55 protein-coding genes (1 of these 55 cut by a window edge) are annotated in these 57,145 nt (G+C 64.6%); 23 read left to right on the forward strand and 32 right to left on the reverse strand.

Annotated elements, in window-relative coordinates:
* A protein-coding gene (locus VHK65_10375) for a PfkB family carbohydrate kinase (GenBank protein HVS06553.1) crosses the window boundary here: on the forward strand, positions 1–592 show its 3' portion. It extends 341 nt beyond the left edge of the window; 592 of the gene's 933 nt are visible here — the last part of the coding sequence; its start codon lies beyond the left edge, outside the window; it ends in the stop codon at positions 590–592.
* The gene (locus tag VHK65_10380; protein ID HVS06554.1) at positions 565–1,170 is read left to right on the forward strand and encodes a macro domain-containing protein; all 606 of its coding nucleotides are present in this window, start codon (positions 565–567) and stop codon (positions 1,168–1,170) included. Before VHK65_10375 ends, VHK65_10380 begins: the two co-directional genes overlap by 28 nt.
* On the opposite strand, the gene VHK65_10385 is transcribed toward VHK65_10380, so the two are convergent.
* The 4 genes from VHK65_10385 to VHK65_10400 are packed head-to-tail and all read right to left on the reverse strand — an operon-like array spanning position 1,108 to position 5,844.
* Entirely contained in the window at positions 1,108–2,415 is a 1,308-nt protein-coding gene (locus VHK65_10385; GenBank protein HVS06555.1) for an Nramp family divalent metal transporter, read from the reverse strand. The genes VHK65_10380 and VHK65_10385 overlap by 63 nt on opposite strands.
* Before the next feature lie 7 nt (positions 2,416–2,422).
* Positions 2,423–3,676: a CBS domain-containing protein gene (locus tag VHK65_10390; protein ID HVS06556.1), complete on the reverse strand. Its 1,254-nt coding sequence runs from the start codon at positions 3,674–3,676 to the stop codon at positions 2,423–2,425.
* Between the two features lie 3 nt (positions 3,677–3,679).
* Positions 3,680–4,927: a beta-ketoacyl-ACP synthase II gene (gene fabF, locus VHK65_10395; protein HVS06557.1), complete on the reverse strand. Its 1,248-nt coding sequence runs from the start codon at positions 4,925–4,927 to the stop codon at positions 3,680–3,682.
* Entirely contained in the window at positions 4,921–5,844 is a 924-nt protein-coding gene (locus tag VHK65_10400) for a 3-oxoacyl-[acyl-carrier-protein] synthase III C-terminal domain-containing protein (protein HVS06558.1), read from the reverse strand. Before VHK65_10400 ends, fabF (VHK65_10395) begins: the two co-directional genes overlap by 7 nt.
* A gap of 210 nt (positions 5,845–6,054) precedes the next feature.
* Between VHK65_10400 and acpP the strand changes: the two genes are divergently transcribed.
* The 4 genes from acpP to VHK65_10420 all read left to right on the forward strand — a co-directional run bounded on the left by acpP (position 6,055) and on the right by VHK65_10420 (position 8,780).
* On the forward strand, positions 6,055–6,300 hold the full coding sequence (gene acpP, locus VHK65_10405) for an acyl carrier protein (GenBank protein ID HVS06559.1): 246 nt from the start codon (positions 6,055–6,057) through the stop codon (positions 6,298–6,300).
* Between the two features lie 41 nt (positions 6,301–6,341).
* Positions 6,342–7,286, forward strand: a complete 945-nt coding sequence (gene fabD, locus VHK65_10410; protein ID HVS06560.1) for an ACP S-malonyltransferase — start codon at positions 6,342–6,344, stop codon at positions 7,284–7,286.
* Positions 7,277–8,518 carry a beta-ketoacyl-ACP synthase II gene (gene fabF / locus VHK65_10415; protein HVS06561.1) on the forward strand — a complete coding sequence of 414 codons (1,242 nt, stop codon included), beginning with the start codon at positions 7,277–7,279 and terminating at the stop codon, positions 8,516–8,518. The genes fabD and fabF (VHK65_10415) overlap by 10 nt, the downstream gene beginning before the upstream one ends.
* Before the next feature lie 115 nt (positions 8,519–8,633).
* Complete coding sequence (locus VHK65_10420; GenBank protein ID HVS06562.1) at positions 8,634–8,780, forward strand: DUF5679 domain-containing protein; 147 nt, start codon at positions 8,634–8,636, stop codon at positions 8,778–8,780.
* Between the two features lie 50 nt (positions 8,781–8,830).
* Here VHK65_10420 and VHK65_10425 read toward each other — a convergent pair whose 3' ends face one another.
* From VHK65_10425 to VHK65_10460, 8 genes are all read right to left on the reverse strand, one after another.
* Positions 8,831–9,259, reverse strand: a complete 429-nt coding sequence (locus VHK65_10425; GenBank protein ID HVS06563.1) for a TrkA family potassium uptake protein — start codon at positions 9,257–9,259, stop codon at positions 8,831–8,833.
* A gap of 7 nt (positions 9,260–9,266) precedes the next feature.
* Positions 9,267–9,665, reverse strand: a complete 399-nt coding sequence (locus VHK65_10430; protein HVS06564.1) for a TrkA family potassium uptake protein — start codon at positions 9,663–9,665, stop codon at positions 9,267–9,269.
* A gap of 22 nt (positions 9,666–9,687) precedes the next feature.
* On the reverse strand, positions 9,688–10,398 hold the full coding sequence (locus tag VHK65_10435) for a metallophosphoesterase family protein (protein ID HVS06565.1): 711 nt from the start codon (positions 10,396–10,398) through the stop codon (positions 9,688–9,690).
* Positions 10,399–10,410: 12 nt separating this feature from the next.
* Complete coding sequence (locus tag VHK65_10440; GenBank protein HVS06566.1) at positions 10,411–11,469, reverse strand: AI-2E family transporter; 1,059 nt, start codon at positions 11,467–11,469, stop codon at positions 10,411–10,413.
* A 66-nt stretch (positions 11,470–11,535) separates the two neighbouring features.
* On the reverse strand, positions 11,536–12,123 hold the full coding sequence (locus tag VHK65_10445) for a DUF5317 family protein (GenBank protein ID HVS06567.1): 588 nt from the start codon (positions 12,121–12,123) through the stop codon (positions 11,536–11,538).
* Between the two features lie 3 nt (positions 12,124–12,126).
* Entirely contained in the window at positions 12,127–14,463 is a 2,337-nt protein-coding gene (locus VHK65_10450) for an MFS transporter (GenBank protein ID HVS06568.1), read from the reverse strand.
* Between the two features lie 519 nt (positions 14,464–14,982).
* Positions 14,983–15,627 (reverse strand): response regulator transcription factor, encoded by a 645-nt coding sequence (locus VHK65_10455; GenBank protein HVS06569.1) that lies wholly within the window; start codon positions 15,625–15,627, stop codon positions 14,983–14,985.
* Entirely contained in the window at positions 15,624–17,333 is a 1,710-nt protein-coding gene (locus tag VHK65_10460; GenBank protein ID HVS06570.1) for a GAF domain-containing sensor histidine kinase, read from the reverse strand. Before VHK65_10460 ends, VHK65_10455 begins: the two co-directional genes overlap by 4 nt.
* Positions 17,334–17,496: 163 nt before the next feature.
* On the opposite strand from VHK65_10460, the gene VHK65_10465 reads away from it, so the two are divergent.
* Positions 17,497–18,990, forward strand: coding sequence for a diguanylate cyclase (locus VHK65_10465; GenBank protein HVS06571.1), 1,494 nt, complete (start codon positions 17,497–17,499; stop codon positions 18,988–18,990).
* Position 18,991: 1 nt separating this feature from the next.
* On the opposite strand, the gene VHK65_10470 is transcribed toward VHK65_10465, so the two are convergent.
* From VHK65_10470 to VHK65_10515, 10 genes are all read right to left on the reverse strand, one after another.
* On the reverse strand, positions 18,992–19,267 hold the full coding sequence (locus VHK65_10470; GenBank protein ID HVS06572.1) for a hypothetical protein: 276 nt from the start codon (positions 19,265–19,267) through the stop codon (positions 18,992–18,994).
* Between the two features lie 41 nt (positions 19,268–19,308).
* Positions 19,309–21,732 carry a DNA gyrase subunit A gene (gene gyrA / locus VHK65_10475; GenBank protein ID HVS06573.1) on the reverse strand — a complete coding sequence of 808 codons (2,424 nt, stop codon included), beginning with the start codon at positions 21,730–21,732 and terminating at the stop codon, positions 19,309–19,311.
* A gap of 55 nt (positions 21,733–21,787) precedes the next feature.
* Complete coding sequence (fabF, locus tag VHK65_10480; GenBank protein HVS06574.1) at positions 21,788–23,077, reverse strand: beta-ketoacyl-ACP synthase II; 1,290 nt, start codon at positions 23,075–23,077, stop codon at positions 21,788–21,790.
* A 4-nt stretch (positions 23,078–23,081) separates the two neighbouring features.
* On the reverse strand, positions 23,082–24,119 hold the full coding sequence (plsX, locus tag VHK65_10485; protein HVS06575.1) for a phosphate acyltransferase PlsX: 1,038 nt from the start codon (positions 24,117–24,119) through the stop codon (positions 23,082–23,084).
* 23 nt (positions 24,120–24,142) lie between these two features.
* Complete coding sequence (gyrB, locus tag VHK65_10490; GenBank protein HVS06576.1) at positions 24,143–26,056, reverse strand: DNA topoisomerase (ATP-hydrolyzing) subunit B; 1,914 nt, start codon at positions 26,054–26,056, stop codon at positions 24,143–24,145.
* Between the two features lie 113 nt (positions 26,057–26,169).
* Positions 26,170–27,645: an aminomethyl-transferring glycine dehydrogenase subunit GcvPB gene (gcvPB, locus tag VHK65_10495; protein HVS06577.1), complete on the reverse strand. Its 1,476-nt coding sequence runs from the start codon at positions 27,643–27,645 to the stop codon at positions 26,170–26,172.
* The gene (gene gcvPA / locus VHK65_10500; GenBank protein HVS06578.1) at positions 27,642–28,973 is read right to left on the reverse strand and encodes an aminomethyl-transferring glycine dehydrogenase subunit GcvPA; all 1,332 of its coding nucleotides are present in this window, start codon (positions 28,971–28,973) and stop codon (positions 27,642–27,644) included. Before gcvPA ends, gcvPB begins: the two co-directional genes overlap by 4 nt.
* Positions 28,973–29,356, reverse strand: a complete 384-nt coding sequence (gene gcvH, locus VHK65_10505; GenBank protein ID HVS06579.1) for a glycine cleavage system protein GcvH — start codon at positions 29,354–29,356, stop codon at positions 28,973–28,975. The genes gcvPA and gcvH overlap by 1 nt, the downstream gene beginning before the upstream one ends.
* Positions 29,357–29,372: 16 nt before the next feature.
* The gene (gene gcvT, locus VHK65_10510; GenBank protein HVS06580.1) at positions 29,373–30,485 is read right to left on the reverse strand and encodes a glycine cleavage system aminomethyltransferase GcvT; all 1,113 of its coding nucleotides are present in this window, start codon (positions 30,483–30,485) and stop codon (positions 29,373–29,375) included.
* A 9-nt stretch (positions 30,486–30,494) separates the two neighbouring features.
* Positions 30,495–31,094 (reverse strand): sigma-70 domain-containing protein, encoded by a 600-nt coding sequence (locus tag VHK65_10515; GenBank protein ID HVS06581.1) that lies wholly within the window; start codon positions 31,092–31,094, stop codon positions 30,495–30,497.
* A gap of 50 nt (positions 31,095–31,144) precedes the next feature.
* Between VHK65_10515 and VHK65_10520 the strand changes: the two genes are divergently transcribed.
* The 5 genes from VHK65_10520 to VHK65_10540 all read left to right on the forward strand — a co-directional run bounded on the left by VHK65_10520 (position 31,145) and on the right by VHK65_10540 (position 36,106).
* Positions 31,145–32,536 carry a nodulation protein NfeD gene (locus VHK65_10520; GenBank protein ID HVS06582.1) on the forward strand — a complete coding sequence of 464 codons (1,392 nt, stop codon included), beginning with the start codon at positions 31,145–31,147 and terminating at the stop codon, positions 32,534–32,536.
* A gap of 58 nt (positions 32,537–32,594) precedes the next feature.
* The gene (locus tag VHK65_10525) at positions 32,595–33,392 is read left to right on the forward strand and encodes a slipin family protein (GenBank protein HVS06583.1); all 798 of its coding nucleotides are present in this window, start codon (positions 32,595–32,597) and stop codon (positions 33,390–33,392) included.
* A gap of 62 nt (positions 33,393–33,454) precedes the next feature.
* Positions 33,455–34,375: a type II CAAX endopeptidase family protein gene (locus tag VHK65_10530; GenBank protein ID HVS06584.1), complete on the forward strand. Its 921-nt coding sequence runs from the start codon at positions 33,455–33,457 to the stop codon at positions 34,373–34,375.
* Between the two features lie 91 nt (positions 34,376–34,466).
* Entirely contained in the window at positions 34,467–35,225 is a 759-nt protein-coding gene (locus VHK65_10535; protein HVS06585.1) for an AAA family ATPase, read from the forward strand.
* Entirely contained in the window at positions 35,222–36,106 is an 885-nt protein-coding gene (locus VHK65_10540) for a ParB/RepB/Spo0J family partition protein (protein ID HVS06586.1), read from the forward strand. Before VHK65_10535 ends, VHK65_10540 begins: the two co-directional genes overlap by 4 nt.
* 18 nt (positions 36,107–36,124) lie before the next feature.
* Here VHK65_10540 and ndk read toward each other — a convergent pair whose 3' ends face one another.
* From ndk to VHK65_10555, 3 genes are all read right to left on the reverse strand, one after another.
* Positions 36,125–36,574 (reverse strand): nucleoside-diphosphate kinase, encoded by a 450-nt coding sequence (gene ndk, locus VHK65_10545; GenBank protein ID HVS06587.1) that lies wholly within the window; start codon positions 36,572–36,574, stop codon positions 36,125–36,127.
* Positions 36,575–36,577: 3 nt separating this feature from the next.
* Positions 36,578–37,177 (reverse strand): signal peptidase I, encoded by a 600-nt coding sequence (lepB, locus tag VHK65_10550; protein HVS06588.1) that lies wholly within the window; start codon positions 37,175–37,177, stop codon positions 36,578–36,580.
* A 65-nt stretch (positions 37,178–37,242) separates the two neighbouring features.
* Positions 37,243–38,523 carry a pitrilysin family protein gene (locus VHK65_10555; GenBank protein HVS06589.1) on the reverse strand — a complete coding sequence of 427 codons (1,281 nt, stop codon included), beginning with the start codon at positions 38,521–38,523 and terminating at the stop codon, positions 37,243–37,245.
* 96 nt (positions 38,524–38,619) lie between these two features.
* Between VHK65_10555 and VHK65_10560 the strand changes: the two genes are divergently transcribed.
* Entirely contained in the window at positions 38,620–38,919 is a 300-nt protein-coding gene (locus VHK65_10560; GenBank protein ID HVS06590.1) for a hypothetical protein, read from the forward strand.
* On the opposite strand, the gene jag is transcribed toward VHK65_10560, so the two are convergent.
* From jag to rpmH, 5 genes are read right to left on the reverse strand one after another with little or no spacing between them, the layout of a single operon-like run.
* Positions 38,883–39,668, reverse strand: a complete 786-nt coding sequence (gene jag, locus VHK65_10565) for an RNA-binding cell elongation regulator Jag/EloR (GenBank protein HVS06591.1) — start codon at positions 39,666–39,668, stop codon at positions 38,883–38,885. The genes VHK65_10560 and jag overlap by 37 nt on opposite strands.
* A complete protein-coding gene (yidC, locus tag VHK65_10570; protein ID HVS06592.1) occupies positions 39,665–40,495 on the reverse strand; it encodes a membrane protein insertase YidC in 831 nt (276 codons plus the stop codon). The genes jag and yidC overlap by 4 nt, the downstream gene beginning before the upstream one ends.
* Entirely contained in the window at positions 40,492–40,707 is a 216-nt protein-coding gene (yidD, locus tag VHK65_10575; protein ID HVS06593.1) for a membrane protein insertion efficiency factor YidD, read from the reverse strand. Before yidD ends, yidC begins: the two co-directional genes overlap by 4 nt.
* A complete protein-coding gene (gene rnpA / locus VHK65_10580; GenBank protein HVS06594.1) occupies positions 40,704–41,036 on the reverse strand; it encodes a ribonuclease P protein component in 333 nt (110 codons plus the stop codon). The genes yidD and rnpA overlap by 4 nt, the downstream gene beginning before the upstream one ends.
* 15 nt (positions 41,037–41,051) lie before the next feature.
* Positions 41,052–41,207: a 50S ribosomal protein L34 gene (gene rpmH / locus VHK65_10585; GenBank protein ID HVS06595.1), complete on the reverse strand. Its 156-nt coding sequence runs from the start codon at positions 41,205–41,207 to the stop codon at positions 41,052–41,054.
* Positions 41,208–41,533: 326 nt separating this feature from the next.
* Here rpmH and dnaA point away from each other — a divergent pair, with 326 nt between their 5' ends.
* The 7 genes from dnaA to VHK65_10620 all read left to right on the forward strand — a co-directional run bounded on the left by dnaA (position 41,534) and on the right by VHK65_10620 (position 50,487).
* On the forward strand, positions 41,534–42,889 hold the full coding sequence (gene dnaA, locus VHK65_10590; GenBank protein ID HVS06596.1) for a chromosomal replication initiator protein DnaA: 1,356 nt from the start codon (positions 41,534–41,536) through the stop codon (positions 42,887–42,889).
* A 213-nt stretch (positions 42,890–43,102) separates the two neighbouring features.
* Positions 43,103–44,218: a DNA polymerase III subunit beta gene (gene dnaN, locus VHK65_10595; protein ID HVS06597.1), complete on the forward strand. Its 1,116-nt coding sequence runs from the start codon at positions 43,103–43,105 to the stop codon at positions 44,216–44,218.
* 16 nt (positions 44,219–44,234) lie between these two features.
* Complete coding sequence (gene recF, locus VHK65_10600) at positions 44,235–45,365, forward strand: DNA replication/repair protein RecF (protein ID HVS06598.1); 1,131 nt, start codon at positions 44,235–44,237, stop codon at positions 45,363–45,365.
* On the forward strand, positions 45,358–45,642 hold the full coding sequence (locus VHK65_10605) for a DUF721 domain-containing protein (protein ID HVS06599.1): 285 nt from the start codon (positions 45,358–45,360) through the stop codon (positions 45,640–45,642). The genes recF and VHK65_10605 overlap by 8 nt, the downstream gene beginning before the upstream one ends.
* Positions 45,639–48,434 (forward strand): UvrD-helicase domain-containing protein, encoded by a 2,796-nt coding sequence (locus VHK65_10610; protein HVS06600.1) that lies wholly within the window; start codon positions 45,639–45,641, stop codon positions 48,432–48,434. The genes VHK65_10605 and VHK65_10610 overlap by 4 nt, the downstream gene beginning before the upstream one ends.
* A 78-nt stretch (positions 48,435–48,512) precedes the next feature.
* Entirely contained in the window at positions 48,513–49,349 is an 837-nt protein-coding gene (locus VHK65_10615; protein ID HVS06601.1) for a hypothetical protein, read from the forward strand.
* Positions 49,350–49,368: 19 nt separating this feature from the next.
* Positions 49,369–50,487 carry a hypothetical protein gene (locus VHK65_10620; GenBank protein ID HVS06602.1) on the forward strand — a complete coding sequence of 373 codons (1,119 nt, stop codon included), beginning with the start codon at positions 49,369–49,371 and terminating at the stop codon, positions 50,485–50,487.
* Between the two features lie 2 nt (positions 50,488–50,489).
* On the opposite strand, the gene VHK65_10625 is transcribed toward VHK65_10620, so the two are convergent.
* The gene (locus VHK65_10625) at positions 50,490–51,611 is read right to left on the reverse strand and encodes a glycosyltransferase (GenBank protein ID HVS06603.1); all 1,122 of its coding nucleotides are present in this window, start codon (positions 51,609–51,611) and stop codon (positions 50,490–50,492) included.
* 18 nt (positions 51,612–51,629) lie between these two features.
* Positions 51,630–52,634: an NAD-binding protein gene (locus VHK65_10630; protein HVS06604.1), complete on the reverse strand. Its 1,005-nt coding sequence runs from the start codon at positions 52,632–52,634 to the stop codon at positions 51,630–51,632.
* A gap of 165 nt (positions 52,635–52,799) precedes the next feature.
* Here VHK65_10630 and VHK65_10635 point away from each other — a divergent pair, with 165 nt between their 5' ends.
* The 3 genes from VHK65_10635 (at position 52,800) to VHK65_10645 (ending at position 57,008) form a co-directional block, all read left to right on the forward strand.
* Positions 52,800–54,068, forward strand: a complete 1,269-nt coding sequence (locus VHK65_10635; GenBank protein ID HVS06605.1) for a glycosyltransferase — start codon at positions 52,800–52,802, stop codon at positions 54,066–54,068.
* Positions 54,069–54,160: 92 nt separating this feature from the next.
* Positions 54,161–54,784 (forward strand): TetR/AcrR family transcriptional regulator, encoded by a 624-nt coding sequence (locus VHK65_10640; protein HVS06606.1) that lies wholly within the window; start codon positions 54,161–54,163, stop codon positions 54,782–54,784.
* A 1-nt stretch (position 54,785) separates the two neighbouring features.
* Positions 54,786–57,008, forward strand: a complete 2,223-nt coding sequence (locus tag VHK65_10645) for an MMPL family transporter (GenBank protein HVS06607.1) — start codon at positions 54,786–54,788, stop codon at positions 57,006–57,008.
* Positions 57,009–57,145 lie beyond the last annotated feature (137 nt).

Consider the following 57,145-nt stretch of genomic DNA (forward strand, 5'->3'; position numbering starts at 1 on the left):
CCTCAGCGCCGACCAGCGCAAGGCCAAGATCGTTTTCCTCGGCAGCATGGAGCCGCGTCATCAGATGCGGGTCCTCGAACAGCTCGACGACCCGTGGCTCGTCGCGGGCGACACGATGAAGCTCTACATTCGCGAGCAGCCGGATGCCCTCGAACCGGTTCTCCAGCGGCTCGACTACATGTTCCTCAACGCCTCGGAGGCGATGGCGCTGGCGAAGGTCGAAACCATCGAGGAGGCGTCAGAGCAGCTGCGCCGTCGCTTCACGTTGCGCGGGCTCGTCATCAAGGAGGGGCCGAAAGGCGCCACCCTCTACCGTCACGGTGAGGACATTCACCTTCCCGCCCTACCCGTCGATCCGCCCATTGACCCGACCGGCGCGGGCGACGCAGTGGCCGCCGGGTTCCTCGGATGCCTCGCCGAACAGCAGGTGGAGACCGACGACTCGGTGCGCCTGGCACTCGGGTACGCCATGGTGATGGCGTCCTTCACCATCCAGCATTTCAGCGTGCGCGGCTTGCAGCCCATTACGCGCGAGGACGTCGAGGCGCGGATGGCATCGATGGCGTGGCTCCCGTCGATATCCAGGGGATGAGCTGGCAGGCTGGGAGCCTGACGGTCGAGGTCCTGCAGGGCGACCTGACGCAACAGGATGTCGACGCCATCGTCAATGCGGCCAACAACGACCTGGAGCTTGGTGCCGGCGTTGCCGGGGCCATCGCCCGTGCCGGTGGTCCGACGATTCAGGCTGAGTGCCGGGCGATCGGCCGCATCGCGGTCGGCGATGCCGCCATCACCGGCGGGGGGACGTTGACGGCGCGCTATGTCATCCATGCGACAAGCATGCGCCTGGGCGGTCGGACCAACGCCGAGAGTTTGCGCGGCTCGACACGGCGCAGCCTCGAGATCGCCAAGGCGAACGAACTGCGGTCGGTCGCGTTTCCTGCCGTCGGCACCGGGGTCGCCCACTTCCCGATGAACGAGTGCGCCCGGATCATGCTGGAAGAGGTGGTGGCGCACGGCAGGAATCCGACCAGCATCCGCGAGGTTCGCTTTGTCCTCTTCGGCGCGGAGGCGGAGGCCGCGTTCCGCAACGAGGCGCGCCGCCAGCTAGTGGCCGCTGAACAGTCCGGGGAAGAAGATCGAGGCAAGGAACGCCAGCGTCACGAATGACAGAAAGACGAAGACGATCCCACTGAAGACGTTGAAGAGTGCCGTATTCGCGTAGCGTCCCATGACGCGCTTGTCGTTCGCCAGCAACATCAGGATCGGTAAGAGCAACGGCAGCATCAGACCGTTGACGATGTTCGGAAGGTTCGTGATCAGTGCGAGGGGAGCGCCCGGGAACATCGCGATCGCGGCCCCCAACACGATCATCGTGGTGTAGATCGTCAAGAAAGCGGGGGCCTCTCTGAATGACTTGTCGATGCCGCGCTCCCAGCCAAACGCCTCCGTGATGGCGTACGTGGTCGAGAGGGGAAGCACGGACGCCGCCATCAGCGAGGCGTTGAGCAGCCCGATTGCGAAGAGTTGCTCCGCGTACTGGCCGGCCAGTGGCTTGAGGGCCAGGGCGATCTTGGCGAAGGCTGAAGGGTCCGCCGGGTCGACGGGCACGTGGTGGACAAAAACCGTGGCACCCGTCGCCACGATGATGAAGAAGGCCACCACATTCAGCGCGAGAATCCCGGTGTATGTATCGATGCGTTCGAATCGCAGTTGGCTCGGATGGAGACCCTTATCGGCCACATTCGACTGCTGAAAGAAGGCCATCCAGGGCGTGATCGTCGTGCCGACGATCGTGATGAAGATCAAGAGGTAGGACGCCGTGAAGTGAAACGTCGGCACGACGGTGTGGTGGATCACTTCATTCCATTTCGGATGAGCCAGGATGGCCGAGACGATGTATGAGACGAATACGAGGCTGAGAATCAGCAACAGTCGTTCGACCACACGAAACGAGCCGCGTAGGACGAGGAACCAGACGAACACCGCGGCCAGCGGGATCGCGATGTAGCGGGCGAAGTCACCGAAGAGGAGTTGCGAGGCGCCGGCGATGCCGGCGAACTCGGCCACGGTCGTCGCGGCGTTGGCGATGAAGAGCAGCAGCATGACCCAGACCGTCGGCGCCACCCCGAACCGTTCGCGAATCATGTCGGAGAGTCCCTTGCCGGTGACCGTTCCCATCCGAGCGACCATTTCCTGGATGGCGACGAGGCAAAACGCGGTGACGATCAGCAGCCATAACAGGTCATAGCCAAACTGCGACCCAGCGAGCGCGTATCCCGTGACTCCTGTGGCGTCGTTGTCGACCGTACCGGTGATAATTCCCGGCCCCGCCACCGAGAGCAGCATGAGGAGCCGAACCCGCCGGCTCCGGAGTGCTCCGAGCGACCGCTGCAGCGCCTTCGGCTGCGCCACCGTCTTCTTAGAAGATCCGTCGGCGGCGTCCGCCGGCCCGCGCCGGCATGACCCGCTCCATGACGTCATCGACCGTCACGATGCCGTGGATTCGGTTGTGCTCGTCGACCACCGGCACGGCCAGGAGGTTGTACTTCGAGGTCACCTCGGCGACCTCGCGCGGCCCGGCGTCGAGCCGGACGGAAATCACGTTCTTGATCATGAAGTCGCGGATCTTGGTCTCGGGCTTGGCCACGATCAGGTCGCGCAGGGACAGGACGCCCAGCAGATGCTCCTCCTCGTCGATGACGTAGACGTAATAGACGCTCTCGGCATCCGGCTCGAGCTCGCGCAGGCGTTCGATCGCCTCAGCGGCGGTCAGGGTATGCAGCACGGCGACGTACTCGGTGGTCATCAGGCCACCGGCCGTGTCCTCGCGATAGGCGAGCAGCTCCTCGACGTCGCCCGCCTCGTCTTCCTCCATTTTCTGCAGCAGCTGTTGAGCCCGCTCGCGCGGCATATCGGCCAACAAGTCCGCAACCTCGTCGGGGGCCATCGCTTCCAGGATGTCCGACGCGCGCTCGACGTCAAGACGTTCCAGGATGGAGGCCTGCATCTGCGGCTCGTCGATCTCCTCCAGGGTATCGGCGGCCTTCTCATCGTCGAGGGCGGCGAAGACCGCATTGCGATCGTCTGGGCTGAGCTCGTTGACGATATCCGCGATGTCGGCCGGGTGCAGCTTGGCGAGCTTGGTGTGGGCGATCCGAAGCTTGACCGAGCTAATGTCGGTCTTCACCGGGTCGACCGCCTCCCAGGAGATCAGCTTTTGTGGCCAATCCAGGCCGAGGGCGGCGGTAATCCGGCGCCCCAGCCCCTCGAGCCCGACGCGCCGCGCCAGCCCCCGGCTGCCGATATCGACACCGATCACGAGCATCGACCCTTCCACCTGGGACAGCTGCAGGTCATTCACCCGCACCACCCGGCGGCCGTCCATGTCGACGATCTGTTTGTCCAGAATCTGCCGCGCAAGCCACAGCTCGGTATCGGCGCGGCTGTGCGGCTGTAAGCTGGCGGCATCGACTTTCAGGCTGAGCTCTTTGTTGTCCCAGCTGCGAACCACCGACCAGTCGACGGAGCGCACCTTTCGGCTGTTCTTCAGGATGACCCCGGTGACCTTGGGAAAGGGCTCGGTCATCACCACAACGAGGTCTCGAACTCGCCCGACGCGATGCTGTCGAACGTCGACAACCTCAGCGTTGAGGAAGTCGCTGAGGAAGATCAAACGCTAGCCTCGGAATTGCTTGAAGAGCAAGGACGCGTTGTGGCCGCCGAAGCCAAAGGAGTTCGACAGCGCCAGTTTGATGTCGAGCTCGCGCGCGCCCTCTGGGATGTAGTCGAGGTCACATTGCGGGTCCGGATGCTCGAGGTTGATGGTGGGCGGCGCCACGCCTTCCTCGACGGCCTTCACGGAAATCACCGCTTCGACCGAGCCGGCGGCGCCGAGCAGATGTCCCAGCATCGATTTGGTCGAGCTGATCGGGATTCGGTACGCGGCGTCGCCAAAAATATCTTTGAATGCGAGCGTTTCCGCAACGTCGCCCAGTTGGGTCGCTGTCCCATGGGCGTTGATGTAGCTCACGTCTTCCGGCGCGACCCGCGCTTTGGCCAGGGTGCGCTTCATCGCCTGGGCTGCGCCGGCGCCAACTGGATCGGGCGCCGTGATGTGGCCGGCGTCCGCGGTCGCGCCGTAGCCAACGATCTCGGCGATGATCGGCGCACCGCGTTTCCGCGCTGACTCGAGCTCCTCGAGGATCAAGATCCCGGCTCCTTCCCCCATCACGAAGCCGTCGCGCTCCAGGTCGAACGGGCGGCTCGCCCTGGTGGCTTCGATGTCGCGCGTCGATACGGCACGCGAGGCGCAGAACGCGGCCAGCGCCAGCGGCGTGACGCACGCCTCACTACCGCCCGCGATCATGGCCATGGCGTCGCCCCGACGGATCGTTTCGAAGGCCTCGCCAATGGCGTGCGCACCGGAACTGCAAGCAGAAACCGTGCAGAAGTTCGGGCCGCGGGCACCCGTGGCGATTGAGATCTGGCCGGCGCCCATGTCCGCGATCATCATCGGCACGGTGAAGGGACTGATGCGAGACGGTCCACGTTCCTTGAGGATGGTGTGCGCCTCCTCGATCATCTCCAGGCCGCCGATCGCGCTCCCCACGATGACACCGACCCGGTCTCGGTTCGCCTCGGTGACCTGGAGCCCTGAGCCTTCGAGCGCTTCGCGGGTGGCGACCATGGCGAACTGGACGAATCGCGACATCCGGCGCGCCTCCTTCCGGTCGAGGCGAGCCTCAGGCTTGAAATCCACTACCTCACTCGCCACCTTGCTCGGCATAGCCGATGGATCGAAGGTCTGCACGCGGCGCACGCCCGATCGGCCAGCCTTGACGGCCTCCCAGGTCTCACGCGTGGTGTGACCAAGCGAGGTGATGGCGCCGGTGCCGGTGACCACGACTCGCGTACCATTTACCATTCGGCGATCCCTCCACCACCCCAGCGAAGACAGGCGGCCGCCCAGGTCGGGCCACTGCCACAGGCGAGCAGGAGCGCCGTCATGCCGTTTTGCAGCTCGCCCGCGTGGACCGCGTCGTGCAGCGCGGTCAACGGTGCGGCTGCCCGCAACGATCCATAGCGCACTGGGTCGAGCAGGATGCGGCTCGATGAGACCCCGGCTTGCTTACTCCAGGCCTGCATGATGTCTGGCGCCGACTGCTCGCCGATCACCAGGTCGATCTCCGACATGGCTAGGTTCGCCTTCTGCAGGCATTCGGCCGCCGCCTCGGTAAGCCCACGCAGCAGCGTGCGATCGTGGGCGTCGCCATTCACGTCGCTCCGTGCTGCACCACCTGCCATCGTGGACAGGACCCCGCCGTCGTCGCCCGCCTGAGTGAGCACCACGGCCGCCGCCACGCGGGTATGAACTCTCCCGCCCTGTCCGGGCAGGTCGACCAGTTGGTTATCCGACTCGGCCCCGATCAGCAAGACGCCCCGCGCGCCGGCGGCCGTGTAGCGGATCCCGACATTGAGCGCCGCCAGCATGCTCGTCTCCGCCGCGTACAGGTCAAAGCTTCCGACCATGGGGAGCTTCAGCTCCGTCTGCACCAAGCAGGCGGTGGTGGGCCAGAGCACGTCCGGTGTACTGGTGCCGACGATGATCATCTCGATGTCGGACGAGTTCACGCCGGCGGCCCGCAACGCGGCGCGCGCGGCGCCGGCCGCCAGCGATGGCGTGCTCAGGCCCTGGTCGGCCTTCACGCGATAGGAAACGCCCGTCAGATCCGTCCCAGTGACGCGCCGCGCCAGCGGCGCATCCGCCGGAGGGCGATAGATGCCCAGGCCGGCGATCGCCCCAAGGGCTAATCCGCGGCGTGCCTGGGCAAGCGACGGCATAGAGGCGGAAGTCACGCCTCATTTTAAGTCCGGCTTTTGCGCAAGGTTACGTTTGGCGCTATACGGGCCCGTAACCAAGCGCCGCCTTCGGGGATACATCTCCTGCGGGCCATCCCAGGTATTCGCGCTCCCGGTCGCGGTTCGCTATTGTAGAGACCGAATTTGGGCACGTGACCGTGCCCGCAACTCAAATATCCGCAGGAGGGAAGGATGGCTGAAGCGAATTTCGACAAGTTCCGCGGCATCATCGCAGAGCAGCTTGGCGTCGACGTCGAGAAGGTGACCCCGGAAGCGTCCTTCACCGATGACCTGTCGGCCGACTCGCTGGACCTGGTCGAGCTGATCATGGCCTTCGAGGAGGAGTACGGCATGGAGATCTCCGACGAGGACGCCCAGAAGCTTCGCACCGTCGGCGAGGCCTGGAATTACGTCAAGGGGAAGGTGTCCGTCGCCTGACGCAAAACCTCCCGACCGCCGTCCCGTATGGTGCCGGCCCGGTGGCCTTCGTTTTCCCGGGGCAGGGTTCGCAGTACGTGGGGATGGGCAAGGCCCTCTTCGACGTTTCCGAGACCGCGCGCCACGTCTTCCGGCGGGCGGACGAGACCCTTGGCTTCGGGCTGACCCGCATGTGCTTCGAGGGACCCGAGCAGGACCTCAACGACACCATCAACGCTCAGCCCGCGATCCTCACCGTGAGCATCGCCTGCCTCAATGTGCTGCGCGAGCGGTGGCAGGCCCTGGGTCAGGTGGTCGCCCCCCAGTACGTCGCCGGCCATAGCCTGGGCGAGTTCACCGCGCTGGTCGCAGCGGACGTCATCGATTTCGACAGTGCGCTGCGGCTGGTGCGTGAGCGCGGCCGGTTGATGAAAGAGAACGGCACCGAGCGGCCAGGCGGGATGCTCGCCGTCCTGGGACTCGATCGAGATGTGATCGAAGCCGTCGTCGCCGAGGCGGGCGCCGTGGGGATCATCACCGTCGCCAACGCCAACTCCCCCGGGCAGATCGTGCTCTCCGGCGAGAGCGCAGCGCTCGATCGCGCCACCGAACTCGCCCGCGCTCGGGGCGCCTCGCGGGTGGTCCGGCTGCCGATCAGCATCGCATCGCACTCACCGCTGATGGCCCGGGCCGCCGCCCAATTCGGCGAGATCGTCGCCCGGCTGCCGCTCCGTCAGCCGCGGATTCCAGTCGTGGCCAATATCACCGGACAGATCCTGACCAGCGCCGACGACATCCGCAAGGAGCTTGCCGACCACATCTTGAAGCCGGTCCAGTGGACGGCGTCGGTCGTCGAGATGGTCGCCCGCGGCAGCGCGGAATTCCTCGAGATCGGGCCCGGCCAGGTGCTCTCCGGGTTGATCCGGCGCATCAGCCAGGACTCTCACGTCGTTACCCTCAACGACCGCGAGGTCGCGCGCGTCGTCACCCCCTCCCCATCGGGATGAAACGCGTCGTCGTGACCGGGGTGGGGGCCGTGACGCCCGTCGGTCTCGATGCGCCCAGTACGTGGGCCGCGATGCTGGAAGGCCAGTCCGGCGTGGGGAAGATCACCCTCTTCGACGCGAGCGAGTTTCCGGTGCAGATCGCGGGCGAGGTGAAGGGCTTCGACGCGACCGGCCGGATCGAGCCCAAGGAGCTGCGGCGCATGGACCGCTATGCGCAGCTCGGACTGGTCGCCGCCCAGGAGGCATTCGCCGATGCCGGGATGACGAAGAACGGCCTGCTCGACGACGTCGGGGTGATCTTCGGCAGCGCCGCGGGCGGGCTTGGCGTCTTCCTCGAACAGCAACGCATCCTCCAGGAGCGCGGGCTCAAGAGGGTCAGCCCCACCTTCATTCAGAACATGCTGACCGACACGGCTTCCGGGCATATCGCGATCGCGCTCGGCCTGCGTGGCCCAAACATGGCGGTGGTTTCGGCCTGCGCTACCGGCAGCGGCGCCGTAGGAGAGGCGTTCGAGACCATCCGCCGCGGCGATGCCGACGCGATCATGACCGGGGGCGCAGAAGCCGTCCTCGTTCCCGTCGTATACGCGGGGTTCTGCGCGATGCGGGCCCTGGCCCAGCATGAGGATCCCACCCAGGCATCCCGCCCGTTCGACAAGGAACGCAACGGCTTCGTGATCTCGGAGGGTGCAGGGGCCCTGCTACTCGAGGAGCTGGAACACGCCCGCCAGCGCGGAGCGCGAATCTACGCGGAGGTGATCGGCTACGGCTCCAGCAACGACGCCTTCGACATGGCGGCGCCGGCAGAAGGCGAAGGCGCCGTGCTGACCATGCAACGGGCTTTGCGCAAGGCCGAGATCGAGCCCGAGCGGGTCGACTACATCAACGCGCACGGCACCGGGACTCCGATGAACGACAAATTCGAGACCGACGCCATCCACCGCGTCTTCGGGAAGCACGCCGACAAGCTCGCGGTCAGCAGCACCAAGTCGATGACCGGCCACATGATGGGCGCCTCGGGCGCAGTCGAGGCGGTGGTGCTGGCGCTGACCATCCGCGACCAGGTGATCGCGCCAACGATCAACTTGCAGACGCCCGATCCCGAGTGTGACCTCGACTACGTTCCGATGCAGGCGCGCCGAGCCGATATCGGCGTCGCGCTGTCGAACTCTTTCGGGCTTGGCGGTCACAACGCGAGCGTGATCTTCTCGCGCTACGCGGCGCGAAGTTGACCGGGCCACATTTTCGCGATTTTTTTGAATACGAATCGAATTCGGGCGTTGTGCTATCATCAGGCCGATTTTGGGGGCGCCTCGGGGCGTTCAGTAGCCAGCAAAGGAGAGTGTCATGGCCGTTACCGGATATTGCCTGAAGTGCAAGAAGAAGGTCGACATCAAGGACCCAGTCCACATCACGATGAAGAACGGGAAACCGGCTACCACGGGAACCTGCCCGACCTGCGGCACGAAGATCTACAAGATCGGCAAAGCGTAACGCAGCGTTAAACGAATTGAACAGCCGGTGATGCACCGGCTCTTTTTCTTTTAGGGCGCTGAGCGGCTGGCCGTCTCCTTGTTGGCCAGCTCCGACTCGATCAGGTCCAGGAGGACCTCGGTCGCGCTGAGCGCCACATCGACGCCGAGCGTCTTGAAGATCCGGACGTTTGCGGGATTGTTCACCCGGGCGACCGTCTTCGGGACGTTGAACTTCCGCTTCGCCAGCTGGCAGGTCACCAGGTTGTCCTCATCGTCGCCGGTGACGGCGACCACGACGTCGGCCCGTTCCATGCCGGTCGTGGCGAGGAACGACATCTCGTCGCCGTCGCCGACCATCACGATCTCACCGAGCGTCGAATTGAGCACCTCGGCCCGGCGGGGGTCCTTCTCGATCAGCGTGACCTCGTAACCGCGCTCGAGCAGGTGCTTGCTCAGGTAGTAGCCAACCTTTCCACCGCCGACCACGATCACGTACATGGCTGGCTCACCCCTTCAGCATCGCATGGATCTGCCTTGCCCCGGTAAGCGTGGGGCAGAGTGTATTCAAACCGAGCTCGCGGTAGACATCCTCCCGCATCGGGTCGTAGATGCGGGTGATCACGCGGGGCACTTTGAAGATCTCGCGGGCGATTTGGGCGGCCATGATGTTGCGGTTGTCGCCGTTGGTCAGCGAGGCAAACCCGTCTGCCGACTCGATTCCCGCCTGGCGGAGCACATCTTCGTCGATCCCATTGCCGAGCACCATCTCGCCGGCGAAATCGCTGCCGAGCCGGTCGAACGCGTGCCGGTTGCTATCGATCACGGTGACCTGGTGGCCGGCCTTGGAGAGGGCGAGGGCCGCCATGGCGCCCACGCGGCCGCAGCCGACGATGACGAGCTTCATGAAGGAAGACCCATTCTATGTCCTAGTGGCCGAGCGCCAGCCGAGCAGCCTCCACCGCGGGCAACCCGGCCCGCAGGATCTTGGCCTGGGTGGTCTCGACGTCGTAGGGCACCCGCCCAAAGAGGACGGCCGGCCTGCTGAGGTCAACGACCGCGAAGGCCGCATCCGGGTTGCCATCACGCGGCTGCCCGACGCTGCCCGGGTTGACGAGCGCCGAGGGCGGTAGCTCGATCCAGTCTGCCCCCTCGGGGATCTGCTCGCCGCTTTCCGTGAAGATCCGCGGCAGGTGGGTATGCCCGAAGAAGCAATACCGTTCCCCCAGGCGGTTGAGGATCTCCAGCGCCTGAAGCTCGTCGAGGATATATTCCCAGATGTACGGTTTGCGGGGGCTGCCGTGGACGACCCGATGGCGGCCGATCCGACCGTAGAAGGGCAGTCCGTCCAGGAAGTCGAGGCTGTCGGGCGTCAGGACGTCTCGCGTCCAGCGGGCGGCGGCGGCCGCGTGCGGGTTGAACTGCTCGAGCATGCTGGGATCCAGCATGGCCTGGTCGTGATTGCCACGAACGGCACGGGCCTCCACCGACTGCAGGCGCTCGATCACCTCGTTCGGCTCCGGGCCGTAGCCGACGATGTCGCCCAACACGATGATCCGATCGACGTCGGGCAGCGCCTCGAGGACGGCGTCCAGAGCCTCGAGGTTGCTATGGATATCGGACATCAGGGCCAGCTTCACGACGGCGGTCGCTCAGGCGTAGATGCGTTCGTGAGCGTAGATGAAGAGAATGCGCAGGGTGGCGGCGACCGGAACCGCGACGAAGAGCCCGAGGATCCCTCCAAGGTAGCCCCCCACTACGAACGCGATGATGATCAGCATCGGGCTCAGGTGGACGGCGTCGCCGAACACCTTCGGGGAAATGAAGTTGTACACGACGTTCGAGATGACGAAGTAGAGGATCAATACAACCACGACCTTGCCCGAGGAGTGCGTGACGAACGCGGCGACGGCCACCGCGGGGAGGGCGCCGAGAAATGGCCCGATGAACGGGATGAAGGCGGTCACGCCGGCGACGATCCCGAGCGCGAGTGAATAGGGAATGCCAACTATCCAGAGGGCAATCCCGGTCACGACGCCGATCAGGGCGCAGATGATCAACTGGCCGCGCATGTAGGCACCAAGCATGCGGTAGATGTCGGCGGCGACATCATGGGCGTCGGTTCGGTAACCCTGGGGCACGAGGTCTCGGAAGAACCGCCGGATGGCGTGGGCGTCCTTCACCAGGAAGAACGCCACCAGCAGCACCAGGATCGTCTGGAAGATCCAGTTGAGCAGCATGAAGACGTTTTCGACGACCGAGGAGAGGTGGCCCGCCAGTAACGCCGGCAGATTGCGGACGGCATCGTTGTACGACTGCCGCAGGTCAATCGGGACGCCCAGGATGGACACGACGTGGTCCTTGGCGGCGAGGTCCTGGACGTAGCTGGCGATCGCCGGACCCTGGGCGACGAGCGCGGTGAACTCCTGGCTCACGATGGGGACGAGGAAGAACACCGCGGCGGCCAGGACTGCGGCAATGATGCCGTAGAGTGCAATCACGGCCGCGAGCCGGGGCACGCGACGCCGCTCGGCCGCGTTCACCACGGGGTTTAGCAGCATCGCCAGGATTCCGGCGAGGATGAAGGGTCCCAGGATGCCCCGGATGGCGAAGGCAAGGATCAGGATCAGGGTCCCCAGGACACCAAGGAAGATCAGGGCGCGGAAGTCTCGGCTCCGCCACAGCTCATCGACCCGGCGTCGCTGGATCATCGCGGCATTATCCACTGTTCAAACGAGGAATTCGAGCCCCGGCATGCGCCAAACGAGGCGCGTGGGCTACGGGGACGGGCTCGAGCCATACACCGGCTGGAGCTCAGGTGCGCGCTGGCTGCACCGGATGATGAGCCAGGCGACACCGGCCGCCATCAGGAGGTCGCCAATACTGACCAGCGACGAGTGGCCGCCGATGCTCGGAATGGTCAAGATGTCGCCGATGAACCAGAGGCCCTGCGGGTGATCCAGGGCGATGTGCAGCGGGTCGAGGCCGCCTTTCAGTAAGGCCAATGCGGCTGAGTTCGGGTCGGCGTCGTGAGGCAACAGCACCGGCATGCGGCCGCCGAAGGCAACGATCACGATCAGATTGAGTGTCAACCCGGTCCCGAAAAGGAGGGCGCCGGGGATCTGCCGGTTGAACCAAACCACCGCCACCAGCAGGACGGCCCCGATCACGTTCAGCGGACGGGCAACGGTGACGGCCATCTCTGTGTGAGCGGTCCCGAGCAGCGCCACGACGACCTTGACCGCAAACGCCGCCAGGAGTAATTCGATGTGCCGGATGCGCACCTGGCTCAGCCGCCGGACGTCACCGCCAATCAGGACAGCGATGGCCAGCGCTGCGGCTATGACCGCAAAGAACAGGAACACTGCCTAGCCGGAGGCGGTAGCCTTGAGTGGTTGTTGAGCGGGCTCCTTGCGGAAGGTGGCTTCTCGCAAGTCTCGGAAGGCGAACCCCACAACGCCGGCGCACGCGAGCAGCAGCCCCGCCGCAACAAACACAAGCGGCGCCCCTAAACGGTCGGTAAGCGGACCCGCCATTGCCATGCCGCCAAGCAGGCCAGCCTGCGCTAGAAGGAAGCGGCTTGACATCACCCGCCCCCTAATGTAGTCCGGAGCCTCGCGCTGAATCACCGAGATGAGAGGGACGAAATAGACCGTGCTCGCCAACCCGCATAGAAATAGGAATGCGATTGCGAACGGCAAGCTCCGAAGCAGGCCGGTAAGCGCATACGAAACGCCGCACCCCGCGACGCCGACGAGGATCAGGATGCCTGCCCTGTATCGGCTCATGAGTTGGGGCGCGGCGAGTGCGCCAATGACTGCGCCGGCCCCGATTACCGCCTCGAGGAGCCCGTATCCGAAGGGACCGGCATCGAGCGCGCCGTAGGCGAGGACCACCAGCGTGGGGAACGTCATGCCAGCGAAGAGTGCAACCATGGCCGTCATCGCCATCGTGGACCGCAAGATACGACTCCTTACGATGAACCTCATTCCGTCGGCCACGTCTTGGACAATGTGCGGCGCAGCCTTCTGGGTGTTTCGGAGAACATCCGGAATGCCCAGCAGGGTGATCGCGGAAAAGAGGTAGGTGCCCGCATCGATAAGGAATAAGAGTGTCCAACTGATCGCCGCCGCGATCAGTCCTGCTGTTGCGTATCCAAGCAGCTCCATGGCACGCTCGGAGGAAAATACCAGGCTGTTCGCCCTAACCAGCAGGTCCGGCGGCACAAGATTGGGAATGATCGTTTGCTTAGCCGGATTGAAGACGGCGCTAGCTGTTGCCACCAAGAAGACACAAATGAAAACGCCCGGCAACCAGTGCAGGGCCAGAAAGGGGATCGTAACGGTGAGGATGGCCCGGACAATGTCAGAGACGATCATTAATCGCTGTCGATTGAACCGATCGACGATCGAACCTGCCAAGAGCCCGAAGAGAATGGTCGGCACAGCTTTCGCGATAAGGCCGAGAGCAACCACTGAAGCTGACCGGCTGACCAAGAACAGCATGATCGCGAGCCCGGTTGTATTCATCATGTCTCCGAAATAGGACACCGCCTGGCCGAGCCACAGCCGCCTGAAGGCGACAATGGTCAGCAGCTCGCGGTAGTTTTGCTCCTGCTTCGGGCGTGGTGCGTTCGGAAGGTCAAGTCCCCATCGCTCGGAAACAATCTTCTCGAGCTCTGTGATTACGGCCGGGTCATACCATGTCCCAGCTAACTGCCTGAGTTCGCGGATGGCCTCAGCAGGTGTCTTCACGGTTGGCCGGAAAACTCTGGCTTGGGTGATCGTGTCAAAGGCGTCACAAGCATTTACGATCCGGGAGCCCAATGGAATCGCCTCACCTTTGAGGCCATCGGGATATCCGGCGCCATCCCAGCGCTCGTGGTGGTGCATGACGATTTCAGAGACGTCTTTCTGCTCCGGGTGCTCAGCCAGGATCTGAGCGCCCTCGACCGGGTGGGTCTTGATGATCTCGTACTCCTCCGGGGTGAGCTTCCCGGGTTTCAGAAGGATCGAGTCGGGAATGGCGATCTTGCCCAGGTCATGTAGGATGCCGCCAACGCGAATGGTGTTGCATTCATCCTCACTGAGGTGCATCATGCGCGCGATCATCTCGCAGAGCTCTCCGACTCTCTGAGAGTGACCAAATGTCTGCCCATCACGCTTGTCAACCACGCGGCTCTGCATGATGAATGAGTCGCGGAGCCACTGATCTAGCCGGTTCTGTTTCTGCAAGCTTGTTCGATAGACGAGCAACGGCCCGTAGAGAAGGAAGACGACCAGCTTGCCGCCGATGGAGGTCGCCTGCATGATCGTGAAAATAAGGTAGCCAACGATGGGCAGAGCAACGTAGGTCAACCAACTGCCAGCAACCGCGTTGCGGGCCGTCCGCCAGAAGCTCGATCCCTGCAGTAAAGAGAGGAATGCCGCCACGAAAGCGTCATTCAGCCCAACGATCATGAGAACCATCAACGGTAGAGCGAGCACCCATGTGGCCTGCGGGTGCTGCAAGTTCAAGCCGTAAAACACGAGGCTAGGAATGCCGTACACGAAGCTGAACATTCCGCGCGAGAAAGCAAAACGGGTCCACGAGACGGTTCGCCCGGGGATTCGTTCATCCAGAGTTCCGATCGCAGCCACCAACATCACCGCCCACGGCGGAAGGGCGAGCAGCGCGCCAAAAAGAGGCGCCAGGCCAACCGTCAATACGGCGCCATGCCGCGTTTTCAGGGGAGCGATCGAGGAAAGGAAGGTTAGTGACAGCAGGATGACGGCCGTTGACATCAGTCCGCCGGCTGCCGGCGAGGCCAGATCATACGGTGCCTGAATGGCCGTCGTTACGACTAGAAGACCCACGCCAGACGCGCCGACAGCTAACGCGTAGAGAGTAACGGGCCTAGGCCTGGGCATCAGGTCCTCGATATCTAATCACATAACCAAATAGGTCCCAGGAACCCGACAGAAACAAAAAAACCCGGGCTTGCCCGGGTTTTTTCGTTCAAATGCCGTTAAACGTTAATGTTGGCGCCGCCGGCCAAGATGGCACCAAGCAGGCCGACAACTACGACGAGAAGCTTCTTCAAATCGACCACCCCCACGTACAAGATTCCCCGAAAGCCGCGCAGAGGACTCCCTTGGTATTCACCAAAGTAGCCCCCTCCAAGCGCCGAGTAAATCTATCACCCGGACAGCGGCCTGCCCTATTGATAGCGAACTAATGTTCGCCTAGATATCCAATTGCACCGCTTGGGCGGCCGCTTCGGCTCGGGTTCGGACCTGGAGTTTGCGGTAGATGTTCCGCAGATGGGACTTGATCGTCCCCTCACCCAGGCTAAGGCGATTGGCGATGGCCTTGTTGCTCATCCCCACAACCACCATCCGGAGGATCTGGGTTTCCCGTTCGGTAAGCGGTTCAGCCAGGGGCCGGCGCGATCTCTTCAGGGTTGAGCCCAGCCGAACGATCACCCGACGGGTCAGCTGATCGTCGAGCTGGAAGTGGCCGGCGTGGGCATCCTGGATGCTCCGGGCCAGGCTCGCCGGGTCGACATCCTTCAAGACATAGCCGGACGCACCGGCGGCGACCATCTCGACGATGTCCTCCTCCGCCTCGGAGATCGTCAGCGCCAGCACGACCCGGTCCGGGTTCTCCTCTTTGATCGCACGGGTGGCGGCGATGCCGCCCATTTCCGGCATGTTCAGGTCCATGAGGATCACGTCCGGCTTCAGCCGACGGGATCGTTCGACCGCCTGACGCCCGGTCATCGCCTCGCCCACGATGTCGATCTCGGGGAAGTCGCGGAGCATGCCCTGGACCCCTGCCCGGAAAATGGGCCGATCGTCGGCGATCAGGACGCGGACACGCTCCTTCACTCGGCCCGGTCCGCAGGGCCGATCAGCGTCACAACGGTGCCTTCCAGCGCTTGGCTGACGATTTCGAGCGTTCCGCCCATCAGCTCGGCCCGCTCGCGCATCCCCACCAGCCCGTAGGAGCCGACTTTCCGGGGGTCTTCGGCCACCCGGTGCACGTCAAAGCCGCGACCGTCGTCGCGGACTGTCATGACCCAGGGGGCCGATGATAGATCGAGAACGACCCAGAGGTTGCGCGCTCGCGAGTGCTTGCGAACGTTCGAGAGGCTCTCACGGAGTACCTGGAAGATGACTTCCTTCTGCTCCGCCGCGATGGCGTTCTCCTCGCCGCGGATGTTGACATTGGTTTCGACCAGGTTCACCCGCCCGAACTGGTCCACCAGCTTCAACAGCGAGGCCAGCAACCCCTCGGAACGGATGGTTTTAGGCCGCAGCGACTGCAGGATGTTGCGCGCACCGGCCAGGATCTCCTCCGACATCGAGCGGAGCTGCGGCAGCAACTGGCTCGCATCCTGAGGATCGCGCTCCCGCCGTTGTTCGTAGTACTTGAAGAGCGCGACGACCGCCGCCAGATCGGAGGCGAGCCCGTCGTGGATCTCGCGGGCCAGGTTCAGCCGCTCCTGCAGGACGGCGACCTCCGCAACTTTGCTCGCCAGGCTGTGTGCACGTAGCGCAGCCACCGCTTCGACCGCCAGGTCCTCGAGCCGGACTGCATCGCGCCGGTCCAGCCGCCATGGAGTGCGCCGCAGAAGCGCCAGCACCCCGATCGGCCGCTCGAGCGGAGGCGACAGGGCAATCGCGGCGAACCCCCGGTAGCCAGCGTCCACCCAGGCGGACTCGTCCGGGGTCAGTTCCTCGTTCGCGAGGTCCTCGACGGTGAAGACCTCGTTATGCTCGAGGGCTTTCCGCAGGAGACCGCTGCTGATGGAGGCGACGCCCTCTGGCGCCGCCAGCGACTCCGTCGGGACGCCGGCGCGAAGAACGAACCGCCGCTGCTCGCCCAGCGTGTACACCTGACTGGCGTCCACCTGTAGGAGATCGAGGGCTTGCTGGGCCGCCGCCAGCAGGATGGTCTGAAGGTAGCCGGCCATCTGCTCGGGTACCAGACGCGCAGCCGGCAACTCGGCCGAGGGAGGCGCGGCCTGGGTGGGCGGCTCAGGTGCTGCGGGTTCCACGGCGGGTTCGCGTTCGGCCGCTGCCGGGGGTTCGGGTGGTGGTGCCGCGGTGGCGGCTGGGGCTGGTTCCGGCGAAGGCTCGGGAGCCGGCGGTGCGGCGAGCGCTTCGCTGGGAGCCTCAACAGCTGAGGTTGTAACGGCGAACGGTTCGGTGGCAGCCTCGGGAGCCGCCAGTGTAACGGCGACCGGTTCGACTGGAGCTTCCGCGGCGGCAGTTGGCTCAGGTCGTTTCGCAGCCTGGGTCCGCTCCATCGAGCGGGCGAAGAGCTCGAAGAAGTGGTCGAGCACCTCGCGCTCGTCAGGACTCAGCTCGCCGTTGACGCCGGCAATCATCTCGGCAGCACTCGCCCGCGGCTCGTGCCACGCCGCACCGGACTCGGCCGTACCGCGGCGGAGCCGGCGGATCAGCTCACGTAGCCGTTCGGCAGCCGCCGCCCGCTCTTCATTGCTGGGATCGCGAGCACGAGCGTGCGCCAGCTGCTCCGCAATTTCGGGGAAGTTGACTTCGAGGTAGTGAACAAGGACGTCGTGCATTGCCTTCTCAGTAGGGACTTCAAACTATCGAAGTCGGGATAGAGAGTTTTGTCAAGGGCAGTTCGGCGGATGTCCGTTTAGACGATAACCGTGTACAAAGATGTTACGGGAGCCAAAGCTATAATGGCTAAGTCGCGGCTTTCCCCAGGACTTGTGATCTTTATTGACTGCTGAAACCGCCAGCATCCGGCTTTCCTACATCATCAACCACGATGTGACGAAGGCCGCGATGCAGAACTTCTCGGCCCGGACGGGCATATCGCTGGCTGCCGACTCGACAGACGGCTACCAGATTCCGCCGGGCCTGCCACAGAACGATTTCTGCCTGATCATGCAGAACTTCGGGCGGTGCGAAATGGTACCCAATGCCTCGGCGCCACTCCACGGTGATGAGCCCCAGCTGCGCTACGACGGCGCACAAATCGGTCACTTGATCATCCCCATCTGCGACGGCCGCCACCTGCTCGGGCGCCTGGTCAGCGAGCCATTCGCCGTTACGAAGCCGGACTTTGCGACGGTCTACGAGCTGGCGCGCGCGCTCCCGGTGCATCCGGACAATCTGATGCGCGCGGTGCAGTCCGTACCGGTCGTTTCCCAGCCGCAAATCATGGAAGCGGCCAACCTCGTCCACACACTGGTGCAGCATGTGGTCGCACAGAATTACAAACACCAGGACGAGCTCACGGTGCTGCGCGCCTTCGACAGCATCATGACCAATCTCAGTTACGAAGTCCTGAGCGACATGATCCTCAACCTGGGGACCCGGCTGCTCCGTGGCCAGGCATCCCTCCTGTTCCTCGCCGGCGAGCAAGGACAGCGCGAAGAAGCCTACACCGGACCGGAGCCGAATGGCACCGGCGACCTTCGCCGGCTGCTGGTCGAGATGTCGGACTTCGTACTGCAGTCGAAGCGGCCGCTGTCCGTCCCGGACGCGTCGCAAAGCCCCTGGACGCAACACCTGCTGGGGCGGCATGACGTACAGGGCTCAATCACGATCACGCCACTCCTCCAGCAGGACCGCCTTCGCGGCACGCTCGGCATTTATGCCACCGACGCCAGCCGAGACCCGGAGTCGGACCTCCATCTGCTGTCGATGCTCGCGGCGCAGGCCGTCAACAGCCTGGTCATGCTCGAGCGGTTGGTCGCCAGCGAGGAGCAGGCGCTCACAGACAGCCTCACCGGCCTCTACAACTACCGCTTCTTCCAGGAGAGCCTGCAGCGCGAGCTGAGCCGGGCCTCGCGCAGCAAAGCCCACCTGTCGCTGATCGTGCTCGACCTGGACAACTTCAAGGTCATCAACGACAACTACGGCCATCCCGTGGGCGACCGCGTGCTTCGTCACCTCGCCGATCTGATCCAGCGCCACAGCCGCAAGGCGAACGTCGTCGTCCGCTATGGCGGCGACGAGTTCTGCATCATCGTCCCGGAGGGCGACCTCGATACGGCGCGGGGGGTCGCCGAGCGCGTCCTTACGGAAATCCGCAACAGCCCGTACGCCGACGAGGCCCACGGCGTTCCCCCCCTGACCCTCACGGTCAGCGCCGGCGTCACCGCCTACCGCCCCGAGGAGGACAACGCCTTTTCCTTCTTCAAGCGGGCCGACGAGAACCTGCTGACCGCGAAGCGCACCGGCAAGGACCGCGTCGTCGCCGAATAGGTCAGCGGCGCCGGTAGGGCCGCCCCATCGCTCGGCGAAGCAGCCAGGGGATGGTCACCGCCACCAGCGGCTGACCCAGGAACGCGGACAGCGTTTCGAGCTTGGGGAACAGCTCTGAGGCCGTGTGCTCCAGGGCAAAGCCGTGCTCGTTGAGCTGGGCCGTCAATCGCTCTAGCTCCGTCGCTTCCTCCAGCGCGTAGGCGGAAAGCTCGGCGGCGCGCCTCGACGTCCGGCGATAGGCGCGCCACACGGAGACGACCGCGTAGATGAGCAACACCAGGCCGATGGCGGCCAGGGCGACGGCGATCGCTGCAAGCGTTACTCTTCGGCCTCCTCCGTGCCGCCCACGCCGGCAATGGTGGCGACGGTATCGCCTTCATCGAGCCGCATGATGATGACGCCTTGCGTCTGCCTTCCGGCCACGCGGATGTTCTCGATCGGCGTGCGAATCACCTGGCCGCCTTCGGAGATGACGATCAGCTGTTCCTCCTCGGGATTGACAACCACGCGCATCCCGACCAGAGGACCGGTGCGATCGGTGACGGCCATGGTGTAGACGCCCTGCCCGCCGCGGGAATGCGCCGGGTACTCGGCCAGCGGGGTGAGCTTGCCGTAACCCCTTGCCGAGACGACCAGGAGGTGGGCGTCTTTGCGCACGATGTCGAAACCGGCCACGAGCGCGTCCTTGCGCAAGGTAATGCCCCGCACCCCGGTGGTGTCCCGGCCCATTGGCCGAACCTGCTTCTCGCTGAAGCGCACCGCCTTGCCGTCGGTGGTCGCGATGATGAGCTCATCCCCACCCGAGCTGAGCTTGACCCAGTTCAGCTCATCACCCTCGGTCAGGTTGATGGCGATCAGGCCATTGCGCCGCACCTGGCTGTAGAGGCGGGCCGGCGTCTTCTTGATGGTGCCTTGCTTGGTCACCATCACGAGGTACCGGTCTTCCGCCCAGTCGGTGATCCCGATCACGGCCGTGATCTTGTCCTTGGGGTCGATATCGATCAGGTTTGCCGCCGGCAACCCCTTGGCCTGCCGGTTGACATCGGGGATCTCATGAACCCGCAGCCGGAAGACCGAGCCGTGGTTCGTGAAGAAGAGCATGTCGGAGTGCGTGGAGGCAATCGCCAGATGCTCCACGAAGTCGGACTCGACGCGGGCCGCCCCGAGGATGCCTTTGCCGCCGCGACGTTGCGGCCGGTAGGTCGTGGCCGGTACGCGCTTGACGTAGCCGCGGTGGGTAAGCGTGACGACGACGTCTTCCTTTGGAACCAGGTCTTCTTCGTTGAGCTCGACCGACCCCTGGAAGTCGAGCGTCGTCCGGCGAGTATCGCCGTACTTCTTCTTGAGCTCGGCCAGATCGTCCTTGATCAGCATCATGATTTTCGCTTCGTGCTGAAGGAGGTCTTCGAGGTAGGCGATTCGCTTGATGACCTCCTCGTACTCTTCCATGACCTTGTTGCGCTCGAGGCGGGTCAGGCGGCCCAGCCGCATGTCGATGATGGCCTTCGATTGCCGCTCGGAGAGCTTGAACCGCTCCTGCAGATGTTCCTGCGCGGTCTTCTCGTCCTGCGACTCGCGGATCGTCTTGATCACGGCATCGAGGTTGTCGAGGGCGATCTTGAGGCCTTCGAGGAGGTGGGCCCGGTCCCGCGCGCGTTCGAGCTCGTAGCGGGTCCGGCGGGTGATGACGTCACGGCGATGGTCGACGTGATGCTGAAGCAGGGCCTTGAGGTTGAGCACCAGCGGCCGGCCGTCCACCAGCGCCAGCGAAATCACCCCGAAGGTGGTCTGCAGCGCGGTGTGCTTATAGAGGTTGTTGAGGACGGTCAGCGCGCGAGCATCCTTCTTCAGCTCGATGACGATCCGCATGCCCTGACGGTCGGATTCGTCGTTGAGGTCGGCGATACCTTCCAGCTTCCGCTCGCCGACCAGCTCCGCGATGCGCGCGACCAGGGTGGCCTTGTTGACCATGTAGGGGATCTCGGTGATGATGATCCGCTCGCGACCGTTCTTGGCCTCTTCGAAGGTGTGGCGCGCCCGCACGATCAGGCGACCGTGACCGGTGCCGTAGGCGGCAGCGATCCCCTCGCGGCCGATGATGATCCCGCCGGTCGGAAAGTCGGGCCCCTTGACCAGCTTCATCAGGTCCTCGGTGGTCGCGTCCGGATGGTCGATGAGATAGATCTCGGCGTCGCAGACCTCGCCAAGGTTGTGCGGCGGAATGTTGGTCGTCATACCGACCGCGATGCCCGATGAGCCGTTGAGCATCAGGTTCGGCAACCGGGCGGGCAGGACGAGCGGCTCCTGCCGGGTCGCCGAATAGTTGTCGCCGAAGTCGACGGTGTCCTTCTCGAGGTCGACCAGCAATTCGGCGGCGATCGGGGCGAGCCGGGCCTCGGTGTACCGATAGGCGGCCGCCGAGTCACCGTCGATCGAGCCGAAGTTGCCCTGGCCGTCGACCAGCGGGTAGCGCAGCGAGAAGTCCTGCGCCATTCGCACCAGGCTGTCGTAGACGGACATGTCGCCATGCGGGTGGTAATGCTTGAGGACTTCGCCGATGATGGCGGCGCACTTCTGATAGCGGGCGCCAGGGGTCATGCCCTGCTCCTGCATCGCGTAGAGGATCCGGCGATGGACGGGCTTGAGCCCGTCGCGTGCGTCCGGCAGCGCCCGGCTGACGATGACGCTCATCGCGTAGTCCATGTAGCTCGAGCGCATCTCGTTCTCGAGCTGCAGCGGCAAGACAGTACCGATATTTAGTGGTTCCATTTAGACCTCTCGGCGCAGAAGTGGGTGCTTAATTATCGTCAAAACGCTTGAGGACGATACAAGCATTCTGGCCGCCAAAGCCGAACGAGTTCGACATCGCGACCTCGATCTCCAGGCGGCGCGGCTCATTGGGTACGTAGTCGAGATCGCAGTCCGGGTCCGGGTGTTCGAGGTTGATGGTGGGGTGCACGATGCCGTGGTTGATGCTGAGGATCGAGGCAATCGCCTCGACGGCGCCAGCAGCCCCAAGCAGGTGGCCGATCATCGACTTCGTGCTCGAGATCGGAATCCGCCGGGCCCGGTCTCCCATCACCCGCTTGATCGCGGCGGTCTCGGACTTGTCATTGAGCTGCGTCGAGGTGCCGTGAGCATTGATGTAGTCGACGTCCTCCGGGCCGATGTGCGCATCCTCCAACGCCTTCGCCATGGCCCGCGCGGGACCGTCCCCATCCTCTTCGGGCATCACGATGTGAAAGGCATCGTCGGTGACGGCAAAGCCGATGATCTCACCGTAGATCTCGGCGTTTCGGCCCTCGGCATGTTCCAGGGTCTCCAAGACCAGCATGCCGGCCCCCTCACCGGGGACGAAGCCGTCACGATGCGCGTCGAACGGCCGGCTCGCCTTGGTGGGGTCCTCCGAATAGGTCGAGAGGACTTTCATCGCCGCAAACGAGGCGAGCCCGAAGCGGCACAAGTTCGCCTCCGCGCCACCCGCCAGCATCACGTCGGCGTCGCCGCGCTGCAGCACGCGATAGGCGTTGCCCAGCGCCTGGGTCGACGCGGCACAGGCCGTGGTGTCGGTGTTGTTTGGGCCTTCGAGCCCGAACTGGATCGCGATCTGGCAGGAGGCCATGTTCGGGATCACGCGGGGCACGAAGAAGGGCGAGATCCGGTCCGGGCCGCGGTCCCCGCGCAGCGCGAAGGCTTCGATCTCCTCCGAGATCTCCTTGAAGCCGCCGATCCCGGTGCCCAGCTCGCAGCCGATGCGGGTCCGGTCCTCTTTCGCCAACTCGAGACCAGACTGGTCGATGGCCATTTTCGCGGCGGCAACCCCCACCTGGCTGAAGCGTGCCATCCGCTTGGCTTCCTTGAAGTCCATGTACTTGCGGGGATCGAAGTTCTTGAGCTCGGCCACCGTCTTAACCGGCAGGTCGGAGACGTCGAAGGTGGTCGCGATCCCCAGTCCAGACCGTCCTTCGATCAGGCTGTCCCAGAACTCGACCAGGTTATTGCCGTTCGGTGCAAGAACCCCCATGCCGGTCACCACGACTCGATGCTCAGGCCGCGCGCCATTGCCCCGCACCCCATTCCCTGCCATGGACTCATGTTACGAGAGGGGCGCTTTTAGGCGCGGATTTTTGCGGCCCCGCGATCGACGGCACCGCCGCGGTGATGGTCGGAACCACCTGGCGGTCGACGGCGTCGCGGGCCACGCGGACCGCATTGTAGGTGGCGCGGGCATCCGAGCGGCCGTGCGCGATCACCGCCACCCCGTTGACGCCCAGGAGGACAGCCCCGCCGAACTCGCGCCAATCGGCGCGCCGGCGGACGGCCCGCAGCTTGGGGCGAATCAGCAGCCCACCGAGGGTCGCGACCGGGTCGCCCTTCACCGCGTCTCGCACGCTCTGGAAGACGAACTCGGCGGCACCCTCGGCGGTCTTGATCAGGATGTTGCCGCTGAAGCCGTCCGTGACCACGACATCGGCCTTTCCTTTGAAGATGTCCTTGCCTTCGATGTTGCCGATGAAATTGATTCCTTTGAGCGCCCGGAGCAGTGGTTCGGTCGCCTGCACCAGCTGGTTGCCCTTGCCGGCCTCCTCGCCGTTGCTGAGCAACGCCACCCGTGGAGTCTTGAGACCCATCAGCTTCTCGGCGTAGATGCTCCCCATGAGCGCGTACTGGACGAGGTGCTCTGGCTTGGCATCGGTGTTGGCTCCGACGTCCAGCAGAAAGCAGTTCTGTTCCGTCGCCGTCGGAATGATGGAGCCGATCGCGGGGCGATCGATGCCGGGAATCCGGTGAAGTCCAAAGAGCGCAGCGGCCATCACCGCGCCGCTGTTCCCTGCGCTGACGAAGCCACCGGCCCGTCCGTCCTCGACCATCTGGATGCCGCGGACAATGGAGGATGCTTTCTTGCTGCGCACCGCTTGCGCCGGATGCTCGTCCATGGCGATCACCTCGGGCGCATCCTCAATCTGCGCCCATTTCCCGGCGCCGGACGCGGCGAGGGCGGCATCAACCTTCTCCTTAACGCCGACGAAGATCACCTCGACCCCGAGCTCGCGGTGCGCCTGCACGCCGCCTGCCACCACCTGGTCAGGAGCGAAATCACCACCCATCGCATCGAGCGCGATTTTCATCGGGGACCCGGGGCTCGGAGCGACTAGATGTCCAGGTTGCGCACGGTCTTGGCGTGCGTCTGGATGAATCGCTTGCGGGGATCGACGTCGTTGCCCATCAGGACGTCGAAGATCTTATCCGCCTCGACGGCATCTTCGATCTCGACCCGAAGCAGCATGCGGTTCTGCGGGTTCATGGTGGTTTCCCAGAGCTGCTCAGGGTTCATCTCCCCGAGACCCTTGTAGCGAGCGACTTCGGGCTTTCCGGTCATCTGCGCCAGCTTCCGATTCTTTTGCTCGTCGGTATAGGCGTAGCTGATCTCTTTTCCGCGGGTGATCTTGTAGAGCGGTGGCTGCGCGATGTAAAGATATCTCCCGGTGATCACCTGCGGCATGTAGCGGAAGAAGAAGGTCAACAACAACGTGCGGATGTGAGAACCATCGACGTCAGCATCCGTCATTACTATCACATGATGATACCTGAGCTTTGTAATATCAAATTTCTCCCCCACCCCCGTACCGAGCGCGGTGATGAGGTTGCGGATCTGTTCGGAGGTGAGGATCTTGTCCTCACGAGCCTTCTCGACGTTGAGGATCTTGCCGCGCAGCGGGAGGATCGCCTGGAAGCGACGGTCGCGGGCGCCCTTCGCCGAGCCACCGGCGGAATCGCCCTCCACGAGGTAGATCTCGCTGAGGCTCGGGTCACGTTCGGAACAATCGGCCAGTTTGCCCGGTAGGGTCGACGATTCGAGCAGCGACTTGCGCTGCACCAACTCGCGCGCACGCTTCGCCGCGTCACGGGCGCGGGCGGCCACCAGGCACTTCTCGATGATGCGCCGCGCGTCCGGCGGGTTCTCCTCGAGGTACTGCGTAAAGGCGTCGGAGAAGACCGTCTCGACCTGGCCGCGGACTTCGGAGTTGCCTAGCTTGGTCTTGGTTTGACCTTCGAACTGCGGTTCGCGCACCTTGACGCTGATCACCGCGGTCAAGCCCTCGCGCACGTCGTCGCCGGTGAGGTTGGGATCCTGCTCGCGCATCATGTTCGCCTTGCGCGCGTACTTGTTCAGCACGGACGTCAGCGCCGAACGGAAGCCGGTGACGTGGCTGCCACCCTCGACCGTGTTGATGTCGTTGGCAAACGCAAGGACGTTCTCCGTAAAGCCCTGGTTGTACTGCAGCGCGATCTCGACCGTGTTGTCTTCGATCTCGCGCTCGACGTGCAGCGGCCGCAGGTTGACCCATCCCTTGTCGCGGTTGAGATATTTCACGAAGGCGCTGATACCGCCTTCGAAATAGAATGTGTAGTCCAGGTCGATGCGCTCGTCGCGCAACAGGATGGTCAGGCCCTTGTTGAGGAAGGCCAGCTCGCGCAAGCGGTGCGAGACGATGTCCCAATGGAAGCCGAGCTCTTCGAAGACCTCGGGATCGGGCCAGAACCGGATGTAGGTGCCGGTGGTATCGGCTTTGCCGACCACCTTCAACGGTGCAATGGGCGCACCTCGCCGGTATTCCTGGTAGTGCTGTTTACCGTGGCGCATGACGGTGACCTGCAGCCGCTCGGAGAGCGCGTTGACCACCGAAAGGCCCACGCCGTGCAGGCCGCCCGAGACCTTGTAGCCGCCGCCACCGAACTTTCCGCCGGCGTGGAGCTTGGTCATGACCACCTCGAGTGCCGGCTTGCCCTGGTCTTTCATGATGTCGACAGGGATGCCTCGGCCGTTGTCGGCGACCGACGCCGAACCGTCCTGGTGAAGGGTTACCTCGATCCGGGTGCAGAAGCCCGCCAGGGCCTCGTCGATGGAGTTGTCCACGATCTCGTAGATGAGGTGGTGCAGACCCCGGTTATCGGTGGACCCGATGTACATTCCGGGACGGCGTCTGACCGGCTCCAAACCCTCCAGAACCTGGATGGCCTTGGCGTCATAGACAGGCGTCGTTTTTTCTTTAGGATTCAGCAAATCGCGTATTCAAATTATACCCAATGAGGGGGCCAAAATTGACCTTTTTTGGCACCAAAAGTCGGGCTATGGGACCGTGGGCTGAGGCCGCGCTCCGGAGGGAGCGCCGCCAGTCAGGAGGCTACCACCGGAGCCGGCTTTTCGACCGGCGGCCGCCAGCGCAGGTCGAGCTGGCGCGCGGCACGGACTTCGTCGAGGCGCCCCACCGGGGCGTTGTGCGGCGCGGTCTTGACGATCTCGGGATCCTTCGCAATCTCAGCGACGATCTGCTCGACCGCGGCGACGAACTCATCGAGCGTGGCCTTGGACTCGGTTTCCGTCGGCTCGATCATGAGCGCCTCCGGAACGATCAGCGGAAAGTAGACCGTCGGGGGGTGGAAGCCGAGATCGATCAAGCGCTTGGCGATATCTTTCGCCGACACGCCCTGCGCCTTCGCCTTCTTCGCCGTCAGTACAAACTCGTGCAACGACGGCCCACCGAACGCGTCGTCGAATGAGCGGCGCAGGTGATGGCGCAGGTAACTGGCGTTGAGCACGGCGTTCTGCGCCACCTCGTTGATGGTGTTGCCGTAGGTGCGGATGTAGGCATAGGCGCGAAGCAGCATGCCGAAGTTGCCATAGAAGGACCGGACCTTTCCAATCGACTGTGGCCGCTCGTACTCGAAGCGGAAGCCTTCATCGGTCCGCTCCACGGTTGGGATCGGCAGGAAGGGCACGAGATGGGACTTCACGCCAACCGGTCCGGCGCCCGGGCCGCCGCCGCCGTGCGGAGTGGAGAAGGTCTTGTGCAGGTTGAGGTGGACGACGTCGAAGCCCATGTCGCCCGGGCGGGCGATGCCGACAAGGGCGTTGAGATTGGCTCCGTCGTAGTAGAGCTGCACGCCATGCTCGTGCGAGAGCCGGGCGATCTCCATGATGTCCTTCTCGAAGAGGCCGACGGTGTTCGGATTCGTCAGCATGACGGCCGCCGCCCGCGTCGAAATCTTGCTCTTGAAATCCTCCAGGTCGACCAGCCCATCGGCGCCCGACTTGACGGTCACGGTCTTCAGGCGCGAGAGGGTGGCGCTCGCCGGGTTGGTGCCGTGGGCGCTGTCCGGGACCAGGACCTCATCGCGCGTTTCGCCGCGGCTGAGATGGTACGCCTGGATCATGCGCAGTCCGGTCCACTCGCCATGTGCGCCGGCAGCCGGCTGCAGGCTCATGCGGTCCATCGCGGTCAGCGCCAACAGGGCACGCTCCAGCTCCCACATCAGCCGAAGGGCCCCCTGGGCGCGCGCCGGTGGGTGATAGGGGTGAAGGTCGGCAAAGTCATCCAGGCGAGCGAGGGCCTCGTTGACGGCGGGGTTGTACTTCATCGTGCAGGAGCCCAGGGGATAGAGTCCCTGGTGCAGGTTGAAGTTGAGAAGGCCGAGGCGGCCGAAATGCCGGGCAACCTCCGGCTCGCTCAGCGATGCGATCGGGAGTGGCGACTCACGCCGCAGAGCAGAGGGCACCAGCTCATCGATCGGTCGCGTCTTGACGCCGGCGGCGGGCAGTTGCGGGCTCGGACGGTCCGGGCGGCCCAGCTCGAAAAGCAGGGGCTCGCTCACGCCAGCGCCTCGAGGAACCGGTCGATCGCGCGCGGATGGTTGAGCTCGGTGACCGAGATCAGCAACGCATCCGACAGCTCAGGGAAGAATCGCCCGAGCGGCAAGCCCGGCAGGACGCCACGCTCGAGCATGAAGGCTTGGGTCTGCTCGGCCGGATACGGAGTGCGCATCACGAACTCCCACAGAAACGGGCCCTCGAAGGCCAGCCGGTACCCCTTTCGTTCCACCAACTGCGCCGCCAGGTGATGAGCGCGCTGCGCGCTGAGCTCGGCGAGCTGTTTGAGGCCCTCGCCTCCCATGTGAGCGAGGTAGACGGTGGCGGCTATCGCCATCAGCGCATGATTGGTTGTGATGTTGGAGGTGGCATGCTCGCGCCGGATGTGTTGCTCGCGGGCCTGGAGCGTCAGCACGTAGCCACGGCGGCCCTCCGCATCGACCGTCGCGCCCACCAGCCGCCCGGGCATGCGGCGCATCAACGCTTCAGTGCAGGCGATGAAGCCGACGTAGGGTCCGCCGAACGACAGGGGAATCCCCAGCGGTTGTCCGTCCCCCACCGCGAGGTCGGCGCCGTACTCGGCGGGCGGTGCGAGGATCCCGAGTGAGATCGGATCGACGCAGGCGATCAGCAGCGCGCCCGCTCGGTGAGCGAGGTCGCTGATGGGTTGCGGGTCTTCCAGCACACCGTAGAAGTTCGGTTGCTGCAGGATGACCGCGGCGGTTGTGCCGGTGACGGCCTGTTCCAACTTGGCGAGGTCGATCCGTCCGTCGGCCCCCGGCGGGACCCGGAGGATCTCATACTGCTGCGCCTCCGAGTAGGTCTTGAGGACCTGCGCGTACTCGGGGTGGAGCGCGCCGGCGACGACGACATTGTGGCGGTTCGTGTGCGCCACCGCCATGCCGGTCGCTTCGGCCAGGGCCGTAGCTCCATCGTAGAGCGAGGCGTTGGACACATCCAGGCCGGTGAGGAGCGTGATCATGCTCTGAAATTCGTAGGTCGCCTGCAGCGTGCCCTGGCTGGCCTCAGCCTGGTAGGGCGTGTAGGTCGTATAGAAGTCGGGCCGCGAGATGACCTGATTGACGATCGCGGGACTGAAGCGACGCGATGCCCCCGCACCAAGAAAGCTATGTGATGGTGCGATTCGCGCATTCAGGCGGCCGAGCTCGCGAATGTACTGCACGAGCTCCACCTCGGAGAGCGGGTCGGGGAGCTCGACGCGATCAAGCCGCAGCGCCTCGGGCAGGTGCTTGAACAAGCCGTCGACGCCGTCCAGCTCGAGCGCTTTCAGCATTTCGGCGCGCTCGGCCTCAGCGTTCGGGAGGTAGGTCACTAGTGGGATTGGCCTTGCACGAGCGCGTCGTAGGCCTTCTCGTCGAGCAGCTTGGGATTGTCCTTCACGGCACGGAGCTTGATGATCCAGCCCTTGCCGTAGGGGTCCTGGTTGACGAGCTCGGGGTGATCCTTCAGTTCCTGGTTGATCTCCGTCACCTCGCCGCCAACCGGACTGTACAGGTCGGAGGCCGCCTTTACCGATTCGATCACACCAAGCCGGGCGCCGGCATCGAGCTGCTGGCCAACCGCCGGCAGCTCGAGATAGATGACATCGCCGAGTTGCGACTGGGCATATTCGCTGATCCCTACCGTCGCCGTGTCGCCATCTTTCTTGACCCATTCGTGGGTCTCCGCAAATCGCATCCCGCTCAGATCTGCCATCCCAACTCCCTTTCCTTCATTTCGGATGAGGCCGCTTGTAGAAAGGCAATGGGACAACCTCGGCCGGGGCGGCCATGCCACGCACCTCCACGCCAAGACGGGTTCCCGGCTCGGCCAGCGCCGGTGGCACGTACGCCATCCCGATGTTGTAGCCAAGGGTGAAGGAGACGTTTCCCGACGTCACCGTGCCGACCTGCTGGCCATCGCTGACCACCCGGTAGCCGTGACGGGGGATGCTGCGGTCCAGCATCTTGAAACCCACCAGCCGCCGAGAGAGTCCCTGCTCGCGTTCCTGCAGGATGGCGTCACGCCCCACGAAATCCTTGTCGAGGTTGAGGGTCCAATCCAGCCCTGCCTCGAGCGGATTGGTGTCGGCATCCATGTCGTTGCCGTAGAGGCGCATCCCCGCCTCCAGTCGCAGCGTGTCGCGAGCGCCCAGGCCCGCCGGCCGGATGCCATCGGACTTGCCCTCCTCAAGCAGCGCGCGCCAGAGCCGCTCGGCATCGGCATTGCGGCAAAACAGCTCGAAGCCATCCTCGCCGGTATAGCCGGTCCGCGAAATCACGCACGGCACATCCGCGACGGTCCCCTCGACGAAGGCATAGTACTTGACACTGCCCAGGTCGGCTTTCGTCAGCCGCTGGACGAGACCGACCGCTCGTGGGCCTTGCGCGCCTATCAGCGCCCAGTCCCTGCCGACATTGAGGACCGGGCCCCCACCCTGCCCTCCCCCGGAGGGGGAGGGTGCAGATGACTGCGACCGGATCCACTCGAAGTCGCCATCCTGGTTTCCGGCATTGACGACCAGCAGATCGCTACCGTCAGCCATCGCGTAGACAAGGACATCGTCGATGATGCCGCCCCTCTCATTACACAGCAGGGCGTACTGGATTCGCCCGTCTTTGAGTCGGGTCAGGTCGCGAGTAACGACGCGCTGGGCGAGGGTCGCATCGGTGATGCGCAGCTCTCCCATGTGCGAGAGATCGAAGAGGCCGACGGCTTCTCGCACGGCGCGATGCTCCTCGCGGATGCTGCTGTATTGGAGCGGCATCACCCACCCACCGAAGTTCGTCATCTGGGCGCCGAGGCGGACGTGCTCCTCGTAGAGTGGTGTCCGCGCGGCCGTCACCACCAAACGTTACGCCTCAGGGTCGGGCTCGTCAGGGTCGTCGAGGACGTCGAGGTAATCGAGCAGCTCCTGGTCGTGGACCACTTGCGCCCCATGAAGCATCTCCAGAATGGCGTTGACCCGAGCCTCCTCCCACTGCAGGAGCTTAGCCAACTCGGCCGGGGTCGCCTCGCGTCCGAGTCGCTCCGAGAGCAGGCGTTGCGCCGATTCCAGCAGGCGGCAGGCGATGACGAACGCCTCGTCGTTGCGCTGGGCCTCTTCGGTTTGGGCGAGCACGTCATCCATCGTGACGGCGATGGCATGAACCAGGCGGGCGTGGAAGCCGCCATCGCCGGGTTTGTAGTGCTCGACCGCCGAGATCAAGCCAACGGTGCCCTCCTGAAACAGGTCGCCAAAGGGAACGCCGCGCTCCTTGCGGGCCTGGGCGGCTTCCACCACGAGGTGGAGGTTGTGCTCGATCAGGGTCCGGTTCGCGGCATCGCGGACCACCCCCAGCGTGGCAAGGAGCCGTTGCTCCTCCGCGTTGGATAGTGGTGGATATTGGGCGACTTGCTCGCGGATCTCGTCCTCCTCATCTTTCGGAGACTGTTGCTCCATGCGTTGGGCCACGTTCCCATTCTACGAACGACGGGCCTGCGAACCGGGGCTATGATCAGGTCGTGAAGAGGGCCACCCGGCTCTTTCTCGCGGCCGCCTTGCTGGCGGCACTCATGCCCGCGGTCCAGGCCCGCGCCGCTGAGCCGCATGTCCTGGTGGCGACCCTCAACGGGGTCATCAACCCGATCACCGACAGCTATATCTCGAAAGCCGTCGACCGCGCCGTGTCCACCCAGGCAAACGCCTTGATCATTCAGATGGACACGCCCGGCGGGTTGGACACCTCGATGAGGGGCATCATCAAGAAGATCCTCGGGGCGCCGCTGCCGGTGGTCATCTTCGTCGCGCCTTCGGGCGCCCGGGCCGCCTCAGCCGGCCTCTACATCACGGAGTCGGCCGATATCGCCGTGATGGCGCCCGGGACGAACATCGGCTCCGCGCACCCGGTCAGCCTTAGCGGGTCCAATCCCGCCGCCAACCCGACGGCGAGCCCCGGTGCAAGCGGCGCAACCTCGACAGCGCCGGATATCGAGTCTCAGAAGATCGAAAACGACGCCGCAGCCTACATTCGGGCGCTGGCCACGCTCCACCACCGCAATGCGGACTGGGCGGAGAAGGCCGTCCGGCAGAGCATCAACGCGCCGGCGGATGACGCCGTGAAACTGGGTGTGGTCGATTTCGAGAGCCGCGACCTCGACACGCTTCTGCAGGACCTCGACGGTCGCCAGGTCTTAAAGGGCGGCCATACCTACACGCTGCAGACCGCCCGGGCCAGCATCCAACGATACGACATGAGCGGATTCGAGCAATTTCTGCAAGCCGTCGCCGACCCGAACCTCGTGTATCTCCTCTTCCTGCTCGCCATCATCGGCATCGGCTTCTGGGTCACGCATCCAGGGTTGTTCTTGCCCGGCGTGATCGGCGTGATCGCCGGCGTGCTCGCCGCCCTGTCGCTATTCGATCTGCCGATCAACATCGCCGGCGTCATCCTCATCCTGATCGCCGTCGTTCTCTTCATCATCGATCTCAAAGCGGTGACCCACGGAGTGCTGACCACGGGCGGCATCGTCGCCATGACGCTTGGGGGTCTACTGTTGATCGACACCAGCTTTCTCGCTGAGGGCGTCAACATTCCCCTGCTTATCATCACCGTCCTCGTCATCGCGGCCATCTTCCTCTTCATCCTGCGCAAGCTGATCGATGCCCGCCGCCGTCCATACGCCGCGGGTGAGGAGTCGATGATTGGCATGCTGGGCACCGTGCGAGAACCGCTGAATCCCAGTGGGATGGTGTTCGTGAATGGCGCGCTGTGGCAAGCCACCTCAACCAGCGGGCCGCTCGATGCCGGGACGCAGGTGCGCATCGTCGGGGTCGACGGACTTCGACTCCGGGTCGAAGCCCTGCACCAACAGCACGCTGGGCGGTCCGAAGGGCCGCAGGCTGCATCGTCGTGATAAGGCGTGACCCGTAAGATGAAAACCGTCGACTTAGCGCATTAGCGAGGAGGGACCCGTGGGCGTATTCGCGCTGATCGTCCTTGGCATCATCGTTCTCGTTGTCCTGATCGGCTTGAGCTCCGCGATCCGGATCATCAATGAGTACGAGCGCGGCGTGCTCTTCCGCCTCGGCCGGCTGATGGACCTCAAGGGGCCGGGGCTGCGCCTGATCATTCCGTTCGGCATCGACCGCCTGGTGAAGATCGATCTCCGCACCGTGACCCTCGAGGTCCCGCCGCAGGAGGTCATCACGCTCGACAACGTGACCATCAAGGTCAACGCCGTCATCTACTTCATGGTTGTCGATCCCCGTAACGCCGTCACCCGGGTTGCCAACTTCATCAATGCCACGTCACAAATAGCACAGACAACGCTACGGAGCGTGCTCGGCCAGTCGTCGCTCGATGAGCTGCTCGCCAACCGCGAGAAGATCAACGCCAAGCTCCAGCAGATCATCGACGAGCAAACCGAGCCCTGGGGCATCAAGGTCTCGACGGTTGAGATCAAGGACGTCGAGCTCCCCCAGACGATGCAGCGCGCCATGGCCAAGCAGGCCGAGGCCGAACGAGAGAAGCGAGCCAAGATCATCCATGCGGAGGGTGAGTTCGAGGCGGCGCAGAAGCTGACCGATGCGGCTGGCGTGATCGCGACCCAACCCAGCGCGCTCCAGTTGCGCTATTTGCAGACTCTCACGGAGATCGGGGTCGAACGGAACACGGTGGTCGTCTTCCCGGTGCCGCTCGACCTGATCTCCCAGCTCATCGACATGCGCCAGATCAAGGGCGCCGCACCAACGACACCGGCAAAGACCTGATTCTCCTGCTCGTCCACGGCGACGCCGCGCTCGATTTCTGGACGGTCGTCCTTATCGGTATCGTGGCCGGCCTCTACGTGCTGGCCAACTTCGGCGAGCGCAACGCGACCGCGCGCATCGTGTCGCTCATCGCCGGCGCCGCGCTCTCTGGGCTCGCGCTGCTGCTCGGGTTGTTGGTGGGCGTCGGCCACCTGCTGCTCTATCAGAACGGGGGGGAGACCGCGGACAAGTTCCGTACGGCCGAGCTTCTCGCCGTCCCCCTGATGATTGCGGGCAGCCTCGGCCTCCTCTACCTCTGGTCGCTGGTCCAGCGCGCTGTCGCGCGAGTGATCCCGGTGCGCCCCGGCTCGCCGGTCATCTACCTGACGGTCGTGCTCGGCCTGCTGCTGGTGGCGCAGCAAGCCGGGGCGCAGGTCCAGTCCGGAACACCCCTGACGCTGGCGGACCTCCTCGCGCAGGATCTCCCGCTGCTCATCCTGGCCTTTGTCGGTGTCGGCATTTTCGTGCGAAGGTCGCCCCGCGAGGCGGCCGAACGCCTGGGCCTCGTTCCCCCGCGCCAGTTGCGATGGTGGCTGGTCGCACTGGTCGGCATCTTCGTGTTCCTCGCCATCGCCTATGGGATCGAGCGAGTGGCCGACAAAATCAGTCCATCGAGCCAGCAGCAGGTCACCAACGCGACCAATGTACTGTTCAGTCGCTTCAACAACCCGCTCGGCGTGATCCTGCTCGGACTGCTTCCCGCGGTCGTGGAAGAAACGTTATTCCGCGGCGCCCTGCTTCCGCGGCTCGGCATTGTGGTCACGGCCGTCTTGTTCGCCGCCCTGCACACCCAGTACGCGATCACCTTCGCGACCCTGGAGGTTTTCGTCCTTGGCATTGGCCTCGGATTGCTGCGCGTTCGCTCTGGCAGCACGCTGCCCTGCATGGTGACTCACGCGGGCTATAACATCGCCGTGGGCGTGCTCGGCTACCTGGTCAGGTAGTTATGCACAGGCAATCCACTTGTGCAAACGTGCGTTTGCGACAGCCGACCGTATAATTCGGGCAGCGCCGTCCTGCGTTCAGCCAGCAAATTTGCCAAGAGTCTACGCAGTCGTCAACCAAAAGGGCGGAGTCGGTAAGACGACGACCGCTATCAACGTGGCCGCCAACCTTCCCGAACTCGGCCTGAGCGGGCTGATCGTTGATATGGACCCCCAGGGCAACACCACCAGCGGACTCGGTATCACCCGCAGCGAGCTCAGCAGCAGCGTCTACAACGTCATCGTCGATGCCGAGGACATCAACGAGGTCGTCCGGCCCACCCCGGTCCCAGGCCTCGACATCCTTCCCTCGCACCGCGCCCTGGCGGGCGCCGAGATCGAGCTGATCAACCTTGCGCGCCGCGAACGCCGGCTACTCTACGCGCTCGAGTCGCTGCGCGTCGCCTACGACTACATCATCATCGACTGCCCACCGTCCCTGGGCCTGCTCACGGTGAACTCCCTGGTGGCCGCCGAGTACATGCTGATCCCCATCCAGTGCGAGTACTACGCACTCGAAGGCCTGGGTGCGCTGACGCACACCACGCAGCTGATCCAGCGCGAGCTCAATCCACGACTGAAGATCGGCGGCATCGTCCTGACACTCTTCGATCCGCGCTTGACGCTGACGCTCCAGGTCGCTGAGCAAGTCCGCGCCCGCTATCCGGAGAAGACGTTCCAGACAGTCATCCCACGCAACGTGCGGCTTAGCGAGGCACCCAGTCATGGGATGCCGATCACGCAATACGACCCGACGTCGCGCGGCGCCGTCGCCTATCAGGAACTCACCAAGGAGTTGATCGCCAGATGAACAAACGACGTGGTTTGGGTCGGGGCCTGGAGGCCCTGATTCCCTCGGGGGAGTACGTCGAGGAGCTGAGCGACAACCGTGCCCGCCGCCGGTTTGCGCTACAGATCGCGATCGCCGAGATCAAGCCGAACCCGGAGCAGCCGCGCCGCTCCTTCGATCCGGCGTCGCTGCAGGAACTGGCCGACTCGATCCGGATCCACGGCATCCTGCAGCCATTGCTTGTTCGCGAGGGACTCGCGGGCTATGAGTTGATTGCCGGCGAGCGCCGGCTCCGCGCCGCGGAGATTGCCGGGCTGGCGGAAGTGCCTGTGATCGTCCACCCCGGCAGCGGCGGTCGCCTCGAGGAGCGGCTCGAGCTGGCGCTGGTCGAGAACCTGCAGCGTACTGACCTCAACGCCATTGAGGAGGCGCGCGCGATTCAGCGGTTGCTGCGTGACTTCGGCCTGACCCAGGAAGCGCTCGCCGAACGGATCGGTAAGAACCGGGTCACGATCGCCCAGAGCGTGCGCCTCTTAGGGCTGCCGGAGCCGGCCATCAAGGCCATCGAGACCGGGGCGATCACCGCCGGCCACGGGATTGCCCTGCTCGGCCTACCGACAGCGGCCCAGCAGCTGGTCGGCCTCGAGCGGGCAATCCGGGACCACTGGAGCGTCCGCCAGACGGAAGAGTGGTGCCGCGCTCGCGCCACCGAGGCGGGGACCAGGCAGCCGCGCCGGGTGACTGCCGCGGATCCCGAGACTCGCGCGGTCGAGGAAGAATTTCGCCGCGCGCTGGGGACGAAGGTCGTCCTGACCCGACTCAAGAACGGCGGCCGGTTGACGATCGAGTTCTACAGCAACGAGGAGCTCGAGGCGCTCAGGCGCCGTCTAACGACGCACTAGCGGTTGCACGTGTAAGGGCTATTCGCGGATCCAGCGGTCCCCGGTTCGGTCGTACTCGTGCAGCTCACTCCGCTCGAAGAAGAGCGCGATTTCGGACTCGGCCCGGCCGGGCGAGTCCGAACCGTGGATGAGGTTCATGCCGAGGTCGAGCGCGAGGTCGCCGCGGATCGTCCCGGGTACGGCCTTCAGCGGATCGGTTGCGCCCATCACTCCGCGGACGACCGTGACGGCCTCACGGCCCTCCCAGATCATCGCCACCACCGGGCCCGACGTGATGAATGCGATCAGGCCATCAAAGAAGGGCTTCCCCTGGTGCTCCGCGTAGTGACGCGCCGCCACGTCTTTGCTGATCCGCATCATCTTCAAGCCGATCAGCTTCAGCCCGCGACGCTCCAGCCGCGCGACGATGGCCCCGACCAGTCCACGCTGGACGCCATCGGGCTTGACCAGGACCAGCGTGCGCTGCATGCTCTATGGTCCCGCAGCGAGGGTCGGCTTGGTGCCGAGAAAACCGACCTGGCCCAGCGGCCAGATGCGGACCTCGGCCTTTCCAAGAATGGAATCGAGCGTGATCATCCCGAAGGTCCGCGAGTCGCTCGAATGGTTCCGGTTGTCGCCCAGCACGAAGAACTGATTCGGTAGGATCAGCTGGTCCTGCCCGGATGCGGGCCAGTTGTTGTTATACGTCCAACGTTCCGGCAGATACGGCTCGTTCAGCACCTGGCCATTGATGTAGACGACGCTGTTGGTGATGTGGACCCGCTCGCCCGGCAGCCCGATGATGCGCTTGATGAAATCGCGGCTGGCTTCATCGGGTGGCTTGAACACGATGATGTCGCCGCGCTGCGGCTGGTGAAGCTTGTAGGAAATCTTCGACGCCACCAGCAGGTCGTTGTCATGCAGCGTCGAGTACATGCTCGAGCCCAGCACATGGACGGTCTGCACCGCGTACTGGATGACCACGTAGAGAACAAGGGCGAGGAACACGATCTCGAGCGTGTCCCTGAGGAAAGACTTCTGGCGCGCTGGTTGCGACGGCGCCGTCGGTTGCGCCATGTGCGGCTGCGCCATCCTTTAGCTGTTCAACTTCATCCGGGGCGATTCATTGTAAGCCGGAAGGGAAGCAATGCAGCCAGTTACGCGATCTGCTTGAGGAACGGCGCCTCGCTGCGGAAGGGGCCAATTACCGCCAGCTGCAACGCCTGGCTGAACAGCTCTTTGGCGATACGCATGACATCATCCGCGGTAACTGCGTCGATCTGGGCGATATTCTCCTCGACGCCCTCGATCTTTCCGGTCAGCGCTTCCTGTCCGCCGTACCAGGTGGCGACCGAGTTGGTGCTCTCCATCTGCAACAGCAGGCGGCCCTTGAAAAACTCCTTCGCCTTGGTCAGCTCCACGCTCTGGACTGGCTCGGTGCAGAGCCGGCGCAGCTGGCCGACGATGGCGCCGACCGCGCGTGCCGCCTGCCGCGGTTCCGTGCCGGCGTAGACACCCAGGACGCCGGTGTCGAACATTTTGTTCACGTAGGAGTGGACGTCATAGGCCAGGCCGAGCTTCTCGCGGACTTCGAGAAAGAGGCGGGAACTCATGCCCTCGCCGAGGACGCAGTTGAGGATGTCGATCACGTGGCGGTCGCGATCCATGTAGGACGGGGCGTGCACACCAAGGACGACGTGCGCCTGTTCCGTCTTCTTGGACTTGAGCAGGACATGCGGCTTCAGCCCATTCCCAACCGATGGGAGGAATGCCGGTGGAGTGGCGCCGTTGCCGCGGGGCTTGAGGTACGGTTCGATCAGGCCGATCGCCTCCTCATGCGTGACCGGCCCGGCAATCGTCACCACCAGGTTGCGGAGCAGGTAGTGCTCCTCGAGGTAGCGGGCCAGGTCATCGCGCGAGAGGCCGCGGACCGACTCCTCGGTCCCCCCCACGTCGCGGCCGAGCGGGTGATTGGGCCAGCTGATCTGCTCGAACAGACTGTGGACGTACTCCTGCGGGGAGTCCTGGTACATGCGCAGCTCCTCGAGGACGACCAGTCTCTCCTTCTCCAGCTCGACGGCGTCCAGCAGCGGCTGAAAGAGCATGTCGCCGAGGACGTCGATGGCCAGCTTCGCCTTGGTCTTGGGCACGCGCGCCCAATACATGGTGAGCTCCTTGTCGGTGCCGGCGTTCAGGACACCACCAACCCCCTCGATCGCCTCCGCGATCTCCTTGGCTCCGCCGTAGCGAGCCGAGCCCTTGAAGAACATGTGTTCGAGGAAGTGGCTAATCCCGGCTTCCTTGTCAGACTCATACCGGGAACCGACCTTGAACATGATCGCCATCGTGATCGAAGGGCGGTCAGCCAGTTCGGTCGAAACGACTCTGGCCCCGGTTGGCAAGGTGGACAGACGATAGGGAGGACGAGCCTGGGGCACGATCTGAGTATATCGTAGGGTTACTCGCGCATCCTCACATTTCGACAGTGCCTCTGTGTACATCATGAGCGATACAATGTCAAGTAACAGGCCAACGTGACGGAGCGTTTTGAATTCGGCCAGCGTCTGGATCGCCTCATCGGGCGGGTGGAGGCGTGGAATTATGCGGATTCTGACGCGGGTACGGGATTACCGGTAGAGGTCGCCCGCGAACTGAAGGCGCTGGCCGCGGCGGCCGCCACCCCGCGGCTGAAGCAGGGCGTACGCCGGGCCCAGGACGCGCTGGATGACGGCTTATCGGCGGAGGCGGTTGCGGCGGCGCTGTACCGGGTTCGAGCCGACTTAGCGGCAGGGGGCGCTCAGGGCGTCTCTCCGCCGCCCTCGCCCTCGCGGTAACCGGGCCGCCGCTCGCCGAAGCGGGGCCGATCGCCGAACCGAGGTCGGTCGCCATAGCGCGGGCGGTCGCCGTACCCCGTACCTTGCCGCGTGAGTGGCGGTGAGGGAGCCGGCACCGGGCGCTCGGCCGGCCGCCGGGCGGCCGTGACACCGTCCGGCAGGATGGCGACCCGCCGGTTGGGCTCTTCCCCCTGACTCTCGGTGCGGATGCCGGGCTCCTTCTCGAGCGTGATGTGCACGATGCGCCGCTCGTACGACTGCATCGGGTCCATCATCACGCGCTCTCCGGTGCGTCGCACCCGCTCCGCCAGCCGGAGCGCCATCTCCTTGACGGTTTCCTCGCGCCGATTGCGGTAGTGTTCGACGTCGACGACGAGGCGGCGGCGGTCGACGCGTCCCTCATTGAGGATGAGGTTGACGACGGTCTGGAAGGCGCGCAGCGTCTCCCCCCGCCAGCCGATCAGCAACCCCAGGTTGTCACCGGCGACATCGATCATCACCGGGTCGTCCGCCTTCTTGATGAAGACCTGCGCCGTGATCCCCATCTTGTAGAGGAGCTCGGCTACCACCTGGCGAGCCTTGACGGCGTAGGTCTCTCGCTGCGTGACCCGCACCCGAGCCTGCTCAGGCGAATCCTCCAGCACCTCGACGTCGACGTTTTCCCGCGCCTCGTCGAGGTCTTCGAGGGCCTGGTCGACGGCTTCATCGACCGTCTTTCCGGTGATTTCCACGCTGTTACCGCTGTTCATGCGGCTTTCCCCCTACGCAGGACCGGCGGCAAGGAGAGCGATCCCCAGCCGGTAATGAAGTATTGCTGACCGATGCTGAACAGGTTGCTGACCACCCAGTAGAGCGCGAGGGCGGTCTGGAATTGCAGCGAGATGAAGCCGATGAAGACCGGCATGATCATGGTCATGTTCTGCGTCATGGCGGCCTGCGTCGGGTCCTGAACCTGACCGGGCTGCGTCATCATCTTGGTCTGCACGAAGGTCGTCAGGCCGGCGAGGAGGGGTAGGAGGATGGCCAGGGCGAACTGTCCCTTTTGCAGGGCGGTCTTGTCGAGGGAAATGCCCAGGAAGCTGAGATCGTGGATGTGGAGTGTCGAGTGGGCGTCCCGAATCACGTAGAAGAGGGCGATCAGGATCGGGGATTGGACGAGGGCCGGAAGACAGCCGCTCATCTGCGCGAGGGGGTTGATGTTGTGCTCCTTGTAGAGCGCCATCGTTTCCTGGTTAAGGCGCTGCGGATCCTTCTTGTATTGCTTGCGGATCTTGGCCAGCTCGGGGGCGATCCGCCGCTGCTCCGCTTGGACGCGACGCGAGGTCGTGAGCTGGTACTGGAATACGGGGGCGATGATCAGCTTGATAAGGATGGTCAGCAGGACGATGGCGATGCCGAACGGGCCGACGGCGTCGGCGATCGGGTTGCCGATGAGGATCGAAAGCAGCCAACCCAGAATGGCGTGGATCGGAACGCCGATGACCGTCCACCAGATCAGCCAGATGGGATGCCAGAGATCGCCGAGCGTGTCCCAGGGCTCGTGGCGGGTCGCCAGCAACGCGAGCAGCGACATCATGGCACGGGATCCCAGCCGCCGGCATGGAATGGGTGGCAGCGTGCGATCCGCTTAAAGGCCATCCCCCAGCCCCGCCACCAGCCATAGCGCTGGATGGCTTCGTAGCCGTACTGCGAACAGGTGGGGGTGTAGCGGCAGCCCGAGACCAGGCCAAAGATGGGGCCCAGCGTCACCCGATAGACGCGGATCAACGCGAGCGAGATCGCCGTCATGACCCCCACCCCTTGGCCCACAACATTTCCATCTCCTGGCGCAAGCGCGTGAATTCCGCGTCGACAGCACGAGACCGTGCCACGATTACAACGTCACGGCCGCCTTCAGCCCGCGTCACCAACGGCCTGACCAGTTCGCGCAAGCGCCGCTTGGTTCGATTCCGGACCACGGCGTTGCCCAGTTTCCGACTCACGGCCAGACCGACCCGGGGCCGGCCTAGCTCATTATCGCTTACGAATAGGGCGAGGTACTCGGACGCCGCCCGGCGCCCGGAACGCAGCGTGCGGTCGAAGTCACCCGACCGGAGCAGTCGTGACCGCCGTTTCACCCGCGCGGGGCGTGATTAGCGGTAGCGCCGGCTGGAGGTAGGCGTCAGCTGGTGGCGGCCCTTCAGGCGGCGGGCCTTGATCACCTTGACGCCGCCCGTGGTCGACATCCGGGCGCGGAAGCCATGGACCTTGACCCGCTGGCGCTTCTTTGGTTGGTGGGTACGTTTCATGCAGACCTCAACGTTTTTCGGCGCCTAACCTTACCATGCGGACTCGCCATGCGGGCTCCAACGTTCGTACGTAGTTTCGGATTGCGCGCACGGAGGCCGTTTGCTATTATTCCGCTGCCCTGGAGAGCTACGGCAAGTCCTAATCAACAAGTTATACACATGAGGCTGGGGAGACCTCGATAGACTTCTCCACTGTTGTGGGAAGTTTGTGGATAAGCTCCGTCCTGCACACGCCGTCCATGGGCCTCGTTTCCGACTTCGCGGCCTGACGCGCAGCACCGGCTCTGCTCTCCACCGAAGTCGTTTATGCGCGCGTGGAGGAGTCGATGAACGGGGAACAGATCTGGCAGGCGGCGCAGGAGGAACTTCGGTTCCAGCTCAGTAAGCCAAGCTACGAGACCTGGCTGAAGAATGCCTCGCTCGTCGGCCGCGAGAAGAATGCCTTCAAGATCGGCGTGCCGACCAAGCTCGCCAAGGACTGGCTCGAGGACCGCTACTCGGCGATGATCAAAGAGACGTTATCGGCGATCGTCTCCGGTGACGTGAGCGTCGCCTTCGAGGTGATCCCGGGTCAGACCGAAGCGGCCGCCGGCAGAACCGCGGTCGCAGTCGCAGAGGAGCCACGGCCCGAGGAAGAGGAGCCCGTCCTCCACGAGGCCTCGCAGCTGAATCCGAAATTCCAGTTCCAGCATTTCGTGGTCGGCAACAACTCGCGCTTCGCCCACGCCGCCTGCCGGGCCGTGGCCGAAACGCCAGCGAAGGCCTACAACCCGCTCTTCCTCTACGGCGGGGTCGGTCTGGGCAAGACCCACCTGATGCACGCCATCGGCCACGCGGTGCTGGAAAAGCACGCCCGCCGGCGGGTCGCCTACGTGACCAGCGAGAAGTTCATGAACGAGATAATCTCCTCGATCCAGGAAGGACGGATGAACGATTTTCGGACCCGCTACCGGACGGTCGACGTCCTGCTGGTCGACGACATCCAGTTCCTCGCCGGCAAAGACCGGACCCAGGAAGAATTCTTCCATACCTTTAACTCCCTGCACGAGCTCAACAAGCAGATCGTCATCTCGTCGGACCGTCCGCCGAAAGAGATCCCAACCCTCGAGGACCGGCTGCGCTCGCGGTTTCAGTGGGGTCTGATCGCGGACATCCAGGCGGCCGATTTCGAGACGCGCGTCGCCATCCTCAAGTCGAAGGTTGGGCCGTACGCGCGGCTGGTGCCGGAGGATGTGCTCTCCTTCATCGCCCACAAGATCCAGAAGAACATCCGCGAGCTCGAGGGTGCGCTCATTCGCGTGATCGCCCACGCGTCCCTCAACCGCAGCGCCGTCAACGTCGAGATGGCGGCGAAACTGCTGCAGGATGTCATTCCCTCAACCGAGACTCGGACGCTGTCGATCGATACCATCTCCCGGACCGTGGCCAGCTTCTACCACATCAGCCTCGAGGAGATGAAGGGCAAGCGCCGCGACAAGCACATCGTCTTTCCGCGACAGGTGGCGATGTTCTTGATCCGCGAGGAAACGGCGTCGTCCCTGCCTGCGATCGGCCAGGCATTCGGAGGACGAGACCATACAACTGTTTTACATTCCTACGAGAAGATTTCGACCGACTCCAAAGAGGACCAGCGCCTCCAGGCCGACCTGCGAAAACTTCGCGAGATTCTTTATTCGCATTGAGCCTGTGGAATAGCGCTGCAACGGACGTGGATACTGTTGGAATCGTCTTTGACTGGGGATACGCGCCCTGGGAGCGCACAGTTTTTGAAAGCTATAATTGGGCCGATTCGAACGCGAAAGAGGGGTTTTTCCCTGTTGTGCACCGCCCTACGACTACGTCTCTTCTTTTAATTAAGGTCGTTGATTAACGGGGTCGTGTAGACCAGGAGCATCATGAAGGTCACAGTCACCGCCGGAAACCTCGGACAGGGGTTGCAGGTCGTCTCCCGCGCCGTCTCATCGCGGACCACCCTACCGATCCTCAACAACGTCCTGCTGCAGACCGCCCAAACCGGGCTGCAACTGACGGCGACCAACCTGGAGATCGGCATTCGGCAGGTGATCCCTGCCGAGGTCCAGGAGGAAGGTGGCATCACGGTGCCGGCGCGGCTGCTGACCGACTTCGTGACCTCTCATCCCGATGAGCCGCTCTCCATGTCACTGGACAAGAAGACCCAGTCACTGGCCGTCAAGAGCAATCGGTTCGACGCCAACATCCGTGGCATCGACCCGGCCGATTTCCCGCCGGTCCCTGCCGGCATGGATGGGCGCAAGATCAAAGTTGACCAGGCCGAGCTCAAAGATGCGATCGAGCAGACCGTGATCGCCGCCTCCAGCGATGAGGGACGCCCGGTTCTGACCGGTGTCTACGTGCACCTCAACGGCGGCAAGGCGACCTTCGCCGCCACCGACGGCCATCGCCTGGCGGTCAAGACCCTTGCGGTCGAGGCCGAACCGGGCGAGGGCGAGACGATCGTCATCCCGGCGCGCGCCCTCAGCGAGCTCAGCCGTATCCTCAAGGGAGGCGACGATGGCGTCGAGGTCACGGTCGGCGCACAGAAGAACCAGGTCTTCTTCAAGACGCGTGACGTGGAGCTGATGAGCCGCTTGATCGAGGGGACCTATCCCAACTATCAGCAGGTCATTCCAGGGCAGAGCACCACGACGATCACCAGCAAGACCCAGGACCTACTGTTCACCACCAAGATGGTCTCGCTCTTTTCCAAAGACGCGGCCAATGTCGTCAAGTTCAAGGCAGAGGGCGGCAAGCTGACGCTGACGGCTAATACCAGCGAGGTCGGGCAGAACGTCGCCGGTGTGGAGGCGAAAATCGAGGGGCAGGACCTTCAAGTCGCGTTCAACTCCAAGTACCTTCTCGATGTCCTGGCCATCATCGGCAGTGACGAGGTGACGTTGGGCTTCACCGGCCCGCTGAACCCGGGCCTGATCAAGCCGGTAGGCAAGGACAACTACCTGTACATCATCATGCCGGTCAGAGTGGCGATGTAGTCAGCGCGCAGACCGCGTGTTCCTGGCTAACGTCTCACTGTTCGACTTTCGCAATTACGCTGAGCTGGACCTGGCGCTGGAGCGCTCTGCCACGGTGTTCTTCGGCGGCAACGCGCAAGGGAAGACCAACCTCCTCGAGGCCGTAGCGCTCGCGGCCCTGACTCGGTCCCCGCGCACCCAGCAAGCCGCTGAGTTGGTGCGCTTCGGCCAGCCGGCCGCGCGCGTGACCTGCGGCGTCCAGACCGACGCCGGCCTCAAGGAGTTGGAGGTGCGCATCGGCCTCAGTCCCGGCGCCGCCGGATCGCGGGCGTCTCGGAAGTTCACGGTCAATGGCATTGCCCGACGGTCGAGCGATATGATCGGGTCGCTTCGGGTCGTGCTCTTCTGGCCGGACGACTTGCAGCTGGTCAAAGGACCGGGCGAAGGCCGTCGCCGCTTTCTCAACACGCTGCTCTCGCAGATCGATCATGACCACGCGCGCGAGTTGACCCGTTACGGCCACCTGCTCGAGCAACGCAACGCGCTGCTTCGCGCGATCCGGGAGGGCCGCCAGCCGGCGGATGGCCTCGACGTCTGGACCACCGCGCTGGCCGAGTCGGGAGCGGCGATCATGGTCGAGCGGCAGCTTCGCCTACTCGAGCTGCAGCCGATCGCGGCCGCGTTCCACCGCGAGCTCAGCGATGACCGGGAGCGGCTCGAACTCCGCTACCGCCCCGCCGGCGCCCGCATCGGCGAGGCGCCACTCGAGCTCGTCGTCGAACAGCTCAAAGCCGCCATGCGCGACGCGCGCGACGAAGAGATCGGGCGCGGACAGACAGCTGTCGGACCCCAGCGCGACGATGTCGAGGTGTGGCTCGATGACCACGAAGCGAGGCTCTATGCCAGCCAGGGACAGCAGCGCAGTGCCGTGCTGAGCCTCAAGCTGGCGGAGCTGCACTATCTCGCCGAGGTGACCGGCGAGCAACCGGTGCTCTTGCTCGATGACGTAATGTCGGAACTCGACCCGACGCGTCGTGAACGCCTGCTGGCCGCGCTCGAGCCGGGGCCCCAGGCGCTCATCACTGCGGCCGACCTCAACGACCTGCCAAAGAGCATCTTGGAGCGCGCGGCCGTGTTGCGGGTCGAGCAAGGCGGGATCCATGCGTAGCATCGGCGAGGCGCTGCCGAAGGCGCTGAAGTCGCTCGGCATTTCCCGGCGGACACGCGAGGCGCAGGCGCTCTGGTTGTGGCCGCAACTGGTCGGTGAACACCTCGCCCGCGAGACCCATGCGCTGAAGCTGACCGGCGGCACGCTGTTAGTGAGCGCCAGCAGTCCCGCGCTGGCGCATCAGCTTCATCTCGAGCGCGGCATGTTGATCGAGCAGCTCAACGAGCGGATTGGCTCGCCGGCCGTCCGCGAGATCCACTTCCGGCAGTCCGGATGATCGCGACCACCACCTCTCTCACCGAGGCGCAGCGGGCCGCGGTCGCGCACCCCAAGGGACCGCTGCTCATCGTCGCGGGGGCAGGCACGGGAAAGACCCGGGTGCTGGTCGAGCGCTACCGACGTCTGCGCCAGGAGGGCGTGCCCGCCGAACAGATCCTGCTGCTGACCTTTACCGAAAAGGCCGCGCGCGAGGTGCTCGATCGGGTCGAGCACGAAGACTACCTTCCCGCGGGCGAGCGATTCATCCTCACCTATCACGCCTTCGCGCAGCGGTTTCTCCAGGAAGAGGGCTGGCTCTGCGGCATCCCGAAGGCCTTCCGCATCGTGTCCGAGGTCCGCAAGTGGGAGCTGATGCGCGACGTCCTGCTGACGTGGCGGCCGCCCCACCTCTTCCATGCACAGCGGCCCTACGAGCGGATCGGCGAGCTGCTCAAGCTGGTCGAACGAGCGAAACAGGAACTCGTCTCACCCGCCGAATTCCGGGCGTGGGCAGAGGCCAACGCGACGCTCGATGATCCGGTGCTGGCGGCCCAACGCGAGGCCGCCTTCGTCTACACCGAATACCAGGAACGACTCCTGGCCGAGGAACGCCTCGACTTCGACGACACCATTTATTTCAGCGTGCAGCTCCTGACCCAGGAACCGTCGGTCGCCGCCCGGCAGTCAAAACGCTTCGCCCATCTGATGGTCGACGAGTTCCAGGACACCAACTTCGCACAGAGCCGGCTGCTCGAGCTGCTCGCCGGAGTTGATCGCAACCTGTGCGTGGTGGGTGACGACGACCAGAGCATCTACAAGTTCCGCGGTGCTTCGGTCGCCAACCTGCGACGGTTCCACGCCGTCTATCCCGATGCAGCCGTCATCCGGCTGGAAGAAAACTACCGGAGCCGGGGTCCCATCCTTCGCGCTGCCGGCCGTCTCATCAGCGAGGATCCGGACCGGCTGGAAAAGCGGCTGATCGTCACCCGCGGCGAAGGGCGGCCGATCAGCGTGTTGACGGCCACCAGTGTCACGGAGGAAGCCGACGCCGTTGCCCACGTGGTCAAAACCGCGATCGACGAAGGGCGGCATCGACCGAACGCGATCGCGATTCTGCTCCGCGCGAATGCCCACCTGCACAACGTCGCCCGCGCGCTGCAGCGCCACGGCGTCGCCTACCAGGTCAGTGGTGGGCGAGGCTTTTACCAACAGCCGGAGATCAAGGACTGCCTCGCCTACCTGCGCGCGGTCGACAGCCCGGACGACACCGTCTGCCTGATGCGCTTGCTGAGCCTGCCGCGCTACGCCACCGACTCGGTGCAAGCCGGCCGCTGGGCGCGTCAGGCGCGGGACGACGGACGGCGGTTCTTCGATCTCCTCCAGGAATCGACCGACGATGGAGCCCGCCGCCTCACCGAGGACCTGCGGCGCTTCAACGACCTGGCGTTGCGGCTCGGTGTCGACGATCTGTTCTACGAGGTGATGGAGCAAACCCACTACCTCGACCTGGAGCGGTTCCTCGGACCGATCGAGCGGTTGCAGGTCAGCGCCAGCGTGCAGAAGCTCGCCGAGCTGATCACGGCGTACTGCGACGAGCACGCCGACCACCATTTGTCCGCCTACGTCAAGCACCTCGACGCCACCGAAGCGGCACAGGCGGACGAGGAAATTGCGCCGCTCGACGAGACCGTCAACGCAGTCCACCTGATGACGGTGCACCAGGCGAAGGGGCTGGAGTTCGGCCTCGTCATCGTGCCGCACATGGTGGAGGGCCGCTTCCCCGCGAGCCGCCGTGGCGAAGGACTCACACTGCCGAACGAGCTCTTGAAAGAAGAACTGCCGCCGGCCGAACTGCACCTCGCGGAAGAGCGCCGCCTGGCTTACGTCGCCTTGACGCGCGCCCGCGAGGAAATCATTTGCACCCTGGCCGGCCGCTACGAAGGCGTCAAAGACTGGCGGCCATCGCGCTTCCTGACCCCGGTCCGTGGCGATGGCGCGCGCGAGCTGGCTGCCTCGCAGCTGCTCGCGTCATCGGCCGGCCGCCTCGTGGAGGTCGCTCGCCAGGTCGAGTTGCCGCTCAACGACGCGCCGCCGATTGCGGCCCTCTCGTACACGCAGGTCGACACCTACCTCCGTTGCCCGCAGATGTACCAGTACCGCTTCGTTTTCCGGTTGCCGACGCGGCCGAAGCCGCAGATGCAGTTCGGCCGCATCCTGCACGAGGCGCTCAAGGATGCGCTGGGCAGCATCGAACGCGAAAAACCGCTGACCTGGGCGATGGTGGACTCCGCTTACGTGGCGGCCTGGGCGAGGGAGCGGTTCTGTGCCCCGGAGCAGGCGCCATCCTTGCAGGACCTGGGGCGGACCTACTTACGCCGCGCCTTCGACGCCGGCGACTTGAGCAAGCCGCACCTGCTAGAGCAGCCCTTCAGCCTGCGCGTCGATGGGCTGAGGCTGACCGGGCGGATCGATCGGGTCGACCGCCATCCGGATGGCGCCTACGAGGTCATCGATTACAAGACCGGCTCGGCGAAGCGTGCCGCCGATCTCCAGCGCGACCTGCAGCTGGGCGTGTACGCTCTCGCCGCCCGCGAGGTCTTTCACTTCGACCCGCTCAGCCTCTCCTACTACTACCTCGAGACCAGCGAGCGGATCACCGTCGACAAGCCGAAGGAACGGTTGGAGGAAGACCGGCAGACGATCGTCAACGTGGCCGAGGGCATCCGTGCCGAGCTGTTTGTGGCCAAGCCAGATCGCATGAAATGCGGCGGCTGCGACTTCCGCTTGCTGTGCCCGAGCGCGGCAGCCTAGTGAGGCACAGGTCGTAGCTGAGCGCACCCCTGGCGTGCTCCCCAGCAAGTTCGGCTCACGCCGCAGGTTACAGGCGTGGTGACGCAGATTCGCCCGGTGAACGGAGTGGGGCGACTGGGGACGCTGGCCATGATGGCAGTGATCGCTGCGACCGATCAGTCGATCCCCCAGGTGGTGGCGCCGGTAGCCGCGACCCGGGACGTCCCTCCGCCCACGAATACCAACCCGGCCGATCTTGCCAGCGCCAGGACGGAAATTCTGGGCTGGGTGGCCGCAGAAGAGCATCCGACGCGCGAATGGGGCAGACTGTTCGCGCAAAATCCCGATACCACCGAACACAACTTTCGGGTCGCCTTTGCGGTCAATTACGCCCTCCTGACGGCGGGTGCGAAGCCAGGGATGGGCTATACCGCGATGGAGTTCGCCGCGATTTCGGAAAGGGCACTATGGACGCTCACGCGAGACCTTCGCGAAGGGGATCCGAGAATCCACTCCTCGGAAAGCTTGGTTCTCCGAGATGCCCAGCGCTACCTCTACGGATCGCTGGGCGACCGGTGGCTTCAGCAGTACGTCGTGACGGAATACGCCGTCCCAAAAGGGCTGGCACCATATATCCCGGGCTGGGTCATTAGCCGTGGATATGAAGACGTCGTTAAGAGAGCGGACATGCTGGTGAACGCGATCGAAGAAGAGATTACGGGGACGAACCCGGGCTGGGGTCGCATCACAAGAAACATGCCTCATAGTCAGCCCGGCGGGGAGGCCTGGTACGACCGGGGGCTCGCGCAGTTCAAGGTGATCAGCCGGTACGACGGCAGCATCGCCGATGGCAGTCCGTTCATCGCGCCAATTCCATCGCCAGCGCCAAGGGCGTCGGTCCGCACCATCCTTGGCGATGAATACAGGGAAACGTAAAAACCGTCATCAAATGAGGGTGACGCTTGGCCCCCTCGGTGGTAGGCGCAGTCTGGGAGCGCTGGCGGTCGCAGCCGTCATCGCCGCCGCCTGCTGGCCTCTGGCTGCGCTGGCCGACGCCGCCTCTCCCTGGACGCCCGGCGATGCCATCGGTGAGCCCACTGGCGCCGTAGCCCATGTCGCTATCACGCACGAAGACTTGAGCTTCGACCTGCGTCGGCTGGCCGACGCCAGCCCGGCACAGGTCCACATGACGTACTTCTTGCGCAACGACGCCGCGTCAAGCTCGGCCGAGCTCGTCTTTCTCGCCGATCACGCAATGACCAACGGGTCAGCGTTCACGGTCACATTTGATGACGCGCCGGTGGCAGCCAGTGCCACGACCTTGACCCAGCTTCCCGACGCGTGGAAGCCCCCGACGACGACACCGGCACTCGACGGCGCCTCGTCGATTCCTTATGCCACCACGCCCGGGACCGCCTTCCGGTTCACGGTGATGATTACCCCCGGCCCGCATCGGCTGTCGGTTGCCTATGCCGTGCAACCTGGACGAATGGCCGCGCCGGAAACCACCACCATCTGGCAGCTGGCCTACATCCTGGCTCCGGCTCGCCAGTGGGCCAGTTTTGGCGATCTGTCGGTGCAGACCCAACTGCCTGCGGGATGGCGCGCACGCGCGATCCCAGCCCTGGATCGGAGCCACGACACGCTGGCCGGCCATTTTGTGGGTGTCCCCGCGAACAGCATGGTGATCTCGGCCAGTTTTCCGGTGGATGCGCATGTGCAAACGATCCCCGACTGGATGTCGTCTCACTGGCCGCTCTTCGCTGCGCTGCTCGGAATTACGATCGCCGGGACGGCTGTCCTGTCGTGGCCCACGGGCCGGCGATGGGTGCTGCTACCGTTCGGTGGCTTGTGGGCGTTGCCGGCCGCGTCGGTGTGGATGGGCACCGGTTACATCACGCCCCCGGCGACCCAATACTCAACCGGCAAGTGCGGGTTCGTCGCGGCCGGCTGCCTGCTCATGCCTGGCGCTGCGATCATCGCGGTGATCGCGGTCGGGCTTGGAGTCCTGGCAGTTCTGATTCCGCTCTCGATCGGGGCGGTTATCTGGGGCCGCCTTCGGCGCCCGATATGAAGTCAGGCGCTCATTCGGACCAGCACGTCGGCGATCTGAAAAGCCGCACCAGGGTCGGCGGCAGCGCGCACCCTCTCGGCGTCTTGCAACCGTTCCACCTGCGGCTTCGCAAACCAGTCGGTCACGGCGTCAACGAGGTCGTCCGGCCGCGGCACGAAGCGGCCGAGGCTGCGACCGACCACCTCCTTCACGTTGCCTTCTTCCTGGCCCGGTAAGTAGCCCGTCAGCAGCAGCGGGCAACCGCAGGCCAGGCCCTCCGCGATCATCCCCGGTCCGGCGCGGGTGACGAGCAGGTCTGAGGCGAGCAACAACTCCGGCATGTTGTCGACAAAGCCGAAGACGTACACGCCGGCGTGATTGTCCTCGCGGATGCGCTCCGCCAACGCCTGGTTACGGCCGCAGATGGCGAGCACTTGCACGTCGAGCGGTGATCGAGCCAGCGCCGCCGCGTACTTGCGCAGCGGTTCCGTGCCATCGCCACCGCCCGCCAGCAAGACGGTGGGCGCATGCGGGCGCAGGCGAAGCTTGAGCCGCATCGCCGTCTTGTCGCTAAATCCACGGATCGCGTCCTGGAATCGTGGATGGATAGGCAGCCCCGCCTTGACGAGGCGCGCTGCCGGCACCCCGCGGCGGCGGCACAGCTCGACGGCAGCATCGGACGGACAGATGATGCAGTCTGCCATCAAATCGGTCCATGCCTGGTGAAAGTTGATCCAGTCGGTGATTACAGTGACCCGCGGGACCCCGTAGGGCATGACGTCGACGGCGGCGTGGTTCAGCAGCGGATGGAAGCTGGCCACCAGGGCGGGTCGGGGTTCGAGCGCGCCATGGAGCTTGCGCCGCAGACCGCGGCCGACCGCGTGCTGGAAGAGACGGACGGCCGGCTTGAAATTGGTGGCGCGATATGCAGCGCCCCACAGGAACGGCGCCCGCCGCGTGATCGGCCCGTAGAGGGCGGTCAGGCGCCCGGCGATGACGCGCTGGTCGGCCATGGGGTCGAAGAGCTCGACATGAAACTGGTTCGGATAGCGGCGGGCGAGCGCCGCGGCCACGGCTTCGGCGGCCGCCCGATGGCCGGCGCCAGTATCCGAAAAGAGGAAAAGGAAGCGCTTAGGGGCGGCCACGACCGCTCCCGCGGCGCGTCAGAGCAGCCGTTCGGCGGCGCTCATCTGCTTGCGCGTTCCGATGGCGACCAGCAGGTCGTCGCTCTCGAGGACCTGCGTGTCTGGTGGGTTGATGCGCAGCTGCCCGCTGCGCTTGCGAATGGCCAGCACGTTGGCGCCAGCCTCTTTGATCCCCGAGTCGGCGAGCGTGCGGCCCAGCACCTTGGAGCCGGATTCCACCAGCAACTCCTCGATGACCAGGTCGATGTTCTCGCCGTGAAGCACCGTATCGAGGACGTCCACCGCCACCGGCCGAACCGCCAGCGCTGCCATCCGGTGGGCGCCCATCAGGTAGGGAGAGACCACCTGGTTGGCGCCAGCGCGCCGCAGCTTCTCGGTCGAGTCCTGGTACGAGGAGCGGGCGACGATCAGCAGGGCTGGATTCAGCGACCGGGCGGTAAGGGTGATGAAGACGTTCCGCTCGTCGGAGTCGACCGCGGTGACCAATCCCTTGGCGCGCAGGATGCCGGCCTTGAGCAAGGCGTCGTCCGAGGCGGCGTCCCCCTCGACATAGAGCAGGTCACTCGCCCGCAGCCGCTCGAGTGGTTCGAGATTGCTCTCGACGACGACAAAGGGCGTGTCCAGCTGCCGAAACTCCTGGGCGACTCGCGTTCCCATCCGGCCGTATCCGCAGACGATGAAGTGGTCGTTCAGGCCGGCGATCCGGCGTTCCATGCCGCGCATCCTAGCGTACCGGCCGAGGTGTCCTTCGATGAGCGTTTCGGCGAGGATGCCGAGCGTGTAGAGCATGGTCCCCACGCCGAGGACGATGACCGTCATGGTGAAGACCCGGCCGCCCTCGCCGAGCGGATGGACTTCCTCGTAGCCGACCGTCGTCACGGTGGTGAGGACCATGAAGAGGGAGTCGACGAAATTCCAGCGCAGAAGCACCATGTAGCCGATCGTCCCGTAACAGAAGACCAGGGTTAGGACGAGGAGCGGCAGCCGAAAGCGCTTTAGCGGGTTGACTGGCGGTGAGTGGATCGTAAGTTTGGGTTCCGGCCAGGGTGGCTAAGAATCCGGACAACGGTAGCATAGGGCGCCGCCAGCGACAACCCGGGACAACCTCGGTACGCGTTCGAAGTTGACCTCGCGGTGACCAAACCGCGACGATGGGGTGGCGACCCGCCACCAGGAGGCCAGCCAGATTTGAAACCGCTCGCGATCGTCAGCCTGCATGCCTCGCCGGTCGCCGCCCTGGGAGCCGGCGAAAACGGCGGGATGAATGTCTACGTGCGGGCGGTCTGCGAGGAGCTGAGCCGGCGCGGGATCGCGACCGAGGTTTTCACGCGGCGCTCGACTGCGCAGGGGCCGGACCGGATCCGGCTGGCCGAGCGGAGCTGGGTGACGCGCTTGGCTGTGGGGCCCGCGGAGGATATCGAGAAGGGGCGGCTGTTCGATCTGCTCCCCGACTTCAGCGAAGCCATTTTGCACGAGCAGCGGCGCCGCCGGGTTGCATTCAGCCTGGTCCACAGCCACTACTGGCTCTCTGGCTGGGTCGCCTCCCGTCTGCGCGATGAGTGGAGCCTGCCATGGTTCCACACCTTCCATACCCTGGCGCGCGTCAAGAACGAGATGGCCGCGGAGGGGGCGATCGTCGAGCCGGAGCATCGGATCGCCGTGGAGCAGGCGATCGTGCGCAACTGCGATCACCTGATCGCTTCCAGCGTGCAGGAGGCCGATGACCTGATTCGTCTCTATGGCGCGTCGCGCAACCGGCTGAGCGTGGTCGCCCCGGGCGTCGATCTCCAGGTCTTCACGGAACGGCCGACCGGAGCGCTTCGCAAGCGCCTGGGTCTGGGGGACGCTGGCGTGGTCGTCTTCGCCGGACGGCTCGAGCGTCTCAAGGGCGCCGAAACCGTGATTCGGGCGATGGCGCACCTCGTCGCCGACCGCGCCCAGCCGGAACCACCGATCCTACTGGTGATCGGAGACGACAGCCAGAACGGCGCGAGTGAGAGCCGGTTGAGCGGAGGCGAACGGGCCCGCCTGGTAGCGCTGGCCGACTCGCTTGGTATCAGCAAGCAGATCCGGTTCCTTGGGTCGGTGGACCAGCCGGCGCTGGCCGGCTATCTCAGCCTGGCGTCGGTGTGCGTCGTCCCCTCCTACAGCGAGTCGTTCGGGCTGGTCGCGCTCGAGGCGGCCGCCTGCGGCACGCCGGTGGTGGCGGCTCGGGTCGGCGGTCTCCCCACCATCGTCAAGGACGGCCTGACCGGCTACACGCTGGTTTCCCACGATCCCGCGCAGTACGCCGAGCGCATCGGTCGCCTGCTCGCCGACGAGGAACTGCGCCGGTGCTTCAGCCGCCGCAGCCGTCTGGTCGCCACCCAGTTCTCCTGGAAGGAGACCGTCGACCGGTTAGTCGCCGAATACACGGCCCATCCCCAGCCGGTTCTCCGTCCCGCCGTCGCCGGCTAGCTGTTTCGAATCAACCTTGACGTCGCGGCACGGGTTTGCTTTAATAACCCAGCGTTTGATTGATTGACCAAATAAACACTACAGAGTAGCCTGTGCCTGACCAGACCAAGGAACGGATCGTTGACGCCGCGTACCGCACGCTCGTCAAGCGCGGCTACCACGAGACCTCGATGAAGGACATCGCGGCCGAAGCCGGAGTGGCGCCGGGGTTGGCGCACTACTACTTCGAGACCAAGGAAGACCTGCTGGTCGCGGCCATCGAACACGCCTGCGAGCCCCTGATGGGGGTCTGGCAACAGGCCGGGGTGAACCCCACCGGACCGCTCCCGGAGGACGCCGACCCGATAATGGTTGCCCGCATGGGGTTCGAGCTCGCGAAAGAGGAGCTCAAGACCTACCGAGGCCTCTTCCTGCTGACCTTCGACATGTTCGGCGTTGGGCTGCACAACGCCAAGATCGCGGCGGCGGTCCGTAGCTTCATCGAGGAGCGGCGCGCCTTCATCGCGCGCATCACCCAGGGCGTGATCGCCGGCATGGCTGACCCGCCGGTTGCGTCGGCCGATGCAATCGCGGCCGCCATCTGGGGAAGCCTGCATGGCATCTACCTGCAGAAGGTGATGAATCCTGAGTTCGACGCCGAGGCGGCGATCGACGCATTGAGCGAGATCACGATCGCCTTTGCAACCAGACCGCCGGTTTCGCTGGAGGTGGGCTGACATGTTTGCCTGGTGGGGTCACGTCGTCTACCGATTCCGCTGGCTCATGCTGGGCGTCTCTGGGCTCCTGCTGGCCGCCTCCATCGTGGCGCTGTTCAACGGCGGCACCACGAAGAACAGCGGTGGAGGGAACACCGAGTCCGGACGAGCGGTCGCCCTGATGCAGAGTCAGTTGCCGCAGAATGGCGCCGGGTCATCGTTTGTCCTCGTCTTTGGCAGCCAGACGATGCCGGTGCAGGACCCCGCCTTCAAACCCGCCGTGCTGACCGCGCTTCAACCGCTCCAGGCTGACCCACGGGTGAAGAGCATCGAGACTCCCTTTGATGTCACGGCTGAGCAAGCGCGTGCCATGACGTCGACGGACGGCCACCATGTCTACGCGCTGGTCACCCTCAAAGACGACTACCCCACCGCCCGCCAGTACTACACGCAGCTTCGAGCCAAGGTGCATTCCGATCAGCTGCAGGTCCTTGGCACCGGCAACGTCGCCATCGCTGCCGACTTCGACAAGTACCTGCAAGCCGACCTGCAGCGAGCCGAACTGGTCTCCCTCGTTGTCGTGGTGGTCTTGCTGTTGCTCGTCTTCGGTACGGTAGTCAGCGCGCTGCTTCCCCTCGGCGTGGGTGGCGTCGCGGTGGTCGGCGGCCTGGCTGCGGTCGGCGTGCTCGCGCGCTTCACCGATGTGTCCACCTACGCGACCAACATCGTCACCCTGATTGGTCTTGGCGTGGCGATCGACTACTCGCTCTTCATCGTCAACCGCTTCCGCGAAGAGCTGGCTGCCGGCCGGACGACCGAGCAGGCGCTGATCGCCAGCATGCGGACCTCCGGTCGCGCGGTCACCTTCTCCGGGATCACGGTCGCGATCGGGTTGAGCGCCATGCTGTTCTTCCAGGGCTCCTTTCTGGCATCGATGGGTTTCGCCGGGGCCATCGTGGTCGCGATCGCCGTGCTGTACGCGCTGACCTTCCTTGCCTCGCTGCTGGCGATCCTCGGTCATCGCGTGACGTGGCTGCGCGTGCCGCTGCCCCGCGGAAGGGCGGGTCATGGGTTCTGGCACGGTCTGGCGATGCGCGTGATGCGCAGACCGGTCCTGGTGCTGGTGCCGATCGTGGCGTTGCTGCTGGTGATGGCGTCGCCGTTCTTCCAAATCAAGATCGCGAACGGCGATGTCGGGATGCTACCGCCAAATGCGGAGAGTCGCCGCGGCTACGACCAGCTGCAGCAGTTTCCCGGGCAGGGCCAGACCTTCTTCAGCGTGGTTGTCCACTATTCGAACGGCGGCCCGCAGACCACCGACCGCATTGGAGGTCTGTATGACTTCGCCCGGAACATCAAGCAGATCCCGGGCGTGGAAAGCGTCGAGAGCCTGGTGACCTACGATTCCTCGCTCAGTCGTTCCGCCTACCAGGCGTTGCTCACTCAGCCGGCCGCGGCCCAGCCGGCGCGCGTGCAGGCCATCGTCCACGGGACAACCGGCCCGCAGATCGCGGTCCTCTCGGTCGTCACGAAGAATGGCCAGGAAAGCGATGCCGCTCGCGCCATCGTCCACTCGTTGCGAACCATGACCCCGCCTGCCGGCAGTAGCGTGCTGGTGGACGCCTTCTCCATCGACTTCACCGACTTCATCCTGCAGCGGATTCCGCTCGCGGTCGGCTACGTGATGATCGTCACCTACCTCGTGCTCTTCCTGCTGACCGGATCGGTGGTGCTCCCCCTCAAGGCCGTGATCATGAACATCCTGTCGATCGGGGCCTCCTTCGGGGCGCTGGTCTGGATCTTCCAGCAAGGTCACTTCAGCTCGCTGCTGAACTTCACCGCGGCTCCCCTCGACCCCTCCGTCCCGGTGTTGCTGTTCTGCATCGTTTTCGGGCTCTCGATGGACTACGAGGTGCTGCTGATCAGCCGGATCCAGGAAGAGTACCGGCGGACGGGCGACACGACCCAGGCGGTCGCCGATGGGCTGGAGAAGAGCGGCCGGCTGATCACCGGCGCCGCCGGGATCATGGTGGCCGTCTTCCTCGCCTTCGGACTGGCGGACGTCGTGCTGATCAAGTCGATCGGTCTGGGGCTGGCCATCGCGGTCGCCATCGATGCCACCCTGGTCCGTGCCCTGATCGTCCCAGCCGTGATGCGGCTGCTCGGGCGCACCAACTGGTGGGCGCCGCGTCCGCTGGCGCGGTGGCACCGTCGATTCAGTCTCGAAGGGCGGATCGCCGCCTAGGTGTAGTTCCCACGGACCTTGTTGACAACTGAAGAGCCTCCTTGCACGGTTTGGGGTGTGAACAACAACCAGACCGAGAGGAGGCTCAGATGCAGCATAGGCCGCGACTCACCCCCTTTGGAAGACTGTTGCTGGTC

This window comes from Candidatus Dormiibacterota bacterium, assembly GCA_035544955.1.
Taxonomy (GTDB): domain Bacteria; phylum Chloroflexota; class Dormibacteria; order CF-121; family CF-121; genus CF-13.

Excerpts from the sequence above, each read along its gene's own strand:
- VHK65_10605 (HVS06599.1), top strand. The coding sequence starts at position 45,358 with ATGCGTAGCATCGGCGAGGCGCTGCCGAAGGCGCTGAAGTCGCTCGGC.
- VHK65_10440 (HVS06566.1), bottom strand. The coding sequence starts at position 11,469 with ATGATCCAGCGACGCCGGGTCGATGAGCTGTGGCGGAGCCGAGACTTC.
- plsX (HVS06575.1), bottom strand. The coding sequence starts at position 24,119 with ATGAAAATCGCGCTCGATGCGATGGGTGGTGATTTCGCTCCTGACCAG.
- dnaA (HVS06596.1), top strand. The coding sequence starts at position 41,534 with ATGAACGGGGAACAGATCTGGCAGGCGGCGCAGGAGGAACTTCGGTTC.
- jag (HVS06591.1), bottom strand. The coding sequence starts at position 39,668 with ATGAACAGCGGTAACAGCGTGGAAATCACCGGAAAGACGGTCGATGAA.
- ndk (HVS06587.1), bottom strand. The coding sequence starts at position 36,574 with ATGCAGCGCACGCTGGTCCTGGTCAAGCCCGATGGCGTCCAGCGTGGA.
- rpmH (HVS06595.1), bottom strand. The coding sequence starts at position 41,207 with ATGAAACGTACCCACCAACCAAAGAAGCGCCAGCGGGTCAAGGTCCAT.
- VHK65_10420 (HVS06562.1), top strand. The coding sequence starts at position 8,634 with ATGGCCGTTACCGGATATTGCCTGAAGTGCAAGAAGAAGGTCGACATC.
- VHK65_10645 (HVS06607.1), top strand. The coding sequence starts at position 54,786 with ATGTTTGCCTGGTGGGGTCACGTCGTCTACCGATTCCGCTGGCTCATG.
- VHK65_10425 (HVS06563.1), bottom strand. The coding sequence starts at position 9,259 with ATGTACGTGATCGTGGTCGGCGGTGGAAAGGTTGGCTACTACCTGAGC.
- VHK65_10610 (HVS06600.1), top strand. The coding sequence starts at position 45,639 with ATGATCGCGACCACCACCTCTCTCACCGAGGCGCAGCGGGCCGCGGTC.
- acpP (HVS06559.1), top strand. The coding sequence starts at position 6,055 with ATGGCTGAAGCGAATTTCGACAAGTTCCGCGGCATCATCGCAGAGCAG.
- fabF (HVS06574.1), bottom strand. The coding sequence starts at position 23,077 with ATGGCAGGGAATGGGGTGCGGGGCAATGGCGCGCGGCCTGAGCATCGA.
- dnaN (HVS06597.1), top strand. The coding sequence starts at position 43,103 with ATGAAGGTCACAGTCACCGCCGGAAACCTCGGACAGGGGTTGCAGGTC.
- fabF (HVS06557.1), bottom strand. The coding sequence starts at position 4,927 with ATGGTAAATGGTACGCGAGTCGTGGTCACCGGCACCGGCGCCATCACC.
- yidD (HVS06593.1), bottom strand. The coding sequence starts at position 40,707 with ATGACGGCGATCTCGCTCGCGTTGATCCGCGTCTATCGGGTGACGCTG.
- VHK65_10400 (HVS06558.1), bottom strand. The coding sequence starts at position 5,844 with ATGCCGTCGCTTGCCCAGGCACGCCGCGGATTAGCCCTTGGGGCGATC.
- VHK65_10460 (HVS06570.1), bottom strand. The coding sequence starts at position 17,333 with ATGCACGACGTCCTTGTTCACTACCTCGAAGTCAACTTCCCCGAAATT.
- yidC (HVS06592.1), bottom strand. The coding sequence starts at position 40,495 with ATGATGTCGCTGCTCGCGTTGCTGGCGACCCGCCACGAGCCCTGGGAC.
- VHK65_10540 (HVS06586.1), top strand. The coding sequence starts at position 35,222 with ATGAACAAACGACGTGGTTTGGGTCGGGGCCTGGAGGCCCTGATTCCC.
- VHK65_10430 (HVS06564.1), bottom strand. The coding sequence starts at position 9,665 with ATGAAGCTCGTCATCGTCGGCTGCGGCCGCGTGGGCGCCATGGCGGCC.
- lepB (HVS06588.1), bottom strand. The coding sequence starts at position 37,177 with ATGGCGCAGCCGCACATGGCGCAACCGACGGCGCCGTCGCAACCAGCG.
- gcvH (HVS06579.1), bottom strand. The coding sequence starts at position 29,356 with ATGGCAGATCTGAGCGGGATGCGATTTGCGGAGACCCACGAATGGGTC.